Genomic DNA, 57,671 nt, shown 5'->3' on the forward strand with positions numbered 1-57,671 from the left:
ATTTTGTTTTCCACCCGCATAGCAGGTGGGTTTTTGTTTCGCACGTTTCACGTGCTCAACTGGGTCTAAAGACATACTAAACCCTGTAAATAGCTTTGACCCACAAAGTATTTGGCGTAGGCATCGTTCTTGGGACCCATTTCAAAGATGCCGTGTTGAACTTGTTCATTTTTAGTCATATTTAAACAGCCTCCTTAGGCTTGACGAGTTGGGTAAATGGTAAATTCATTGACGTTCACATCCGCTGGTTGATCGATGGCGAAGTTCACGACCCGCGCAATCGCATCCGGTGTAATGCCAACGGCATCGTAAAGCTGGTTCATGCCGGCCAAGGCGTCTTGATCCGTAATGGTACTCAACAATTCCGTGTTGATAGCCGCTGGGTACAACGTTGCGGTTCGAATGTTGGTGCCTTCCTGCGCACTTTCGGTCCGAATGACTTCCATTAAGTTGCGAACCGCAAACTTGGTTGCGCCGTAAACACCAGCCCCCGGGAAGCTCTTGATCCCCGCAACGGATGAGGTCGTGATGATTTGACCGGATTTTTGACTGGTGAAATCTGGCATTACCGCTGCAACGCCGTTTAACACACCCTTCAAGTTAATATCGATCATGGCGTCCCATTCATCCGTGTGTAACGCGCTGATTGGTGAGGTTGGCATGATGCCAGCGTTGTTGAAAATCACATCGATACCACCGAAAGTCGCCTTCGCTTTAGCAACCAACGCCTGGACATCGGCCATCTTTGTCACATCAGTTACTTGGTAGGTCGCCTCGCCACCAGCAGCCTGAATGGCGGCCACAATGGCCTGTAACTTGGCTTCACGCCGCGCACCCAACACAACTTTGGCGCCATTAGCGGCCAACAATTTGGCGCTCGTTTCGCCGATTCCTGAAGAGGCGCCGGTAATTACAACTACTTTATTTTGAACTGTCATTTAGTTAATCTCCTTTTTATTTCACACTTATTTCAATCTGCCTTAACCAGTAGGTCACCGCGCGCTCCGACCGCGTCACCCGAGAACCCCGAATAGGTAAACCGGTTCGGATCTTAGCACCCGGACAACATTGCTGAATCAACGCAACGCTATTCCCCAAGCCGCCACCTTCATGGGTACAAAACGGTAAAATCTCACACCCCGCAAACGACCATTGTTTTAAAAATGCCGTCACAACCGGTGGCAACGTGCCGTTCCAGTTGGGATACCCCAGAAAAATTCGGGTTGGCGTCTCAAACTCGGCCGGTGAAGTTGACAGCTGAAACGCCGGCAACTGATTTCGTTGCTGTTCAGCTTTAACTTGCGCCACCGTTGCCGCGTAATTGGCCGAATACGGTACCCGCGGCACCAGCCGAACTACCGGACAGGCTAAGCGCTCCGCTAACGTCCGCGCTACCCATTCGGTATTGCCGACCGCCAACGACTGAAGTTGCCCATTAACAAGATTTTCACCCCGATGTGAAAAGTAAACCACGACCGCCACGCGATCACCTCCGTTCTGGTTAAGTTAACAAGGTTCAGTTTACGGCCGGCACTAACATTCGTCTAATACCTAAAAAAACGGGATTCATGCCTATAGAGCATGAATCCCGTTTCGTTCAACTTTTAGTTAAGCGAAGGCCTCTCGGAAGTATCGAATAAACTCCCCCACCACCGGCGTCAGCATCCGTTCCCGTCGCCAGACTAGCACACAGTTAGTTTGCATCGCTGGCTTCAACGGCACAAACGTCACATCGCTAGGTTGACGGTCACTCACTGCCCCTTCAATACTAACGGCAGCGCCAACTTGATGTTCCACCAGTGGAATGACGTTAAAACTCAGATTAAAGTTACCGATCACGTTTAACTGATCCAGTGTTACACCAGCCCAATCAGCTAAGAGCTGTTGCACTTCAGGCCGCCCCGAGATCATCAAGGGCATGCCGGGCAAGTCAGCGGGTTCAATGTCGGCCTTCCGGGCAGCAAAGCTTTCGTTGCTAACCAGCAAGCCCCAGCGTTCCGTTCTAGGCAACGTTAACGTATGGTATTTTTCCGTGTTGACCGGCTCCAATAAAATGGCGACGTCCAGCAGTCCCTTCTCCAGTCGTTCCTTAATAATGTCGCTGGTGCCACTAAAAATCTCAAAGGTCACCTGCGGATAGTCGCTCACAAAATCCTCCAGCATCATCGCCAACGTGTCAGAGTTATCAGCCTCTACACAGCCAATCGCGATGTGGCCACTGAAAAGCTGCTGCCGGCGGTCGTTAAATTCCTGAGTGGTTTGCTGCGTCAGCGACAAAATTTCAGCCGCCCGACTCTTTAAAAACAGCCCTGCTTCCGTCAACGCTAATTGGTTATGGTCACGGGTAAATAACGTCGTGCCAAGCTCACGTTCCAGTGACTTTAACTGGCGACTGAGCGTTGGCTGGGTAATGTGTAATTGGGCCGCAGCCTGGGTAATATTTTCCGTTTCCGCAATCGTATAAAAGTAGTGTAATAACCGAAGTTCCATCGTTGCGCCCCTTTCTAAAACTCGTTGAAGTGTCTTTACTGGTATTTTAACGTCGAAGCCCTTAAACTTGGAAAACAGACTCCAAAATAAAGGATCGTGATCTACAATGGTCATGCGTGACCTCAATATGGGGACTAAGGCCGGTCTCGCCGTTATCTCAGACAAATGGTCTGCCCTCATTTTACTCAATCTAACCGGCGACTATCAAGGGTTTATGACCCTGCGTGAAAGTGTGCGCGGCATCGGCACCTTTAAGCTGCTGATCAAACTCGCCACCTTAACGCGTCTCGGACTGGTCGCTGATACCAGCGATTACCAGTACAAACTCACGTTGGATGGGCAGTACTTTCAACAAGTACTCTTAAATCTGGATGGCTGGGGCGACCGCCAGCTCCGGCAAACAACTCGGTTATCACTCACCAACCACTAAAACGACTTCCTGGCATCCTGCTGAGAAGCCGTTTTTAGTCTCGTTTTAGCCAATCGTTAACGTTGCGTTAACCGGCCTGAACCGGTGCCATTTCGGTAACAGCCACTGAACCGCTAACGCAATAAGTAACGGCCCGCCAACCGCGATAATCAACCGGAGAACTGGATGATTGACGATGCCAACCAGCAAACAGACGTCTAAGAACAACTTATGCCCATACATAATCGCTAGCGTGTGGCGGCCGATAACGGTCAACCAACCATGTAACGGCATCAACGATGTGAGGTAGGCAAGCACCATCACCGCCAATGTCAGCAATACCGGTATCACCGCTAAAGTCAATGCCGCGGGTAACGAGCTTTGAATCAAGTGGGATTTTAACGAAAAGTGGAACGTAAAGCCACCCATAAAGAACCACCAGATCAACATCGCCGAACTGGTTAAAATGCCAATAATGGCTACCGGATGCGTGATCCAGTTGAGATGCGCATGAAACAGCAGGTAGCCAACCATCGTGTAAAATGCCGTGATCAGCACCGTATCCAGACTCCAAGGCATCATCGCAAACCCGTTAATGTGCATCTAGGTCACCTGCTGATAGCTCGTGCCCAGCAGTAAGCCGGCTAACGCAATCGTAAACTGCAGTAGTGGTTGGCGAACAACCGTGATCACCGCCGTCACCACAACGATCGTAATCAGGTAAGCGTTAATGAACCAAAAAGTACTGGTGTAAAAGTTCAGCGTGCGGCCACCATAAATTAGGTCCATCAAGTGTTGCGTCCAAAACAGGACCGTTTGATGGTGGAGCACCACGTAGGCACTGATCAGTAAGAATCCCATCACCACGTACAGCAATAACTCGCCCTGCAGTCGCCGGTGCCAGAATCGACGCCAGTCCACTAAATGGGGTAGTGGCTTTAAAAAAATTCCGCCGATAATGAAGAACAGCGGCATGTGCCACCAGTAGACGAAGTGCGCCGTTAAACTGCCACTCAGTAGATGCCCCAGCACCACTGCGATGATACCGTAAGCTTTCGCAATGTCTAGCCAATCGATTCGTTGTGAACGGCGGCGTTGATGCACCGCTACTCGAGTCTCCGCGTCGGTCATTTTTTCAGCCGTCATTTAAGCCACCTCATCCGTTCGCTGTTGCCGACGACGTCGAAGCCAGTCGTAACCGCCAAAACTCAGCAATCCAATAACTGACAGTCCTGCGCCCAACGCTAATCCCGGAACGTGGTACTGCAACGTCACGTGATTCGTCTTCTGGGTCAATGGCACCGCCGTAAAGTTGCCCAGTACCTGACGCGTCTGAACCGCTTTGCCGTTAACCGTTGCCGACCAACCTTTATCGTACGGAATCGCCGTGTACAGCCAGTGGTTCGTCGCTGATGTTTTGGTGACGGTGCCGCTGACCCGGTTCCCGCTGATTGTTGGCTTGAAGGCTTGTTGTTGCCGAGTTTGAGTAAGCGCCTGAAGCTTGGCCGCATCTAAGCTCAACAGATGAATTTTATGCGTTGAAGCCTGAGTTGGCGCAGAGATCCCAATCACCACGTGCGCGCCCTTGGCGTAGTCGCCCAAGCGGATCAGATCATGGTTATTTTTCGTGACCATACTCTTAATAGCGTGACCATTAACAGTAATGGTTGCGGTCGAAATTCGTTTATCAGCCGCTTCCAAATACAACGGTCCACTCGTCTGCGTCGTCACCTGTAACTGGTACCGATGACGGCCAGAAGCAGTCAAGGCTGCCGCCTGATGAGTCGCCGTTACCGTAGCGGGTTGTAAATACCGGCCACTGGTTGGCTGAATGCGCTGCAAAATCGTCTCTAAGTTCGTGAAAATCGCAAACCGTTGTGGCTTGAATTGAACAAATTGACTGTTGACCGGGAAGCCCATACCGAGGTAGTACGGATTTGACTTCACGCCCGTTTGTGAATTAACGGACGTCTTAACACCCAGCAGCAGTTCCGAAATCGCCGTCACGCCTTGGTTACTGATCCGACGAGCATTCTTGCTGTATAGGCCCAGTGCCATCAGGGCTTCCCGGGTTTGTTCGTTCATGGTTGAATCGTACTGTTTGATGCCGTTGAAATTGTAGATTTGCGCATCGTTATAGCCAACGTAGCTTGACTTAGGGTACGTTCGACCTAACGATGGCCCCGCATAGTTCACGCGGTACAGTTGCCGTTGCGATGTTTGTGGCGTAATCAACTTCGCTTGTTGCGCCACATCCGTCTGATACCCACGCTGACTCGCCAGCGGTGCTGACCGGAGGGTGTCGGCAAAGTTAAGCGACACTTCACCCATCACGGCAGCCGTTAACGCTAACGTCATGATTTGGTGGCGCCGGAACGTGGTGAAGATAATCGCGGCGTCCACCCCAATCACCAGCAGGTTTAAGAGTAAGAGCTTCGCTGAATTGGGTTGTAGTTGATAGTATGAGTGGGTCAAGACCGCCAGCGCCGGACTGTGCTTCGCAAGCCGCAAATAACCAAACCCAGCAACCAGCAACCCCATCAAACTCGCTGGAATAGCTAATTTTTGCCACCGCTTTAACTGCTGTGGTTGCGCTAGCCAGGCTTCATAGGCAATCATTACTGCCATAAAGCTGACCAAAAAGGCGTAGCGGAACGGTGAGCCGGCAGGTTGGTGGAACATGTGCCAAGCCGTATTTAGTGGTTGGACAAACATGCTGATGAGTAAAATACCGAAAACTGCCGTTGCGCCTAACTTCTGGCGCCGGGTAATCTTTGCATTAACGAAGTAACTCATGACTAACAAGGCCACAACCAACGTTGCGTAAAGCGCTGGTGCGTGAATCAGTCGGTTCGTGTAGTTCTCACCACCGATGCCGAGTTGGGACAAAATTTCTGGTCCATACATCGGTTGGATCGCAAACTCGTTGGTGTTGGTTGATAGCTTCGACGTCAGCAACATCCCCAGCCCCGTTGGAATGAGGACGATCATGCTGGTTAAAACACTGCAGGCTTCCGTCACTAAGAACGTCAGCAACATTCTGCCAGTTGCCACGGTTGGATTGGGACGCGTCAAAAAGACGTAACCGAAGTAGATGACCGTAAAGAGCCCCGTCATGTAACCGACATAGTAGTTCGAGAGAATCGTTAACGTTAGCCAAACAAACAGACCAAGCGACCGCTGACCATCGCGAACCCGATCAATACTGGCCGCAATCAATGGGAGATAGATCAAACCGTCAAGCCACATGATGTTCACAAAATCGGCGGTAACGAACCCGCACAGCGCGTAAGCGACCGCAAAGGCCACGATACCCCACCGCATCTGGTGCGTGTGTCGCGCTAAATAGTAGCTCATGGCCGCCGCACTGGCGCTGATTTTAAGCATCAGGATCAGGGTGATTGCCATTGGTAACTGCCCAACTGAAAATAACCCGACTAACAGGTTAAACGGACTCAGCAGGTAGTACGCCACCATCGGGACAAGGTTTTCCCCAACCCCAAATGAAAAACTATACGTTGCGAACTGACCCGTTGTAATCACATGCCGAAAGTAGGTTAAAAATTGGAGATACTGCGCTGACATATCGCCGATCAATAAGTTGCGTGAACCAAATGGCGTCACGTGATAGTAGCTAAAGACTAGTCCCAGCACAGCCAACGTGAGGATGCTAGCAACCCCCATTTTGACGCCGATCCGACTGAAGCTTAGTGCCGGGGCAAGGTCCCCTACCCTTGATTTAAAGCGGGTGCGCCGAAGCGTTGCCTCGTTCACCTCTGGTTTTAAAACACGCATAATGGTTCCCTTCTTCGTTGTTTTGATGGGCCTATCATAGCGCGTGATTTTCTGAGAAACTACTTGCTAAAAAGGTGAACTCCCTGAGAATTTATCAGAATCATAACTTGGTTGTCGTTGCCGATACAGGTATGATAAGGGTATTAACTACCGTTTAAACTTGGAGGAACCCATATGATTTTGCAACGCGATAACATTCCCAATCTAGACCAAATTTCCAGTCAGATGGGCGAACTGGTTGGTGCCGAAACCACCGAAGAATTTCGCAAATTCATCGCCTACTACCAACAGTGTCAGGCTGGTGCCAACGAAATCGGCACCAAGTTAGATAACCTCGATTCTGAATACCAGATGCGTGATAACCACAACCCGATCCACCATATGGAAACGCGGATGAAGACACCTGCTAGTTTATTTAAAAAGCTGGACAAAAAACAACTTCCCAAAACGTTCGATTCGATCCACAATCACATTCTCGACGTTGCTGGCATCCGGGTGATCACCAACTACCTTTCGGATATCGATACCGTGGCGGATGCGCTCACGAGTCAAAGTGACATTACCGTTCTGAAGCGCAAAGACTACATTAATCACCCCAAACCAAGCGGCTACCGGAGTTTACACCTCGTCGTTTCCGTACCAGTCTTTCGGACGGACGGTCCCGTTGACACCCCGGTAGAGATTCAATTGCGAACTGTGGGCATGGATATGTGGGCCAGTTTGGAACACAAGTTACGCTACAAAACCGACGTTGATCCTGATAAAGTCGTTCAATATGGCGATCAGTTGCGGAGCTATGCGAAGGAATTGAATGGTATCGAAACGAATTTACAGTCGATTTTTGAACAGTTACAGGACTAAAAAACGGTTGGGCTAGCGCCCAACCGTTTTTTACTACTGATTTACGTGATAGATTGCTGCCAATGGGCCTTGATAGTTACTTTGCCATGGTTTTGGTTGGCGTTGATAATGCAGCACCTTAGTATGCGTTTTGACCCAATCTTCCGTAACACCGGCCGCTTCATACTGCGCAAAATTTGGCACATCCAAATTCCACAACCGGTCGTCAACCTCAACAACTTGGTCGCCATACAACCCGTTTAGCACGTCTTGATCAACTAATGGTAACGCGTCATGCGCGGCCACAAACCGGTTGATAGCCTGAACGTCTACTAACTGCCGCAAACGATCCAAATCAATTAGTAGGACCCCGGTGTTGAAATACGGTTGCGCTAACCCTAACCGTTCCCGGCTATCCTGGTCGCCTTGGTGCGCCACGGCTGCGAAAGTTTTGCCGGCTAGTGGTAATCGCCAGAGGTCAGCCACTGCATTTAAAATCAGCGTATCGGGGTCGAGGTAGAGCACGCGATGGACTGATCTGGGTAAAATTTCACCACACAATAAGCGGTAATAGGTTTCGACTGGATACTGGTCGGTTACGGGTACGTCGCCCAAACTGGCCGCATCCGCTTGAATCGCTTGGAACTCGAAACCAAGTTGGGTGGTGATAAAACTTGTTAAAGTCGCTAAAACATCAGCGGAGAGTTGGCGATGGATCAACCAAACCTTAACCGGAGTGGTTTCGTGCCGTTTCAGTGATGTCAGCATCGTTTTTAATGGTGGAATGTATCGCTCGTCAACGGTGACGAGGAGGTTGATGGGAAGCATGTGGTCACGTCCTTTTTCAATTAACTTTATTATTTTTGTAACTTAAGAGACAGTTCTCCCAATGAGTGTCTCTTAAGACACAGCCTGTTTCAAATTGCTTCTAGGCCAACGCTCACAAACCCATTATGATTGGAACCATCAATTACAAAGAAGGTTTCCAAAATGACAGCTAAAATTACAATTCACGTCATGCATACTGGTCTCGTCAAAGTCGACCGGGCACTTCCTTTTCACGGCCTCTACCGTAACCCGCTTGCTTTTACTGGCCTTTTCAGAAGCGATAAAAACCAAGTCACCCTGCCCGTTTCTAGTTACCTCATCGAACATCCCAAGGGACTAATCCTCGTCGATACCGGTTGGCATAAACAGGTTCGTCAAAGTAACTGGGCGGAACTGGGCCCCCAAGTCCAAATCAATACGGGTTACTTACCAACTGGTTGGGCCGTTGACGAACGACTCGCCGCACTCGGCTACAAACCAGAAGATCTCGACTTAGTCTTACTAAGTCACCTTCACTGCGATCACGTGAGTGGCCTCAAGCACGTTGCCCAAGCCAAAAGAATCCTAGTTTCACAACCGGAATGGCAGACCGCTAACCGGCTCCCACTAGTCTACCTGCCACATGAATGGCGGGGCGTTAACGTTGACACTTATCAGTACGAGAATTCCGGTATCGGACCCGTTGGTGAAAGTTATGACGTCTTCGGTGACGGCAGTGTCTTGCAAGTTCACACACCGGGGCACGCCACTGGCATGTCGGCGACTCTGATTCAAAATGACGCTGGCCACTACGTTCTCTTGGCCGCTGACGTTGGTTACGCTAATCGCTCTTGGGAAGAGATGCTCACACCGGGGATTTGTACGAGTCGAAAAGCCGCCATCACTAGCCTAGGTTGGGTGCGTGAACAAGCTCACGACCCTAACTGCATCGAAGCACTGGCTAATCACGATACAACAACGGATCCTCACATCATTACCCTATGATTGACCAGTTAATACTGATTTCACCAACCCATTCATGAAGGTTGAGATTTGATCCGCGCTTCCTCGCCGGAGTGCCCAAGTGATTGCCGTATAAGCGGTAGAGGCGTAAATTTCTAATAGAAAATCCTGCGGTACGGATTGCGATACTTCAGGTAATAATTGCGCTGCATGTCGCCGTAAACTAGCTAAATATCGCGCACTTAAATCGCCTTCCGGTTCATGGACTTTCAACAACGGCAAAATCATAAAAACGTCTTCCGATAACGCCGTATAGAGTGCTAGTAATCCACTATCAGCTAACGGATCCACCAATCGCGCATCCAGTAGTTCGTCAAAACGGGCTGCTTGCTGCTCAACTAATTCACTAAGAACCGCGTATTTATCTGGATAATGGTGATAAAACGTACTTCGCCCGACTAATCCTTCCTGGCAAATATCATTGACCGTGATCTGATTAAACGATTGTCGATTCAAGCAGGTTATCAGGGCTGCCTGAATATCACGTTGACTCTTGTATTTACGCATATCAGCCATGTCGATCACTCCCATTCTTTCCCATAAGTCTAACCCAAAAACGACCCTCCGTCAGCGTAAAATTGCCAACGAAGAGCCGTTTTAATGATTCCCTTTGTTATTCTGTTTCTTGAGTCTGTCTCTGCGTGTCCATTTCCCACTTCGCCCGCCGTACTCGTAAATCGTCAACCAGTTGTGCCAGCGTAATTTTGGCCATACTGCGTTCCGCATCCGCCTGAACCTTGGCGTAAGCCTCTTCTAACGTTCCTTGAATGTTTGCACCAACTGGACAATCCAAATTAGTTTTATCATCAATGTGCAACAGGTTGTGATCTTCATCGATTGCATAGTAGACGTCTAACAGCGTGATGTCGGCTGGCGACTTGGCCAAACTTGGTTTAACCACCCCAGGCCGACTCGTTAACAACCCCGCCTTTACCAACGACGACATGAGCCGGCGCACCAGACTCGGATTCGAGTTGATACTGAGCGCAATCGCGTTGCTGGAAAGGTCGAACTTGCCCTGACAAATTTCAATGTAGGCTAAGACGTGCACGGCATCGCTTAATTTATGGGAGTATTTCATATCAATTTACCTCACTTAATCGTGCTTCCAGTTTAACGCATTGCGCTTGGTTTGTGGACACTAGTTTGCCTTTAACGCTTTAAGTGCAGTTTGAATCGGTGTTACTGGACGACCTAAAACAGTGGCTAACGTGTCATCTGATTGGGCCAAATCGCCGTTGTGAATCAGCGTTTGCATGCTGGTAATAATGGCAGCAGTTGTCGCGTCCAACCCAGCGGTTTCTAATCCTTTTTGATAATCAGCTTCACTGACCGATGCAACGTCAAATGATTGATCAGAAACGGCTTTTACTTGTTCAGCTAATTGCGCGTAGGTGATAGCCGGGCCACCAAACTCATAGATGGCTTTAGGATCAGCCGTTGCCAAGACCCGAGCGGCCGCTTCAGCGTAGGCCGCTTCTGGTGCCCAACCAACTTTACCTTCGCCAGCTGCGTAAGTGAATGGCTGACCCTTAAAGGCTCCCTGAATCACACCGGCATCGTTTTCCAAATACCAGTTGTTGCGTAAGAAGCTGTAGGCTAAGCCACTCTCTTTAAGCGCCTTTTCGGTGTACTTATGATCTTCTGATAGTGGTGACTTAGCCGTATCAGCATGAGAATAGCTCGTGTAGGCAATGTAGCTGACACCGGCTGCGTTTGCGGCATCAATTACGTTTTGGTGTTGCGTTTGACGAGAAACTTCACCGCCCGGAACTGATGAAATGAACAAGAGTTTATCGACACCAGTTAAAGCTTGTTTAAGGCCTTCAACATCAGTGTAATCACCTTGTCGAACCGTCACGCCAGCTGGTACGCTCGCTTGCGCCTTTTCAACGTTTCGCGCTAATGCGATGATGTTACTTGCTGGTACTAACCCTGCTAAAACCTTGACTGCTACTGAACCAAATTTTCCGGTAACCCCGGTTACTGCGTATGTTGTCATATTTAAAGACCATCCTTGTTGTTATTTTTAAAGTAACTTGTATTTTATAAAGTAACACCATTTTATTTGATTGTCAAATATATTTACGCTTGTGTGCGGAGCGAGACGGGTTGAGAGCAGTGTGCAAGGCGAGTCCGGTGAAGGCGCCCGGGCCTGGCGGGTTTACCGATGTCGCCTTGCATGCAGCTCTCAGTCTCGCGCAGCACCATTCGGCGTGGTGGCCAGAAAGCGCGTGGTTGACAAGTTTCAGCAACTTCAAGAACCCTGGAAATAACAGTTTAAGTGGTGCCGAATCTCGTAGCCTGAGAGCACCGTTTTTCAATGCGGCTTTGGCGAGCGAAGCGACGACAAACAGCCTACACCCAAATCGCACCCAACACTTACGCTAAACACAAACGTAAACAAAAAACGAGTACGATTTATCATAACCGCACTCGCTCAAAACGCTATTTATCTCAATTTCCGTTCCAAATTAATCATCTCAACCACGCCATCCGCGCAATCGGCACCTTTGTTACCACCCTTACCACCAGCGCGGTTAATCGCTTGATCCAAGTTATCAGTCGTTAACACGCCAAACATCACGGGTACTGGCCCATTCAGTGAAACGTCTGCTAGCCCACTCGCCGTTTCAGAACAGACGTAATCGTAGTGAGAGGTTTCACCACGAACGACTGCGCCTAACGCGATGATCCCGTCAACGTTGCCTTTACTTGCTAACAATTTCGTAATCCGTGGCAATTCCATGGCGCCAGGCACCGTCATCACAGTGATGTCGTCTTCTGCAATCCCGTATTTTTTCAACTGATCGATTGCCCCCGCTTGCAGCTTTTCAGTGACCAAGGCGTTGAACTGCGCCGTGACGATGCCAATTTTAAGTCCCTTGCCGTCGCGTGTTCCGTTAATTACTGTCATCTCTAAATGACCTCCTTTAGCATGTGGTGAAATTTTTGCTTTTTCGTTTTTAAGTACGCTTCGTTTTCCGTGGTCACGCCGACTTCCAGTGATTGGCGTGCGTGAACGTGGATGCCTTGCGCTTCTAATTGTTCAATTTTATCCGGGTTATTAGTCATCAAATCAACGTTGGTGACCCCTTTTTGTCGGAGAATGGCGGCAGCTAACCCGTAGTTCCGGTCATCCGCTGGCAAGCCCAACTTTAAGTTAGCTTCTACCGTGTCAAAACCTTGCTCCTGCAATTTGTAAGCTTTGAGCTTGTTGGCCAACCCGATGCCACGACCTTCTTGACGTAAATACAGCACAGCACCACGGCCCGCCGCTTCAATCCGACGTAACGCTTCATGCAATTGCGCACCGCAATCACAGCGCTTAGACCCAAACACATCGCCGGTCAAGCATTCCGAGTGCAACCGCAGTAACACCGGTGCATCCCCACTCAAATCACCTTTCGAAATCAGCAATGTGGGTTCACCCTCATCGCTGGTCTTGAAAGCCTCCATCTTAAAGTGACCGTAGTCAGTTGGTAAATCAACCGTTGTGATCGCATCGATCGTCTTTAATTGACGGTACCGGATCAAGTCTGCAATCGTAATCATCCGGGTCTGAGTCCCTTCCGCAAAGGCTTTGAGATCCTTCCGACGGGCCATCGTACCGTCTTTTTTTAACACTTCACAGATGTAGGCCACCGGATTACCACCGGCTAACCGGGCCAGATCAACAGCGGCTTCGGTATGCCCATCCCGTTCCAGCACCCCATTCTCCCGGGCAATCAGTGGGAAAATATGTCCCGGGTGATAGAAGTCATCGAAGGTGCTCTCGCTATTAGCCAACGCCGCAATCGTATCCGACCGGTCATAGGCGGAAATCCCGGTACTGGTGGTTCGGGCATCAACACTAACGGTAAACGCCGTCCCGAACGCATCGGTTGCATCAGCCACCATCGGCTTCAATCCTAGTCGGTCGGCAACGCCAGTACTCATTGGGACACATAATAACCCGCGAGCCTTAGTCACCATCCGGTTCACGTTCTCCGGCGTGACGTAATCAGCCAATCCCAACAGGTCACCCTCAGCTTCTCGATCCAGTGAATCCGCAACAATAATTAACTTACCCTGCTTTAACTCATCAACAGCTGCTTCAATGGTGGAAATAACGTCTTGATCGGTCATGCGCGTGTCCCTCCTGGTTGGTTTGCCACAATGTATTTGCCCAAAATATCCGTTTCAATGTTCACTCGGTCGCCGAGTTCTCGATCGCCCAGCACTGTTTCGGCTAAGGTGAACGGAATTAAACTGACTGAAAAATGCGTCTGGTCGGTCGCCGTAATCGTCAGGCTCACGCCATCGATTGCGATCGAGTCCTTTTCAACGATGTAGGGTGCATACTCAGCAGCCAATTCAAACGTCAGTACGATGGCGTTTTGATCGACCTTTTTCTCAGTTAGGACTGCGGTGGTATCCACATGTCCCAACACAAAATGGCCGTCTAACCGAGCTGTCGCTTGTAACGCCGGTTCTAAGTTGACCCGACTGCCAATCGTCAACGCACCAAGGTTGGTGCGGCGACTGGTTTCCGGCATCACTTCAACCGTGACTTGGTCGGCCGCAACTGCTGTAGCCGTCAAACAAGTCCCGTTGATCGCGATACTATCGCCAAGTTGCGGTTGAATCTGACGAAATAAATCTGCTTGCAACGTCAAGGTTGCCGTTTCATCTTGCTGGTCGAGCTGCACGACCCGGCCAACGCCTTTAATAATTCCTGTAAACATCGCTACACCCTCCTTGCACGCACGCGAACGTCGTGGCCGAACTGGGTAATCGTTGGCGTACCGAGGTTAAATGCCGCTGTCAGGGGTTCACCCACTGCAGCGGGTAACCCAGCACCACCCAATACTTTCGGTGCCACGTAAACCACCAATTCGTTCACCAAGTCAGCCGCTAAAAACGCCGCCTGAACCTGACTACCGCCTTCGACTAACACGGCTTGAAGCCCTTGTTCAGCCAGATATTGACTGATTACCGCTGGCGTCCATTCTGGTCGAACAACGACCTTCACGTTCTCTGGCACCGGCGTTGTTACTTCGGTTTCACTCAAGAACCAGGTTGGCGCCGCGTTGTTAAAGAGCCTTAGTCGACGATCCAACCGATTCACATCCCGGACTAACGCGATTCGAATCGGCGGAAAGGCCTGTTGGCGTGTCCGCACCGTCAATTGAGGGTCGTCATTTAGTAGCGTATGCTCGCCAATCAAAATGGCGTGTTGGCGACTTCGCAACTGCTGCACGTCCTGTTGCGCTGGTTCAGACGTCAGCTGCGTTCTGGTAGTCCCAGCACCGTTGATCTTGCCGTCCAATGACATGGCATATTTGAGGGTAAAATACGGCTGGTGATGCTGATAAAAGTAGGTGTATGCCTCGTTGAGGTCGGCGGTCTGATTCAGCACCGTCACCGCAACGCCGTGGTCTTCAAGCAATTGGATGCCTTTACCACTCACCAGTGGATTCGGATCCTGCTGGCCAATCACGACCCGTGCAACGCCAACTTCCGCTAATCGCTTGGCACAGGGTGGCGTCTTGCCGTAGTGACTGCAGGGTTCCAGCGTCACGTAAACGGTAGAACCCTTTGCGTCAGCCACGTCATCCAGTTGACTCAACGCATCCACTTCGGCATGCGCTTGGCCAAACTGATGGTGATAGCCGGTTGCAATCACTTGGCCATCCTTGACGATCACCGCACCAACTTGCGGATTGGTCCAGGTGTCCAGCCCTTGATGCGCCGCTGCCACCGCTAACTTGAAATAGTCTTGATCTGTCAAATCTCATTCACCTCACGAAAAAAGCCCCGACCGCCAACTGCTTGGCGAACGGGGCTTATTAATTGATAAGCTAAACAAGATTTCAAACGAGTCACGGTACAGCAAAGAGACTGCACCCATGGTTTGAAAAAGTTGCGTTTTTTCTTCTCCCATCCAGACTTTAACTGTCGGTCCCAGACTCGCACTGGGTCAACCACGGAAAACCGTGGGTCACGGACTTCAGTCAACCGTACCCGTAAGTACGGCGACTGTCACCATCGGTCGGGAATTACACCCTGCCCCGAAGAAATCTATTCAGTTATTGGCATCATCGTACTATGAAACCGGTTGTAATGCAAGCAAGTGTCGAAAGTTCGGCACAAACTTCTGGAATGTTACATTAACTGTTTCGCTAAAAATATTTCCCGGGTAATCGACTCAACATTCTGAATTTTTCCCTTGCCCGAGGCCCTTGCTTGTCCGATACTGCAATGCTTGGTACACTTGCTAGGAAAAGTAGCGCTCGTATCTCACTATGGTTATTGAAAGGAGCACGTCATGTTAGGGACCACGCTAAAACAACGTCGGGAGGACCTGAGTCTCACTCAGCAACAAGTCGCGGAACAACTCCACGTTGCGCGCCAAACCGTCTCAAACTGGGAGACCGGCAAAAACTACCCTGACATCCCCACTCTAATCAAAATCAGCGACCTGTACGACCTGTCGCTGGACATCATGCTCAAGGGAGATGCAAGCTATATGACCCAACTTCAAAAGGATGCCCGCCAACTGAAAACCCTTAAAAAAATGCGGTTTCGGTTTGGCCCGATTGGAACACTGCTTTATAAGCACTACCACAATGATCCACGCTGGGGAAAGAAAAACTTTATTTTTTGGCTGTTTGGCGGTACATTTTTTAGTTACTCATTTGTCGTCATGATTGTCATTTACGTTATCGAACAGCTCGCCTGGCACGAACCCATCTTTACGGATCCGCTCACGATGCTGATCGAACTAGGGATATTTTTATTGATCTTAATTCCAGGCAGTATGGTTTATGGTCTTTGGGCAACGGATTATTTTCGCAAATAACGCGCCTCCTCAGTTCCATTGAATCAACAATGAGCCATTTTTGTCATCAAAATTCAATTGTCCACAAGCTAATCAATACCCTTTCGCGTTAAATTTAGGTACACTAAACCTAACTTACACGAAATCGAGGTCTTCATCATGGCAACCACTTCCGATAACGCCGCTTGTGCTTGGCAACCCAAGCAGCCTGCTAATCCAACGTTTGATTTAAAATTTTCAACCGGCGAGCTTCCCGTTGAACCCAACCGTTACAGCTTAGTTTGGGGCCGATTCTGTCCTTGGGCAACGCCCGTCGCAATGTTGATCGATATTCTCGGCTTAGACCACGTCATCGCAAAAAGTCCGGTCTACGCTCTTCGCCACGATGGCATCAACGACGACTGGTTTTACGGGCCTCACGCGGGTGACACCGATCCAGTTTTACACACAACCAGTCTCGGTGAGAGTTACCGCAAAGCCGATCCAACCTTTAGTGCCCGGGCTTCAGTCCCGGCTTTAGTTGACCGTCAAACCGGTAAAATCGTTAACGGCGAATCGGGTACGCTGTTACCCGAACTCGCAACCGAATGGCACGACTACGTTGCCGCTGATGCGCCAGATGTTCTACCTACAGCCCAACGTGATGAGATTCTCGCCATGAACCAGCAGATTATTGATAACCTATCAAAACCGGTTAACGAAATCAACGACGTGACCACACAAGCCGACTATGAACGGTTATCCAACCAGTTCTTTGATCAACTGGCTGAATTTGACGAACGACTCGCTAACCACCCCTTCTTGTTTGGTGACCACGTCACGCTATCAGACCTACTCTTGTTCGTTCGGTTAGTTCGGTTTGATCTCGTTTATTACTTCCAAAACAAACTTAATCAAAAGCGGCTCGAGGACTTCCCCAACCTCTGGCGGTACGCAAAAGCTTGCTACCAGATTCCGGCATTTAAACAAAATACCGACTTTCTGGCGATCAAGCAACACTTCTTCCAAGTGAGCGAAACGGTGACCGATTTCGACCACGTTTTGCCACTGGGGCCAGATATGAGTAAGTGGGAAAATTAAGGGTAACTCAAAAAGCAACCGATGGTCGGTGAAATCAACCATCAGTTGCTTTTTAGTTTGTAGCTTGGGCAGTACGATTAACGTATCAGCCATCTATAGGAGGTCACTTCATGTTCAAATTTGAGTTTCACCAACAAAACCAATTTATTAAACCACCCTATAACCGCTGGGAACATGCGTTAAACGTTTTTGATATCATTATCCTGCTCATTACCCTACCGCTATTTGTTATTAGCCTATTCAATCATAATCTGCTATTTTCTGTAGTCTTAGGTTTACTTGCCCTCATCAGTAATCTCATCTTCGTTTTGTCACTTATTCTGGAACACCGTGCCAAACGCCGCCGAGCTCGCTCACGCTCTAGCCGTCCGCGCCCGCAAGGCCCACAGAATCGTCACGGTGTCGACAACTTCTTGGAACAGCGCCCCAATGATCGTCGGGATCACGCCAAAACTGGCGATCAACATCAGGATCGTACAAATTAGAATCCCAATCAACACTGACTGCCGGGCAACCGACATCGTTTCCCGGGAAATAACGACCGCGGTCGCCACCCGTTGTAAGTCATCCTTCAAAATGACAGCATCCGCCGATTCACTGGCCGCAGTGGCACCGTGAGCGCCCATTGCCAGCCCGACATCCGCGGTGACCAGGGATGGCGCATCGTTAACGCCGTCCCCCACCATGGCGACTGGCCGGCGATCTTCGGCAACTTCTTTCAACACTTCAATTTTGTCGTTTGGTAAACAGTCCGCGTGAATTTCATCAATCCCAACCGCACCCGCAATCTTTTCAGCAATTGGTTTGCGGTCACCCGAAATCATCATCAGGTGGTGAATCCCCATTTGATGCAATTTCGTCATCGTTGCTGGCGCCTCTGGTCGAAGTTCGTCCTCAAAGATAACGCAGCCGATATACCGATCAGCCACCGCCACGTAAACTGCCGTTTCATCAACTCGTTGAATCGCACCGGCTGGTAGCACGAAATCAGCTTTACCAGCTCTGACAATCTGCCCATCAATAGTAGCTTGAACGCCACCACCAGTGGTTTCAACGACAGCGGTTGCCGCTGGTAATTGCGCCGGCGCAGCTTGAACCAGTGACCGAGCCAAAATGTGGTTAGACTGCTGTTCAGCAGCCGCCGCAAGGGTCAACACCTGCTCTGCTGTCCAGCCCGTTTCTGGCCGTGTCTCCGTCACTTTTAGGTTACCTTGGGTAATTGTCCCAGTTTTATCAAATGCGACCGTCTGGACCTTCGCCAGCTTCTCTAACGTGGTCCCAGTCTTCACGATAATCCCACTTTGGCTGGCTCGACTCATTCCAGCAACCAAGGCTACCGGTGCTGCTAAAATCAACGGACAAGGTGACGCCACCACTAACACTTGTGCAAAACGGGTCGGATCCTTTGAAACTGCCCACGCCGTTCCAGCGATAATGTACGCCAAAATCGTAAACGGCACCGCATACCGGTCCGCCATCCGAACAAAGTGCGCCGGCTGTTCTTCCGCCTGCTTCACTAATCGAATGATGTTTTGGTACTGACTGTCTTCAGCCCGCTGATCAGCCACCATTTCAAGCGACCCATCACCGTTGACTGATCCAGACATCAACGTATCACCAACCACTTTATCGACGGGCCGGGATTCACCAGTCAGCGAGGCCTCATCCAGTGATGATTGCCCACTTAAAATCGTGCCATCAACCGGCACAACATCGCCAGGCTTCACCAATAAATGATCGCCAACCTGAACCTTTTCAACCGGAATCGCCGTCACGGTATCCCCGTTAATCAAATGCGCCTGTTGAGGCGATTTCTCCAACAGCGCCTGCAAATCCGAGTTGGCCTTGTGCGCCGCATAGTCTTCCAGCGCATCCCCACCGGTCAACATCAATAAGACGATCAAGGCCGCCCAGTATTCACCAATTGCCAACGTTGCAACTACCGCAGTGATTGCCAGTAAATCAACCCCAAATTTACCGGACCGAAGCGTTTTAACCATATCGACCAACATCAATAGCGCAATCAGTGAGCCCAAGATGGTCACGACGATTTGTGCCCAAAGCGCCTGTTGAAGACCGAAGTTGAGGATCAAGGCAATCACCCCAACAATCAAAACTGCCCAGAGCCGTTTGTAATTCGAAAGCTTTAACATTGTCGCCACCTCCTATATGTGTATCGTTGAACTATTTCTTATCTCAATTGTACACTAGGATATTCCGAGTTTCCTAACAGTTAGCTTATAATAATTATTGTTTATGATTTTGGAATATTAGAGCGTGAGGAGAAGCGGTTAAAGAGCGGCGTGTAATGCCTCAAAGGTAAAAGCCCCGGGCCTGGGCTTTTACCTTTGAGGCATTACACATAGCTCTTTGCTTCTCCGAACGCGTTTCGGCGTGGTGAAGGCAGGCGACATAGTAAGCCCTAATTCATTGTTACTAAATACCGGAAAGGCACCCCAAAATAACGCCGAAACAAACGTTGCCGGAATGCGCGTCGCCAGTATCACTCTGTTATGGTCAACCGCAACACCCTCCTATATATAAACCACTTCGCATCATTAGCCTACTTTTCAGAAAATCCTTACTACTACATTGTGGTCATAAAGATTTGCTGGGTAAGTATCGAACGTGATTTCTTAACTGATACGTCACCAAACCGATTTCAATTACCCCACAACTGTTATCTAGCCGAAACGAGTGAAAAGGCGCAGGGCCCGGCCATATAAGACAAATAACGTGTAGCACCCAAACCCAGGTGCTACACGTTATTTGTCTTATATTCTGGGCCCTAACCGCGCCTTTTCACTCTCTATCTAATCACCATCACCGACACCGGCGCATACTTTGCCATGTAAGCCGCTTGGCTCCCAAAGCGACGCTGAACGCCCTTTTTAGCAATGGAACCAATCACTAACAAGTCCGGTTTGACGTGTGGGATCACATCATTCACAATCGTTTCCCCTGGATTACCTTCCGACACGATAGCGTTGACGCTTTCGATGCCTGCCGCTTGTGCTTGCTGGAGGTATTTTGGGATATGGGCTTCCAATTCTCGGCGTTCACCGTGAATGTAGTCCTTATCCATTACTTGATAGACACTCATTTCGTGACTCTCTAGCACGGAAACGATTGTTAAGCGCGCACCTAATTGCTGGGCCGTATGAATCGCGTAATCAAACGCTAACAGCGCATCCGCCGAATCATCGACCCCGACTAAAATGTGCTTAAAATCAGTTTTTGTCATCTTCGATTTACGCCTCCGTAGCGGCTTCATCCGTGCCGTTCAACTTGGCTGCTAACCGTTTGTTACCGCGGTGCAAATCGTAGATGGTCCAAACTAACAATGCCAATACGGCCGCAATCAAGACGTAGGCAATAACATCAGCTTGCATCAATTGTGCCTTGGTGGCGTTGTCGCCGTAGAACCCTTCAACAGAACCTGGTAGGCCCTTCATGTTCAGGAACGTTAACGCAATAACGGAGATCCAGCCAAATAATTTCACCAAGAAGTTATTCTTGAATCGCTTGCCCATTTCCAACTCACTGTTAGTCATCATCAACAGTGGCAACATTGAGAATGGTAAAGCAAACGCCAAGAAGACTTGCGAATTGTTCATTAAATTATTCAGCGCTTCGTGTTGCTTGATAGCGGATTGACCACCCGTTAACCCAACACAGATCAACACTGGCACCACGGAAATCAACCGGGTAACCAAACGACGGAGCCAAAGTGGCATCCGCATGTGGACAAACCCTTCCATAATCACTTGACCGGTTAACGTCCCGGTGATCGTGGAGTTTTGACCAGAGGCTAACAACGCCACCGCAAACAGGATGGACAAAATGCCGGATTTAGCAACCCCAATCAACACACCGTTACTTAACATTGATGTATCTGATAGTGCTTGGAACAAGCCGAAGAACGATGGGTCCTTAACGGCGCCGCTCTTGAAGACCGCAACCCCCATGATCAGCAGCAATGAGTTGACCACGAATGCGAATGACAATTGGATGTTGGAATCCCAAGTTGAGAACCGAACCGTCCGAGCCACATCTTCTTCATCGGTATGGTCAATTTTTCGTGATTGAGAAACCGCTGAATGCAAGTAGAGGTTATGTGGCATCACCGTTGCCCCAATAATCCCTAATGACCCTGAAATTGGGGTCATGCCCGCAACGTGTTCTGAACCGGAGAACGTCCGGGTCGTTGGCATCAAGCCGGCAAAAACACCGCCCCAATCAGGCCGTGACAGAATCACTTGGTACAAGAACACAAACAAGATGACCAAAATCAAACAAACCACGATGGCTTCAATCTTCCGGAATCCAATTTTGGTTAATAATAGCAGTAATAAAACGTCAAATACGGTAATGAACACCGCAATTACCAATGGAATGTGGAATAACAAGTACAGCGCAATCGCTGCCCCAATAACTTCGGCGATATCCGTCGCCATAATCGCTAACTCGGTCAATAACCATAACACAATACCTAATGATTTACTGGTTCGTGCTCGAATCGCTTGCGCGAGATCCATCTGGCTCACGATGCCAAGTTTAGCCGCCATGTATTGTAGTAACATCGCGATCAAACTTGACATTAAGATAACAGACATCAGTAAGTACTGGAAATTTTGGCCCCCGGTGATTGACGTTGACCAGTTACCAGGATCCATGTAACCCACCGCAACTAACGCGCCAGGCCCTGAGTACATAAACAGCGTTTTCCAGAACCCCTTACCTTTTGGTACTTCGACCGTACCGTTGATCTCTTCTAGTGATTTCCCGTTCGCATACTCGATCAACCGGTGTTTGCGAGGGACGTTTTCATTCTCCAATTGAATGACCACCCTTCATGAATTTTTAAATCACAGTCATTGTACAATAGTTTATTTAATTTTTAAAATACTTTTTAGGGTAACCTTAAACCAAAGATGGTATAACTTGGTTTTAGAAAAGCGCTTTCTTAGTTACAACCACGGTCTTAATGTGATTTAATAGAATTAGATAAAAAAGTTTGGCTAACCAAAATAAAGTAAACGTCTCATTTTCGAGAGAATTAGCTTGCCTTTATGCGATAGCTTAGATAATCTATTAATTAACACTACTGAAAGAAGGGATTAACTTGGAAGATCGTTACAATTTGGTAATTCCAGATCGCTAATCACTTGCACACACGAAAGGATGATTTTTTAACATGGCATTAGATGACAATCAATTAACAACTCCGACTGAAGACAGCGCTGACGCTGGACCCAGTCAGCAACAAGTCTGGCAACAAAGTACTTCTGGTTTGGAACAGCAGTGGCAAACGGACGGTCAAGCAGGCCTCAGCACTGATGAGGCAACAAAACGACTGAACCAACAAGGCCCGAACGAACTTGAAGCTAAAAAAGTGTCTAACTTGTTGCGGTTTTTGAAGCAATTCAATAACAGTATCATTTACATCTTGGCGGCAGCCGCAATTTTGACCTTCTTCTTGCACCACTACTCCGATTCAATCGTTATCGGACTGGTGATTATTGCGAACGCCTTTATCGGGTATTTCCAAGAAGTTTCTGCGGATAACGCCCTTTCCAAGATCAAGGAACTCTTAGTTTCGGAAAGCTTCGTGATCCGGGATGGTCAATTAACCACGTTACCGTCTCGTGAATTAGTTACGGGTGACTTGGTTCGACTAGAGGCTGGGGATTCAGTGCCAGCCGACCTTCGTTTGATCGACGCAGATAACTTGAAGATTCAAGAATCCGTGTTGACGGGTGAAACCGACTCCCAAGAAAAGATCGAAGACGCCATTGATGACGCAAACCTCCCACTAGCTGAACGCCGTAACCAGGCATTTGCCTCGACGGCCGTTACTAGCGGTTCTGGGTTAGGAATCGTGATTGCAACTGGTGTGCACACCGAAATCGGGAAGATCCAACAAGATGTTGCTGAAGTCAAGGAAAAGCCAACGCCGTTAATGCAAAACCTGAATCGGTTAGGGTTTGGCTTATCCTTAGCGATTGTGATTGCTGCCGTGTTACTGTTCATCCTGGGTGCGATCATCCAAGTTTACAGTTTACCAACCCTGTTAATCGCCGTCGTGACAATGGTCGTTGGGTCAATGCCTGAAGGGCTGCCCGCTAGTACCTCAGTGGTGCTGGCCATGGGAACCCGTCAACTGACCAAGCAACACGCGATCGTTAAAACGTTACCCGCCGTTGAAACACTGGGGGCCGTGGACATCATTAACACCGATAAAACCGGGACCTTAACCAAGAACGAAATGACGGTCACCGATATTCTGACCGCCGATAATCAATATACCGTTTCTGGTGTTGGCTACGATGATGCTGGTCAAGTTCTGACAACTGATGGTCAAGAAGTCGATTGGCGTCATAACGACAACTTAAACTGGTTAGTTGAAATTGCTGGTCAGACTTCTGACGCCGTCTTCAACTTTGAAAACGATCAGTGGCAACTGACCGGTGAACCAACCGATGGGGCGTTGACCGCCCTCTTCCATAAGTTAACTGGTGAGACCCCGGAAGCGGCTGAGATCGATTCGTTACCGTTCGACTCTGCTTTCCGTTATTCCGCTCGATTAGTTGATTTTAACGACCAACGCGTCCTCCTTGTGAAGGGTGCACCCCAAACCTTGGCCAAACTGGTTCAAGACCACGGTGGCCAAGTTGAAGCTGGTAGCATGGCTGATCAAATGAGCCAACTGACTCGCCAAGGTAAGCGAGTGGTTGCGATGGGTTACCAGATCATGTCCCGGGAAATTACCGAGATCGATGCCAGCCAAATCGGTGACGGTTTAAAACTGGTCGGGTTAGTCGGCATCATCGACCCACCTCGTCCTGAAGTTGCGGACGCCGTGAAGCAGTTACGCTTCGCTGGAATCCAAGTTAAGATGATTACTGGTGACGACCCTGAAACGGCCGCGGCTATCGCTAAACAACTGAATTTAGCCGATAATCCTAAGGCGATTACCGGCCCTGAATTAAACGAACTGTCTGATGAACAGCTTCAAAACGTCATCGATAGTTACACCGTCTTCGCCCGAACCACCCCTGCCGACAAACTGCGGATCGTGCGCGCCCAACAGGCCAACGGTCACGTTGTTTCGATGACGGGTGACGGGGTCAACGACGCTCCCGCCCTTAAGCAAGCCGATATTGGGGTTGCCATGGGGATCAAGGGAACCGACGTGGCCAAGGGTGCCGCCGATATGGTTCTGGCTAACGACGACTTCACCACCATCCTCGCCGCCGTTAAGGAAGGCCGTCACGTCTTCGATAACATTCGTAAGACGATTCGCTTCCTGTTACCAACCAGTTTCGCGGAAGGTCTGATCGTGGTCCTCAGTATCGTGATGGACCAATCGTTGCCACTCTACCCAACCCAACTGTTGTGGATCAACATGGTGTCAGCGTTGACGATTCAATTCGCCTTCATCTTCGAACCGGTCGAAAGTGGCATCATGGTTCGTGGTCCGCGAGACGTTAAGGCTGGGATTCTTTCCAAGATGGACGTGTTCGAAGTGGTTTACGTCTCGTTACTGATTGCCGGGTTAGGGATGTTCGCCTACGACGCCTTAGTTGGCCACGGTATCAGTGCCTTAGTCGGCAGTACCATGACGTTAAACGTGGTGATCTTCGGTAAGATCTTCTACCTGTTCAACTTGCGGAATAACCACCCCGTTATTTCAAAATACTTCTTCCAAAACAAGATGGCCTTCTACATCATCGCCGCTTTGATCGTCCTGCAGATGGGTATTATCTACCTACCATTCATGCAAGACATCTTCCACACCACCAGTGCGAACTTCACGTACGGTTGGTTGGTACCAATCATCGCCGGGATCGTGGTCCTGATTGTGACGGAAATCGTCAAGCTTGGCCGGTTGCAGTGGGATAAGATGCACCGGGATAAGATTGCTTAATTAACAATTAAACGCGAAAAGACCGATTCTCAAAAATTGAGAGTCGGTCTTTTTCGATTTTCTGTCTCCTGAACATTACATTAGTCGTATACTAAACTTAATTTAGAAAATTGGTTGAGGTGGTTTCGATGGTTGCAACGGAGGATAACGGGTACGTTTACGCGCTCGAAAATAAAGCATTTCCCGGCTATATCAAAGTCGGTCAGACTAAGAATCTTAGTCGTCGTTTGGCACAGTTTAACGACACTGGCATTCCAGACGGTAAACCAACGTTACTTCTATTTGCCGTTAAACTAAACGGTTATAAAAAGGCTGAACGCTTACTTCACAGTGCACTTTCAGAAAAACGGGAAAGCAGTTCTAAGGAGTTCTTCAAAGCCACGTTCAACCAAGTGAAAACCGCGTTTAAACTGCTTGCTTTTAATGACCCAGAGACCGAATGGATTCGTCCGGAAACTTATAACTCGGCAATCACAGGCAAGACCTATACAGCGGTTAAACGCAAAGTTGGCTCCCGTCCCAACCGAACGTTCAAATACCTCAGTATTCCCATCGGTGCGACTCTCACCTTTAAGGAGAGTCCTAAAATTCAAGTTACTGTCATCGATGCTAAAAACCACGTTCTCTGTCGTTGCGGACAAAAACACTCCCTTTCACGCGCAGCAATCTGCTGTTACGACTACTACCACGAATTACCAGAAGATCAATGCGGTCATGATCGAAACGGATTTGATTGGTTTAAGTTTAACGATATCTTGGTGTCTAAAATCAAGCCGATGGTCAACGAAGAACAGGATTAAGCTAATTTAAATAAAGGACTGAAATCACATGACGCAATATCACACACTAACCATTGATGGGCTTGATATTTTCTATCGTGAAGCTGGTGATCAGAAGCTACCAACCATGGTCTTACTTCACGGATTCCCTTCGGCCAGCCACATGTTTCGAGACCTAATGCCTCAGTTGTCATCTCACTTTCACCTGATTGCGCTTGATTTTCCGGGTTTCGGTCAATCTAGTGCACCAGATCATACTCAATTTGCGTATACTTTTGACCACCTTGCAACCATTACAGAACACTTTTTGGCAGCGCTCAACGTCGCACCATTCTACATGTACGTTTTCGATTACGGTGCGCCAATCGGGTTTGACATCGCTTGCCGACACCCGAATTGGATTCAGGGAATCATTAGCCAAAATGGTAACGTCTATACCGAAGGATTGGGTGCTAAGTGGGCAACCCGGCAAGACTTTTGGCAACACCCTACACCCGCAAAACGTGAGCAATACCGATCCGCTTTTGCGCCTGACACCATCATTGGCCAATACACTTTCGGCACTCAGCCCAACACAGTCTCGCCGGATGGTTATACTCTGGATATTGCCTATACGCATTCAACAGGTTACGCCGAACGTCAACTAGATTTAATTTTCGATTACCAAAATAACATCAAGCGCTATCCGCAATTCCAGGCCTATCTACGGCGTTATCAACCGCGATTACTAGCCGTTTGGGGCAAAAACGATCCCTCGTTTATCGCTCCTGGAGCGCTCGCCTTTCAACATGACGATGCCAACACTCGCGTTGAACTAGTCAATAGTGGCCACTTTGCGCTTGAAACTCATGCAACTCAAATTGCAGCGTTAATTATTGATACTTTTACCACAAACTAAAAAATAGCCTCAAGATTACGTACACATATTAATGCGCGCAACCTTAAGGCTATTTTATTTCCCAGGAAATTTCTATTGTCCCGTGAACCCAGCAATAAACCCCTGAATAAACGAATAAATAAACGGAATCAGATACAACGTGAACACCACGATGCCAAGCACAACCGATTTCCGTGAAAGCAACTGATTAACCGCCCGCCAGTTCAACGTAAACAACCAAACAATTAGTAAGACAAAGGCGCCCCAGTTAAACCATGTGTCCACAACGTTGAAATCAACCCGCATCGCCAACATCACGATCATGACGATGGCCGCTAACCCAATGCTACTCCACACAATCTTCTCAACGGGCGTTACCCTCTGCGCATCCTTTAATTCTCGCATCAATGCCTCATCCTTTCGAATCAATTCGTCTAACGACACCCCAAATAAATCACTCATCGCCACCACGTTGGCGAAGCTTGGCAACGCCGTCTCCTGTTCCCATTTTGAAATCGATTGGCGGGAAATATGGAGCTGATCCGCTAACTCTTGTTGTGACCAGCCCCGTTGTTGCCGCTGCTGTTTTAACCTGGCGCCGATGTGCATGTCTGACTCCTCCTCTTTTGTTAACATCCACAGCATATCATGATGGTGATCGACTTAGTCGCACCACTTGGTTGCAGGCAGTATTTGACCACAAATAAAAAGACGCTTCCAGCCGGAAACGCCCGTTATTACGGCTAAGATAAGCCCGTCCATACGTAATAAATTTGCCGTTGCGGCCCGACTGCGTAACTATCGTAAGTCCCGTTTGCAACCGCCCCGTTCGCCCGTAGTTTGAGTTGGTGGGTATGCGCAGTCGTTAGTTGCGCTAATGATGACTTCAACGTTAACACCGTGGTTTGGCCACTGCGCCACCTCTTGGTAACTTGCGCACTTGCGGCTGGTGCCTGATTATCGACGCTGCCATCTCGGTATACTTCCACCCGACCGTCCGTGGTCACGTTGATGACCGGCTGCGTTGTATCATAGTTGACTCGCCGTTGCTTAAGCTGACTAAACTGATCGGTTGCAACCCGCCGAGTCGCTTTTAAGTCCTGCATCGGCACCGTTAAATACCGTCGGCTTGTCTGATGCCGTAGCTGATACCGTAACCGTTGCATCTCCACTCGCGCGTAACGTTGCCCGTGGTGGGTCACCTGACTTGCGACTGACACCCGCGTATTCTTCGGCACCGTAATCTGTCCTACCCGCACCGTTTTCGTGGTCACGGCGTACTCAGCTTCAGCTTGCGCCGTTGTATGAATGATTTGAATGGCACCCAGGCCAATGATGCCTGCGATGATTCCGACTACCCATTTTGCGTTCATTTTTAAATCCCCCTTGGTTCGAAATTAACATAGCGTCTATTGTATCATGTTGGCTTGGTGATTGGGTTGGTTTGGGGAATTTCCTGGGAAATATTCTTTGGGGCGAGGTTGGAGAAATCGTTTTGGTTGATTGAAATTGCACAGATTGGTAGCCACGCATCGGCTGATAATCGATAGCTGTGTTACGCATCAACAGCTTAACGGCAACGCTCATTCCGATTACCTTATTTTCGGCGCCACTTGAACTTTGTCGTTCCGCTTACTTGATTTATCGTGAAGCTTGTCAGCGATATTGTATTTAGGACACCGCGCCGAAATCATGCGCGAAGTAAGGCAGAGAACTGCACATAAGCCCCTTCTGCCACAAGTCCCCAAAACCGGGACTTATGGCAGAAGGGGCTTATGCTCCGTTCTCTAAACGCCTTACTTCGCGCTTTACATACTTCCAATCAACGTCATCACAAACCAACCTGCCACGGCAACATAAATCAACGTTGCCAACAATCCCAACCGAAACGGCCAGGTCCAGTGACGGTAATAGCTAATGCTGGTCACCAGCAATAGCGCAATAAAGATCAGTAATAACCAACTCATCAGGCCCATTCCTCCGCTTACACCTCTTCGTTCGTTTCAGATTCGACTACCGGTTGAACATGTTGACCAGCGTTCGGCCGCCGGCGTTTGATCAAGCTACGCCACAATGTCCAACCCGCTGCTAAGCATAACACGAACCAGCCGAGAATCGACAACCATTTACCTGCCAGTAATCCCGGGGTCGTGTAGCTCAGTTTAATGCGGTGCTTGCCAGCTGGAATTTTGGCGCCGATAAAGCCAGTGTTCACCTTTTGAATCACTGTTGCTTGACCATCGACTGTTAATCGCCAGCCTTTAGAATAAGGAATTGAAGTGGTTAACACACTTGCTCGACTTCGGTTAGTTGTGCCGGTGACGTGATTGTTAGTGACAGTTAAGTGTTTTAACGCCTGTTTTTGTAGCTTCTGCGTCTTTGTTCGATAGGTAGCACCGAATGGGACCGCAATGACCTTAACGTGCTTAAACGTCAATTTATTGGCCTTGTAGAAGCTCAAATTAATCGTTTGACGCGCCTTCGTTGAATAGCCCAAGTTGATCAGTAAGTGGTGCTTCGGTTCGTAATCAGACATGTTGTTGATGCCCAACTGATCGATCGACGTTTTGTGCGTGCCGGACTGGACGTTCAGGAAATAGGAATCAAAGTACGGTGACGTGTTGATTTCCCGCAACGTATTCAGCTTGGTTTCGTGCGAGAATGGCACGTCCGCTAGCTTCGCGCGGGTGGCTGTATAACCCAACCGCTCACTTGTTGATGGAAACTGTGCTTTGATACCATCGATTTCCAAATACAGTTCGCAGTTCTTCAGCGATTGCGGCTTGTTAATCGTCAATTGATACCGCGCATTTTGACCAAGCAGGTCGCCAGTCATTTCCTTTAACCCGTTAGTGTTTTTCTGATTATTTTTTGCAATCACTGCCGCGTTTTGGGCCAACAGTTTAGTCACTGATAACGTTGGTTTTAATAGATTCGTCGTTGCGGCATACTTCTCGGCCTCAGCCGGTGTTTTATCACCAGTAATCCCATAAGACAGTGACCGATTGGTGTTGTGATGCAAGCGGTAGTTAATGGCTTGGGTGATCGTTGTGATTGGCTGGCTAGTCATCGAAACGGTATACGGTACCGTGCGACTCGCCCGCTTTGCCGTGACCGTCTTCACGCCACTGACCTTTTGACTCGTTTGAGCGCCACTTAACAGTGCTTGTTCCTTATCTACCGCACTTAAATTGCGATAAGCACTCGCATTTAATTGCGTCGTTTGGGTGTAAGCCAACGGTAACGCGTACTTGTTTTTCAGCAGTACTGTGCCCGTCCCGTTGCCTAAACTGTAAACGGGGCGGTCCCGAAAGACCGCTTTGCCATTTCGTCGTCGCACGACTTGATAGCCGTATGGGACGCGATTTTTATTGATTTCATCCTGACGCGCAAAGAGGTATTTGACCCCCAACAGCGACAACATAGTTGTGCGTTCATCAGCGTTTCTTGTCGGATTATTCATCGTGTTTTCACTGTTCCACAGTTGAGTATTAAAGCTGTTGACCGCCGCGTTTTGAACCGAGAAATACGAGCCGATTTGGTGCATCCCCAGTAGCATCGGCATGTTGTTGCCGGCACTGTGCAAGGTGTAGTAGTCCTTGGTCGTCGCGGTTCGATAAAAACTAGTATCGGTTTGTTTCAAATACTGGTCAGCCTTATCGAAAAACACCTTTGACCAGTGACGAGCGACGCCGCGACTCAATTCACTCCGAGATGCGTAAGCGTAGTTGGGGCTGTAGAATCCCAATCCAGTGCTGGCTGCGTTAAGGAGCACTAACCCCAACAACGCCCACTTCAAGCGCAAGCCCGTCGCACCGGTCATAATGGCGTACGCGAGCACGATCATAAAGCCTAGCAACAACCCATACGTCATCAGGTGGTGTTGCGGTAACTTAAAGATAAACCCGTTACCAACCCAAACCAGCGCCAACAAAATTGCCGTCGCTATCATAAACCACTTAAAATCCGCCGGTACCAACTCGTGCAAGTGGTCAATAAAGTGCCCCGCAGCTAAGCCAAATGCCAAATGGACCAACAACACCCACCGGTTAGACGGCGTACTCATCACGTTCATCACCGCCGCAACGGCCGGGAATAGCAACCCGACCGCCACAAGCAGCAACGTCACGTTTAACATGAGATACCGCCGGAAATGGCGCATGGTCCACACCATCGCGATAAACGTCAGGCCACTCGTCCCCATCACTAACCAGTAGTAGGTGGTCCCATTTGAATTTAAAATCGCGTTTGGCAAATGCGTGTAGTAAATTGACGGGTAAAATTTCAACCCGCTCGCAAAAATGGCACTTCCTGATCGAGACGAACTGAGCATCCCTAAGATGTTGGGTAACAGCACCACCGCCGCCATCAACGTTGACATCACGATGGTCAAGCCAAAATACAGCAACGACCAAGGTAGCGGTCGAACCAACTCACCCTTTAGTTTCAAATCAAGATAGCGCATGATCGCAAACACCAACGCGCCAATCGCCAATACGTAGGCGAAATAGACGTTGCTGATCAAAACGAGCGCCGTGATCACGACAAGCCACAGGAAGGATTTGCCCTGATAGATGCGATCAATTGCCAGACAAACCAGCGGGAAGAAAATCAACGGCAGCAAAAAGAACGGGTGGTGATAGGCTGAATAAAACGAATAGCTCCCGAAGGCGTACACCAACGTGCCAATCAGGGTCCCACCCCGTTTGAGTTTTAGTTGTTTGGCGAACGCGATAAAGGCCAAGCCCACGACGTATAGCCGAAGAATCGTCAGTAGTTGATACCCTAGTTCCAGTCGATCTGCAGGAAACAGCGCAATCAGGTAGCTAAACGGATCTCCCACCACGTAGTAGGCAAAGGTCGTCATCTGATCTGCCCCGAGGCCTAACGTCCAGGACCAACCGAACAGTGACTGGTGGGCGGTTCCCCTTAGAATGCGATAGAACTGCTCCAAAATCGGGTAATGTTGAGCAATCCCATCCACATTCCAAATCGTCGTCTGGCCTCCAAAGCGCAGAACGCCAAACGAACACACCACAACTAGCGCAAACGCCACGGTGTAGACGAGCCACACCGGAAATTTGTTATAGACTTTCCTTAACATGTCATCTCTCCCGTAACAAATCAGTCTCTTACTAACTCGATGGTAAGGTTTTTCAGACGCGATGAACAGGTGATGCGGGAAACCGTAACCAATCCTTTAATCATTATATCAAATATGATTCACGGCATAAACTATCATGAATTATGATTATCAACTATGTCAACTATAATCAATACGATTAGAAGTTTTCTGTGTCTATCGGTTTGGGTCATTTATCAAAAATGACAGCAAAAGAAAAAGGACTGCGGGCACAGTCCTTCATGTTTTTAATTCTATAGAAATACCATCGCAGTGCCGCCAAGTTATACTTACACGCTGTAAGCATTGCGCTTTTAGCGCTAAGTCCGTGATTCCCGTCACGGGCTTTTTGATTTCCGATGCAATTGTAGCATGTGGTTCTTCGAAATTAAAGTCATCCGCGTACTTTTAAAAAAGCTTGTCAAAAAGGTACTTTGTTTACCTGGACGAGCAATTGTCACTAGTTCATCCAGTGTCCACTCTCCTAAAAGAATGACGAATGGGTTATTAAATTTATGTTTTTCAAATTATATTCACGATGAAATTTTGATTCATAATTCGCTTTTTTAATTTAAAAAATCGCACCTAATTAATCATTATCGCACCGGTATTTATAAGTATTTCGAATAATAAAGTTTACAAATTTGTCGGTCGATTCTTTACAAAAATGTCGTTCCATTCTTTACATTTTTGTAGCTTCATTCTTTAAAATTTAAACAATAATCTCGATTAAAAGACACGGTGTTAACGACTATTGCACCTTAAACTTTAACTTTCACTCCCGTCAATCAGCGGTACCCACAGGCAGCTTATTCTTAGTTATCATCCGCTTCAACCATTGCCACCCAAAATGAATGCCAAAGGCTGATGCAAACGACAGACTCCAAGTAAGCACATAAGTGACCAGAATTCCCCAACCAACGTGTTTTTGCGTCAGCGACTTACCAAAACTCAACCAAACAAGTTGTTCCCAAAACACATTAGATAAGAAGGCCTTGTACGCAAAGCCTGCGAATTGGTGAACAAATCCAGTTACCCGACTTCGCCGTTGAATTTGGGTTACCGCCAACGCCGCGACTAACGAGATTGTAATCAAATCATAAATCACCATCGACGGCTTATAATACGGCGCGTTAGTCAGTTTCACCGGAAACGAAAACGCAAATAACTCCCGGTTGATCCAGTAAAAGCTGGCCAAGAAACCAGCAACTAACGCTAACCACCACTTCTGCAGCCAAGGGTTAACCACTTGCCGATACTGCCATGTCAATGTTCCAAAGACGCCGTAAATCAAAAAGCTAATGAACAGCCGGTCCAATAGGTACCAATCCCTCATGTGAGGACCGTGAAAGACCTGCGTATCGTACAGCACTAACCATAAACCGGTAATTAGCACCGTTACGCCGACTGCCAACCAGCCCCGTTTCGCATCCGTCCCACACCAACGACCAATTGCCCAAAACAGCGGCATTAAAAAGATAAACTGCAACATCATCGTGTTGTACCACAAATGCGGCGCTGCATTGCCGTTAATAAACTGCCAGAAAAAGCCCCCAACGCTATGGTAACGACTCACCTGTTGCACCCACGGCATGACCAGCAGATAAATACTCGTCCACCAAAGGGTTGGCACAAACAGCGCGTGCCACATTCGCTTTAAATAACCGCCATATGTAAGGTCCGTGTTGATCGTCGTTCGAATCGTTGAATACAGGATCCCGAAAATGAACGCCGGTGCCGTGAATTTAACTAAATTATACAAAAAGCCAATGCCCACTTGCGCCGGTGCGGACGGTTGGGTCGTCAGCGCAAGGCTAAAAATTGGTTGCAGCATCACCGAGGTACAGGCGACCAGTTTGAGATAGTCGCCAATATCAGCTTGAACTGCGGGTCGTTGAGTTGCCAAAAAATCACCATCACTTTCTTATTTGGTTTATTTTAATCGGAAAACTGCGAATTGTGAAGTTCGGGAACATCGATTGCGTTAATTAGCGCGACGATCACCGAACACTGGAACCGTTTTCCGTAGACCAGTTGTTAAGTTAAGCTTTCAAGTCACCTAAAAAACGCTTATATTGGAAAGAGCGCAACCTAGACCACGCGCAGAAAGGAAGATGTCCATGTCCACGCTGAAACGCCGGGGAACCTGGTTGCTGATTGTCATCATTCTGATTGGCTTCATCATGCGTTCCCCCATTACCACCCCACCACTCCTACTTAGTCAACTCGCCAACGCCTTACATACGCAACAAAGTCAGCTGGGGATCCTCACCACGCTGCCGCTAGTAATGTTTATGCTATTTTCAAATTTTGCTTCGAAGCCGATGTTACGGTTTGGCCTGAAAAAGGCCCTGCTCTTAGCCCTTGGCTGTATCGTCATTGGATCAGCGTTGCGACTAATCATCACGATGCCCACCATGATCCTCGGCACGATTCTAATCGGCATCGGTATCGCCCATATCAACGTGTTTATGCCCTCATTGGTCTCGGCGTATTTTCCAAATAAAATCGGGCTGTACACCACCCTTTATTCGTTCACGATGATTTTCGGGAACATGACGTTCAACTTAATCACCGCACCCCTCAGTAGTCGCTTTGGCTGGCAAATGATTCTGCTGCTGTTGCTGATTATTCCGGCTATTAGCTTTATGGCGTGGCTGATAGTTGGCCGCCTAGTCCCTGAAAAAGTGCACCCCCAACGGTCAAATACGGCAACAGCGACCACCCCACGACCAAAAATGCACCTCTGGACCAACCCCCACGCTTGGCCATTTCTCCTCACTTTCGGTGGCCAAGCCACGTTGAGCTACACGGTGACCGCCTGGATGCCCGCCCTGATGGAATACCACCACGTGAGCGCTGGCCACGCTGGCATCGTCATGGCGGTCTACGCGTTAATTGGCCTACCCGTTTCCGTTTTCCTACCTCAAATGCTGACGGTGCTTAGCAAACGAACGCTAACTCGGCTCACCGTTGTTGCGGGTGTTTTGGGGCTGATTGCAAGTTCAATGCTGTTTTGGCAGCATACTTCCTCGATGGTTTTCTGGTTACTGGAAGGCGCCTTAGTTGGCGTTGCGATTGGGTTCTTCTTTATGACCACTATGACCATGTTTGCTGTCAAAACTGACTCACCATACGAAACCGCTCAACTTTCTGGGATGGCACAAGCTGGCGGGTACTGTCTCTCCGCGTTTGGCCCGTCGTTGTACGGGATGGCGTTCGCTAGTAATCCTGCTGGGAACTTGCAGAACGTGGTTTACGTGGCGATTGTGGTGATGATGTTGGTGGCCTGTTTGCGGGTTGTTAATATTGATAAGATTGATCAGTGATGCGTTGTTACTGATGTTCAAATAGTCCTGGTTGAGTGCTTGGTCGGCGCTTAATCGGGGCTTTTTTGGATTCTGAATTTTGGAAACGTGTGGTACTGGCAACGCGCATTACTATTACTTATTTTCGGCGCCAATTAGGCTTTGGTTGGCAATCATCGGTGATATGGTGAAGTTTGTTCATGCAACAACTTTAATTAGCCTGCGCCGAAACGAGTTCCGAAGGGCAGAAGGCTGCATATAAGGGCGACCCAAGTAAAGCTACCAAAAAACTGGGGCAGCACATTAATTTGCTGAGTGGTGTTGGCGACGTGCATTGCTATTACTTATTTTCGGCGCCAGTTAGGCTTTGGTTAGCGATTATCGGTGAGATGGTGAAGTTTGTTAATGTAACTGGTTTGATTAGCCTGCGCCGAAATGAGTTCCACGAAGCAGAGACCTGCACATAAGCCCCTCTCACCACAAACCCCAAAAATCGGGGTTTATGGCGAGAGGGGCTTATGTGCAGGTCTCTAACCGCTTCGTTCCACTCTCTTTACTCTCTATAATTCTTCCAACTCCATCCCCCGAACACTCCGAATCCGATCCGTCACCACTAGTGCCTCTGGGTCGGTTTGCTTGATGATCGTCATCACTGCTGGCCACTCGCGCACCGTGCAGATGAAGTACAGGACGTCTTGGTTATGTTGCTTGTAGAAGCCGGTTGCCTTTAACAGCGTTACACCATGACCCAGCTTATCTGACAGCGCCGTGGCGATTTTTTGGTTTTGCGCTGAGATGACCAGTAGTGAGCGTTTGGCGCCGAACGTATCGAGGTATTTGTTCAACACCACTGCTGAAATGTAGAGTTCAGCAACCGTTAGCAGCATGTTTTCAAACCCGATGACGAGTCCCGATGGAATCGCCACGATTAAGTCGAAGAACAGCATTGCTGAGCCGTTTTGCACGCCAAAGTAGCGATTCACGATTTTGGCTAGGATGGTGCTCCCCGCAATCGTGCCACCTGCCCGAAAAATCAGGCCCATTGCGATGCCCATCAACACGCCACCGGTGATTGCCGCAATCAGCGTTTGGTGCGTCTGATACGGCCAAAAAACGGGCACTCGCAGGAAAATCGAGATCCACAACACCGCCCACAGTGAGTAAAACACCGTTTCGCGTTTTAAATACCGAAAGCCGATCGCAATCAAGATACCATTCAGCACTAAGTTGGTCAACGCGGGTGAGATGCGCAACGTATAGTACCCAATCGTTGTCAGGCCAGTGACGCCACCCTCACCAATTCGACTTGGAATCAAAAAGTAATTAATGGCGACTGCGTAAACCACCGCCCCCAATATAATTCGCAAGCCTCTTTGAACCACCGATTTAGTCATAATGTCCTCCGTCTATCCGTTATCTTCCTATAAGCGTAACGGGTTCGTAGCGGAACTGCAAGTTAAGCTGTGGGCAACTGAATTGATAACCTAAAAACGCCCTGAATTGCTAATTGTTCAGTAATTCAAGGCGTTTCACGTTTATTTTAAGAACCCATTAACTCGTAATCGTTTTTCTCCGGACCAGCCACTTCCGCGCTTCCTCAATCAGAAAAATCGGAATTGGAATGGCACACAGGAACAGCCAGTCATTTAACATCAACGGTGCAGTATTGAAAATCGGCTGTAACACCGGTACGTAGACCAGCACCGCCAGCAAAACAATTTCAAAACCAATCCCGGCCCAAACGCGTTTGTTGCTGAACAGGCCGAATTTAAACAGCGACGTCACCGTGGTTCGACAGTTGATGGCCGCGGCGATTTGACAAAAGACGATTGCCGCTAGCGTCATCGTGGTGGCTCGGGCGTAACCAATACCGCTTCCCGCAAGCGCTTGGCTCGGCCACCCTGCCTGCCAGTTCGTAAAGAAGTAGGCGCCGGTCGAGACTGCCGATGCCAGCAATCCGTACCAAGCAAAGGCCTTCCAAACCAAATGCTTATTCAACAAATGCGCCGTTTTCGCCCGCGGTGGCTGCTGCATGATCCCCGGTTCAGCGCGTTCGGCACCAAGTCCGAGTGCTGGCAACATGTCCGTGCCCAAATCAACGGTTAAAATCTGCATCACCGTTAACGGTAACGGCACAAGACCGCGACTAAACAGGAACAGGACCGATGGAATCGCTTCTGGGACGTTGGAGTTAAAGATGTACAGCAGGAACTTCTGCAGGTTGCTGTAGACCGTCCGCCCCTCTTCGATTGCGGCCACGATCGATGCGAAGTTATCATCGGTCAAAATCATATCGGCTGCATCCTTAGCAACGTCAGTCCCGGTGACCCCCATCGCAACACCAATATCGGCCTTCTTCAAAGCCGGCGCATCGTTCACACCATCACCAGTCGAAGCGACAATTTCGCCCAGCGACTGTAACGTGGAGACGATTCGGTACTTTTGTTCTGGTGCTACCCGTGCGAATAAAATTTCACCCTTAAGCGCCGTTTTCAACTCGTCATCCGGCATCGCGGCTAATTCAGTCCCGGTGACGACGCGAACTTTGTCCGTATTTAACCCGATTTTGACCGCGATTGATTTGGCCGTTAGGGAGCTATCGCCGGTCACCATGATGATCCGAATGCTGGCATCGTGGCATTTTTGCACCGCTTCGATCACTTCTGGACGTGGTGGATCAGCCATGACCGTCAGCCCCAAGAACGTCAGCTGCTGTTCGGCAGTTTCAATCGTGAGGCCGTCTAGCTGCGCCTGCTGATTGGCTTCGGCTGGTACTGCTCGATAGGCCACTGCCAGCGACCGCAATCCCTGTGCTGCATAGTGTTGGTTGGCATCGTTGATTGCTTGCCGGTCCTTATCCGTCATTGGCCGCGCCTGCCCCGCAATTTGAATCGTGGGACATAGTGGCAATAAATCACTTAGCGAGCCCTTCACGCAAATCGACAGCGTTTTTGCATCGTGCTGGTGGATCGTCGTCATCCGTTTTCGGTCCGAATCAAACGGCAACTCCTTTAACCGGGGCGTTTTAGCGGTTTCGGCATCAACGTCAAATCCCGCCTTTTCCGCCAAAATCATTAACGCGGCTTCGGTTGGCGTTCCCAGTAATTTGGGCTGCTGCGTTTTAGGGTCAAGCTGAACCCGCGTATCGTTATTTAACGTTGACACCCGCAATAATCGCGCCAAATCCGCATCGTCTTGATAGGCCACCGGTGCGCCGTTGAGCTGAATCTCACCATTATTGACGTAACCCTGTCCCGAAACGGTGTAGGTTTGGTGTGGTAGCCAGACGTGGTTGACCGTCATCTGATTTTGGGTCAACGTCCCGGTTTTATCTGAACAGATCACCGTGGTTTCGCCCAACGTTTCGACACTACTGAGTTCCTTGACTAACGCGTGACGCTTGGCCATCTGTTGCACCCCATGCGCTAATGACAGCGTCACCGTGGGTAATAACCCTTCCGGAATAAACGCCACGATCATCCCAAGCGCAAAAATAAAGGATTTCGCCACCGGATAATGCACGAACCAAATCGCCGCCACGAAAAAGGCTAGTCCGATGCCAATCGCAATCACCGAAATCTGCTTCGTCAGTCGATTCAATTCCAACTGTAACGGACTGTTTTGCTTACCCTGCTGTTGCGTCAACGCCGCAATTTGCCCAAATTCCGTGTGCATCCCAGTCGCAATCGCCACAGCGGTCCCGGTACCAGCCCCAACCGTTGTCCCGGCATAAATTAAATTCGATTCGGCAAATTCACCGTCGCCCGGACGGTAATCCGCCCGCTTTGATTCTGGCACTGGTTCGCCAGTTAATGCTGATTGATCGACCTGCATCGAGGTAGCGGTCATCAACCGCGCATCAACGGGAACCGCATCACCCGCCTGAAGCTGAAAGACGTCGCCAACGACGAGGTCTTTGGCATCCAGCTTCTGCACCTTACCATCCCGGTAAACCTGCGTGTAAGTCGGTAACATCGCCATCAACGAGTCCGTTGCCTTTTGGGCTTGATGCTGTTGCCAAAAACTAAAACACCCGTTGATCACGTTAACTAACCAAATGGCGATACCTAATTCCAACGTCCCAGACAGTATCGCAATCAGTCCACTCACCCACAGCAAAATCGCCATCAGGCTCACAAAATTCATCAAAAAAACTTTCAGTTGCGACTGGCCCTGCGCGCGATTAATCGTGTTGTCACCATCTCGTTGTAGCCGTTCCTCAGCCACTTTTTGCGTTAACCCCGTCGCCGAAGTTGCCAATTCCTGTTCAACTTCCGATAAGTCCGCTTCTGCGTACCACTGCCGCTTCTTTGTCGTTGCCATCACGAGTCACTTCCTTTGAGGTGGCCAGTTCACCACCGACCGTTTCAACCAGCAAAACCGCCACTTCTTCGCTCAAATCAGTTCTCTTTTTCACCTAAAGGATACTGCTTGTGACTAGTTTGTCAATGTTTTCACTTGGCTTATTGGACACACTTCCGTTAACTGTCTTTTTGAATATCTTATTGTCGATTGTGTCCAGCGTAAGTGTGCGGAGCGAGACGGGTTGAGAGCAGTGTGCAAGGCGACATCGGTGAAGGCGCCCGGGCCTGGCGGGTTTACCGATGTCGCCTTGCATGCAGCTCTCAGTCTCGCGCAGCACCATTCGGCGTGGTGGCCAGAAAGCGCGTGGTTAACAAGTTCTCGTAACTTCAGGCACCCTAGAAATGACAGTTTAAGTGGCGCCGAATTTTGTAGCCTGAGAGCGCCGGTTTTCATGCGGCTTTGGCGAGCGAAGCGACGTCAAACAGCCAACACCCAAATCGCACCCAACACTTACGCTGGACACAAACGACGGCAACAAAAAAAGCGCTCAACTCATCATAAGTTGAACGCTTCAATCATTTAATCATCAATAGTAAACCACAACCGGCTCCCCAGCATACGAAACCGAGTAAAGCTTGCCCATCTTCGAAGGTGGATTGTTGATACATCCGTGAGAATGGTAATCCGCTCGGTAACTCGTATTGCCGTAGACGTAGCTTGGTTGCCACGAGGAGTCATGGAGACCAACACCGGAGTTGGTGATTGGCATCCAGTATTTAACCTTAGAATTATAGGTTGAACCGTTATCGTTTTGGCCCGTCAGCGTGGTGTTACGTTGCTTGTACATGATGTAGTACAACCCCTGTGGCGTCTTGTTGCCACCGGTGATCGTCCCAGACATCACGGGCGTTGAGAAGACCAGTTTGCCGTTGACGTAAGCATACTCGTGCAACGTCTTCAAGTTAACTTCGATGTACGTGTCACCGACCGTGTTAGTCTTACCGTAACCCGTGCCAGTAACGAAATGCTTTAGGTTCAACGTCTGGCTGCTTGGGTGTTCGAAGCCATACAGAATGTATTTGACCAGCTTCGTTTGAGCAATCGACCAGCCCCAAGTACCACCAGCGGGGACTGTAATCGTGCTCCCGCTGTGGGTCTTGAACTTCGCCGACTTGCCTTTAGTATCGTACTTGGTTGCTAACGCCGCTACTTTTTGCTTCAGTAGCGTCGTGTCAAACTGGTACTTGCCATCCGCCGTTGCCGTCCCGTTTTTCAGATAATCACTGGCTTTAAACGTGATATTGGTGCCTGATACGTTCAGCGTCACCGTCTGGGTCAGCAACTTTTGCAGGTTGGCCTTCACTTGACTGATGGTCTTGCTGTCGGCCTTGACCGCCTGCTTGATAACCTTGTTGACGCTGATCACCGCTTCGGTCTTGGCTTGCTGCTTGAAGTCCGCCACCATCGTTGCCTTATCCAGCGCAGTCCCAGACTGGCCCTGAGTAACGCTTAGTTGGCCGTTCTTCAAAACCACTTTGGCGTCAATTGGCGTCTTGCGACTCGCGTTAATGGTGTCGATTTGCTTTTCAAATGCCGGCAACAGCGTTGTTAACCGGTACTGTTGCGCACTTGCCGATACTTGAGTTGTTAACTTCATCGAAACAGTATCCACCACATGACCGGTTTCGCCATTTCGTTTCGTCAGTAACTTGGCGACCGATGCCTGGCTAACTTTCACCCGGGATTTGGCCACCGTAATCGCTTTACTAGACTGACTCCCGGTACTTTGATTCAATTTCTTGGTTGCTTGTGCGACCGTTAGATTCGTCACCGTCACGCCGTTGATCTGCGTGGGCTTAAACCGCTGATGGTAGTAACTTGCGTAGCCTAAGCTGCCCACCCCAAGGGCGATGAGACAGGTCACCACCGCGATCAGCCAACGGTGTGAGCCACGGTGTTTACGTTGCTTCGCTTCTCGCGTCATTGTCGTCGCTCCTTTTTTCAATCATGCCTCGATTATGACGCATTAACCTTAACCATTCTATAAAATGACAAATCTTTATGGCATTTTAAGAATTTTGCATTTTTCCTTACACGCTTCTCATTTTAGAACTTATAATGGAAGAATCAACGTTTTTAACGTCCAAATAACTGAATAGGAAGTGACACGTTTCATGCAAGAGCTTTTTGAGAAAACGTCCATTCCCAAGGCCTTCTTCAAACTCGCATTCCCCATCGTGCTGGGAATGGTGTTTAGTATGGTCTATAACCTCGCGGACACCTTTTTTGTGTCGCAAACGCAAAATACCGCACTGGTTGCCGGCGTTTCGCTTTGCACGCCCTTATTTTCATTCTTAATTGCCATCGGTGATATCTTCGGCTTAGGTGGCAGCTCGTTTATTTCCCGGTTGATGGGTCAAAAGGCCTTCGACAACGCTGCTCGAATTAGCAGTTTCTGCTTCTATGCGGCCATCGCGTTCGGCCTCGTGATCACAGTGTTATTGCTGGTTTTCGAACGCCCAATTCTTTACATGTTCGGTGCCAACGCTGAAACCTACCAGTACGCCGCTGATTTCTACCGCATCATGTCAGCCGGGGCCGCACTGGTTATCGTTTCGCTGGTACCTAACAACATTATCCGAACTGAAGGCCTCGCCGTTCAATCCATGGTCGGTTCGGTCGTCGGGACCATCGTGACGATCATCTTAGACCCAATTTTCATCCTCGGCCTCAACATGGGCGCCGCCGGAGCTGCCCTAGCCACCATCATCGGCTACGGCTGCACAGACTTGGTCTTCATCTGGTTAACTGCCAAATACTGCAAGATCATCTCCCTCTCCTTCAGCAAGCGCCGCATTCCGTTCAGCTTCATTCGTCAGGTGTTACTGATTGGGATTCCGGCTGCCATTACAAACATTATGACCGCCTTTGGAACAATGGTTTTGAACCGGTATTTGGCAGAATACGGGGCAACCCAAGTGGCCGCGTTAGGCATCGTCATGAAAATCTACACCATCGTCACGTTGATCATGGTTGGCTTCGCCTTTGGTGCCCAACCGTTGATTGGCTACACGTACGGCGCTAAGGACATGAAGCGGTTCAAAGAAACGGTCCGCTTTGACCTGACCGTTAACGTTGGGTATTCGCTAGTGCTAGCGGCCATTTTGATGATTTTCGCACCGCAAATCGTGGCACTATTCTTGAACAAAGCGGCTGTCATTACCGCCGGCACGTACATGCTGCGGGCCTTCTTGATCACCACACCGTTCGTTGGTGGCGTGCTCGTCTTCACCACCATGTTTCAGTCGATTGGTAGTCCATTGGGTGCCTTCATCATGTCGATTTCACGGCAAGGGGTCGTCTTTTACATCGTGATTTTGATTGCGGCTCACGTCTTCGGTTACCACGGTGCGGTTTGGGCCCAACCCATCGCAGATGTCATTACCTGCATTATGGGGTTATGGTTGTACCGAACGTTGGCGGCACCGAAGAAGCAAAAACAGACAGAATAGATTAATTTAAAAGGTGACGTAACGGATGCTAATGACATCCGCTACGTCACCTTTTTTGTTTACGCTTGTGTCCAGCGTAAGCATGTTTAGTTTGTGAAATTCGGTAATTCTGGTTTTTTGTAGTGGGAGGATGCCGCGGGAGGCTCCGGCGCTATGCGAGGCTGGAACGCAGTGGCGGGCCTACGAGCTAGGAATGGGCAAAAAGCGCCCATGCCGGATCTCTCCGGACCCGCGTATGACTAAAGCACTCGCAGCCCGAACCCCACGGACTACGACTGCTTAAGTCATACCGACACTGCTGAGCCTCGCGCGCCTCCGCCTCCCGCTACATGGTGCGCTGTTGTCAACCAGAACCGCTGACTGTCACATATTGAAGTTGACTAAACTGTGTACCGGCAACGTTAGACGATAACTCGACAACTACAGAAACAATTGTGGTCAATGTTCAGTAACCGCAATGGACTAATGGTTGCGTGATGCCGAGCTTCATCAGTTGACCGTCACGTCTATATTGATTTGATAAGATGACGTTACCGTTCAACGCGTTTTGAGATGTTTTGCGATAGTGCCGAATTGTGCAATGTGAGATTCCGGTCAGCGACTAGGTGGAAGCTGTGTCGCGATAATTGGTGGTTGTTGACGAACTTCCGACAACTGCCAATTATCGGGGACAAATTGGAGACTCGCACGGTTTTTGGCGAGGCTTCAATTTGAGGACTGAGACCGCCCTTTGGCTCAGGCCGGCCCCACAGCTGGAACCTAGTCGCTGACCGGAATCGTCAGTTCACACAAATCACATTTCACAAACTCACATCAATGATGCTTACGCTGGACACAAACGACAGTAAAAAAGGTCACCGCAGATGCCAAAAATCGGCATTTTCGGTGACCTTTTTAAATTGTCGTATTATGAAAACTCACTAATCGCCGTTGCCAACTCACTCTTCGATGAATGTGAAGGCACCGTCAACACGGGCACGCTCACTAACCGTTCGATAACAGCCCGGTTCACGACCTGATCAAGTGGAAGTTCGCCAGGGCCATAGTTGGCCTGTAACCAGCTCACAAAGTCTTTAATAACCGGTAACGTTGAGCGGTCGAAAGCTTCACCTAACGCTAAGTCACCCGCGTTTTCAAAGTAGGTGTCAATATCGGCTTCAGCCACATCGCTGGCTTCAAAAGCTACCCGAATAGCTTGTTTGATCTGCTCTGACAACTGTGACTGATCAGCATCATCAACGCCAATCAGTAACGTCGCCGTCTTCGTTCGGTCATTTGCCAGTACCAACACGGTCTTGTGGTCGTGTACAAATGCGCTGGCGTGCCACGAGTAAAATGGTGCCTGCCGAGCGTTAATGATGGCCACTTCCGGCTCATCAGTCGCTGGAATCCCAGTGTAGTGCGGAACTGCTTGTTTCAGTGGATTAATAATCATGTGGAAGTCCTCTTTATCTAGTTAGATTGATACCTTCCATTATAACGTGAATTCGCTTACAAGCCCACCGAATTATCTTTCTCATGATATTCCGGTATACCCCCATGAGGTATACGACTATTTTTCGTAATCCTTTAATACCCGCTTGGCCGCCAACCAGTGCAACACGGCTTGAACGGCTTCATACTGCATCACGGTTGCCGGTGAAGCAGTCGTTAAATCAACACTGACTGGTTCCTGCGTGGCTAACTGGCCCTGTTGCGCCGCCTGCTCATTAAACAACTTCACGAAGTTATCGTAGGCCTCCTGTGCCGGCGCGTCTGCCAGTAACCAGCCCATCGCCTGCTTCAACTCGGTCAGCGCGAACACGTTTTTCAGTAACCCCACCACAATGGCACCAGCTAAGTGCCCTTGCGTGTAGCGTTTTTTCACCGGCGCCATAATGATCTCCGCCTTAAAGTAGTTGTGCATCATGGTCTTGGTCACTTGATCATCCGTAATCGGTGTCAGCACCATGTTGGTAATGTCTAATAATTGGTCCAAATGCAGACTAAATTGCGGTAATTCAGCCCACAGCGGTAATCTTAATTCAGTTGGGTCGGTCGTCTGCATCGTCATATTTGCCTCCAGTTATCGTTAAGGTTCCTGCTCAGATCAGTGCCGATTCAATCCGTTAGTGGGTCACGCCCACCTGTACCGCAACCCCCACCAAACCGGGACCCGTGTGCACGCCTAATGCGGGCGACACGTTACCGGTGTAGATCAACTGGTTCGGGAACCGGGCTTGCAGTTTCGCAACCACCTTCGCCAGCAGCGCCGGGTTAGCCCCTTGGGTTACCGCGATTCGGAAGTCGGGTTGCCCTTCAGCGGTAGCCACCGCTGCCGCAATTAGTTTGGAAACAGCTTTCGCTTCAGTACGCGCTTTGGTCATCGGATAGTAGATCCCATTCTCATCGCAGGAAATGACTGGCTTGATACTGAGCATCGTGCCCAGTAAACCAGCTACTCTTCCAATTCTACCACCCGCCCGCAGGTATTTTAACGTTGGAATGTAAAAATACACCTTACTGTCGGCCACCGCGTTTTGAAGCCGAGCCACGATGTCATGGTAGGCGAGGCCGTTATCGATCAGTTGCTCCGCGTAGACTGCGAATAGCCCGCTGCCGATACCGATGTTTTTAGTGTCCACCACCGTCATCTCGGTCTCAGCGTCGGCCGCGACCTGCTTGAATACCGAATAGCTCACTGATAACCCACTGGAAATCGTGATGCCAATAATCTGTGTAAACCCTTGTTCCTGCAGTCGCTCAACTTGAGCCTTCACACTCCCAACAGTGGGACTCGCTGTTTTGGGCAACGTATCGTTAGCCGCCAATTGTTGGTAAAACTCATCCGGTTGAATGGTTTCGCGGTCAAGATAGGTGTTCCCATCCGCCATTGTGACCAGCATCGGTGCGACTTCAATATTTTGGTACTGCGCCAGAATTTCTCCCGGTACGTCGGAAGCTGAATCCACGATCAACGCGATTTTTGTCTGCATCTCATGACCCTCATCTTTTTCGTAGTTTTAAATACTAGTTACGTAGTATTTTAAACTACAAGATAGGTTTGTCAATCAATTTTAAGTGAGACCGGTTTCATTACCGGTCTAGACGTTTTTTAACTATCGTTTAGTAGTCTTACTTATATTAGAATTTGTTAAATTTACCCTTGAACTTCATTAGTTAACCCCGTATACTGGAGGCAGTAAATCAGGAAGTTAAAAATTGAATGTAAAAAACGCTCAAGTGTTGGACTTAACCAACGCCACGACCCGCGCATGTGTTCTTATACGACATGCTCGGGTCGTTTTTAATTCACCTGATAAAATTGGAGGGATATCTATTGATGACGTTTTAAGGCCAACCCAAATTTGCAGCGCAACAGCCCACTGACGTGCCAGTCGGCTACGAGCTCTTTATTCGTGAATACCGCGGCAATCAATGGGTTTTGCCTACCAACTTCGGCGATATTTCGGCAGACGAAATCGAACGCCTATTAACCAAAGCACTACGTACCATGCCTGAATCGATCACCATTTTATCGTTTAACCTTGAACAGCTACAGTTCATTGATCCGGTGTACATCGACATGGTGGCTCGCGTTCAAGCGACAACCTCAATTCGGCTGTTCACTGAGCTAACCGAACGCACTGATCCACGGGTCACTGACTCGCAATTACTCGCAGCAGCCAAGCGGTTCCACGATTACGGGTTACTGGTTTGCATGGATGACGTTGGGACCGGCGATAACACGCCTAGTCTCGTGTTCAAACTCAACGACTACATCGATGAATACAAGTTTGCCTTCCAGAACTTCCGGCCATTTGCCCACATTAGCGATATCGCGCCAGAACTGAATTTTTGGTACGACCTCTCGCAAGAAAACGACAAAATGTTAGCAATCGAGGGGCTTGAAAGTGCCCACGACCTCGCCGTTGTGCAACACGATTACCCCTGTGATATCGTGCAAGGCTACTACACGGGCAAACCCGCCTTATTGCCAAATAACGCGGACGGTGCCATCTGCGAAAGTTAGTCACTTAAAGGTCAGCTATTTCTTAACTAACACTGGCGTCTCAAGGGTGCCGGTGTTTTTAGTTTGTCGTTAGCTTAATGCCGATAATCCCAATTAACAGTACGCCAACAAACACCCAAGTCAACGGATTCAAACGATCACCAAACACCATAACCCCAACGATTACCGTCCCAAGTGCCCCAATGCCGGTCCAAATCGGGTAAGCCAAACTCAACGGTAATTGATGCGTGGCCTTCGCTAAGAAGAGAAAGCTCAACACCATCCCGATAATCGTTGCAACCGACCAGCCTAAGTGCGAGAACCCCGCACTCAGCTTTAAAAAGCTCGCCCAAACCACTTCAAAAATTCCCGCAATCACTAAATAAATCCAAGCCATCATCTTATCCTCCTAAAAATTTGCCCCACTACCAACGCAAAAAAGCAGCCCGCTGCGGCATTCCTTCAACGACCTAACGGAATGCCACCTCGTGCTGCTTACCCGGTGGTAATGTGCTGTTTTGTTCCTTGTATCCTATCACATTGAAAAATTTGGGGCAACTTGTGGCAAACAATTAAATGTTTCACATGAAACATTCACCATTTTTTCAGCGAGCCAGAGCCTCGCTTTTTGCCGATAAATGCCCTACAATTAAACCGTAATTCTAATTGAGGAGATGCTCTATTTATGACTAAACGGATCAAGGGTTCTTGTACCACAGTATTAGTGGGAAAGAACGCCTCCATTGACGGCTCAACCATGATTGCTCGAAACGAAGACGGGGCTGCACCATTGAACCCTCAGAAGTTTGTGGTGGTTAAGCCTGAAGACCAACCACGCCACTACCAAGCGGTCCTCAGTAAGGTCGCCATTGACCTCCCTGACAACCCACTGGCTTACACCTCAACCCCAGAAGGCACTGACGGCCACGGACTCTGGGCCGCTGCCGGGATCAACAGTGATAACGTGGCCATGACCGCTACGGAAACCATCACCTCCAACTCCCGAATTTTAGGGGTCGATCCCTTGGTTGACGACGGGATTGGTGAAGAAGACATTACAACGATCACCCTACCTTACATCCACTCCGCTCGTGAAGGCGTTAAACGCTTAGGGGCCTTGTTGGAAAAATACGGGACTTACGAACTCAACGCCATGGCTTTCTCTGACAAGGATGAAGTTTGGTACTTTGAATCCATCGCCGGTCACCACTGGGCTGCCATCCGGATTCCAGACGATGCTTACGTCATCGCCCCTAACCGCATGAACATCGACCAATTCGACTTTGATTCAGACGACACGCTTTACGCCGCTGATCTCCCAGAATTGATTGAAACCTACCACTTGAACCCCGACCGTGACCAAGTGAACCTTCGCCACATCTTCGGGAGTGCCACGATCAAGGATACCCGTTACAACAACCCACGGGCTTGGTATGGTCAAAAGTATTTCAACCCTGAATTTGACACCACGCCAATCGATCAAGATCTGCCATTTATCTGCCGGACGCAAAAGAAGATCAGCGTGGAAGACGTTAAGTTCGTGTTGAGTTCTCACTACCAAAACACCCCTTACGATCCTTATGGTACCGGAACCGAAGCCGAGAAGAAGCAGTTCCGGCCAATCGGTATTAACCGGAATCAGGAATTGCACATCCTCCAGATTAGAAACGATGTTCCAGCTGAAATCGCTGGTATTCACTGGTTAGCATTTGGCCCTAACACCTTTAACGCTGTTGTGCCATTTTACGCTAACGTCAAAGATACGCCTCTGGCTTACAAGAGCACCACTGGTGAATGCGACCCAACCAACATGTACTGGTTGAGCAATATCATGGCCCTCATCGGCGACAGCAACTTCGGTTTGTACGAAGATCAGGAAAATCTGTTTGAAGAACACACCGTTGCCGCTTGCCGCAACCTTCAAATTCAAGCTGACAAGGCCGCTGCCGACCAAGCCGACCTGCCTGCTTACCTTGAAGACATCAACAACCAAATGGCCGACATCACCCGCAAGAACGCCAACAAGCTTCTCGGGCAAATGCTGGCACTGGGTGAACCACAGATGAAGTTGCAGTTTACTTTGAATGATTAAATTCGTTTTGCTGAACCGAGCACGCTTTTTGTGTTCGGTTTTTTTGTTGTTTGTGAAAAGCGCAAGTGTTAGGTTCGATTTTGGATGTATGCTGTTTGGCATCGCTTCGCTCGCCAAAGTCGCCGTGAAAGGCGCTCGTTCGGGCGACAAAATTCAGCGCCGCTTGGGCTGTTATTTCTAGGGTTCCTGACGTAGGAGGAGTTTGTCAACCACGTGCCTTCTGGCTACCACGCCGCCTTCTAACCGCCTCGCTCCGCACACTCTCATTAAATTCCCAATTCCACTTGCTATAATCAGTCGGAAAACTAACTGAAAGTAGGAACTATTGTGAACGCTAAGACACCGCAGGGTAACTTCGTTGGGTTGTTACCACTGCTCTTTTTTCTGATTTTATACATTAGCTCGGGCATTTTGACTGGAAGCTTTGATAATTTGCCATTATTGGTGGCCATGGTGATGGCAAGCGTCATGGCCTTTTGTTTGAAGGGTGATAACCGTGATGATAAATTCAATGACAAGTTGACCGTGTTCTTCAAGGGTGCCGGGCAGGACACTATGATGCTGATGATCGTAATCTTTATGTTGGCTGGCGCCTTTTACTACGTGACGAAAGCGATGCACGCGGTGGAGACGATCACCAACATTGGCCTGACGTACCTTCCCCATTCCTTCCTAGTACCAGGGGTCTTCATCCTTGGCTGTATCCTAAGTTTTGCGATGGGAACGTCCATGGGAACCGTTGCGGCGCTGATGCCAATTGCGGCTAGCATTGCCCAAATCGCCCATATCAACATGGCACTAATGGCCGGGGTAGTCGTGAGTGGCGCCATGTTTGGCGATGACCTCTCACTGATTTCGGGTTCCGCCATCGTTTCTGCTAAAACACAGGGCGTGACCATTTTCGCTAAATTCAAGACGAACCTGATCATGGTGATTCCAGCGGTAGCTATCACCATTGCGCTACTGATGATGGCGCCGGTTGGCCAAGCACATTTAGGTGACTTAGGTGCAATCCACTGGCTGAAAATTCTACCGTACCTAGTGGTGATTGGGCTGTCGTTTTTAAATTTAAACGTGCTATTAGTCCTATTACTGGGTATCGTATCAGCCGTGGTAATCGGCATGGGCTACGGTGAATTTGACTTCATCGGTGCAATGGATGCGGCCCACAAAGGAATGTTAGCGATGGCTGATATTTCGTTGATTTCCATCGTGGTTGGTGGCTTGGCAGCGCTGATGACCCACATGGGTGGCATTCAGTGGTTGCTGGATAAGATCAGGAAGCACGCGCGGGGGACTCGTGGTGGAAAGTTTGCGATTGCCTTTTTGATTCTGTTACTGGACGTGATCACGACGAATAACACCGTATCAATTATGATTGCGGGCCCAATCGCTAGAGATTTATCGGAAACCTATGGCATCTCTAGATCGTATACGGCCAGCATCCTCGACGTCTTTTCCTGCGTGGGACAGGGGCTAATTCCATATGGTGGCCAACTACTGATGGCTGGCGCAATCGCTCAGATTTCGGCCGCGGCAATCGTGCCATACAGTTGGTACTGCATCGTGTTAGGAATCGTTTCGGTAATCTTCCTATTGACCCGCTACTCACCCAAGCACGATCTTTTGGAACAGTTTTAGCAGTCAGTCAAAATGAAGTCACCGGTTACGACAAATCGCACTCGGTATGATACCTTCTAGGTGATGGGAGGGAATCGAGATGGTTGATTTAAAATACGGTGCGTATACGTTGATCAGTTGGTTGATTTTGATGGCAATGATGCTACCACTGCTTCGCTTGTCGTTCGGTCAAATCATCTTGTATGGTGCGTTGATTTTGGCCATCTACCTGCTGGTGATCACCTTAATTGAACGGCATTATCCAACGCTTAAGCAACGCAATCGGGTCAGTACCCTGCCTTGGTTGCGAGGCGGGTTGACGGTTGTTTGGCTAGTAGGCTATCTGGCAGTGATCATCGTAAATGACCGTTGGTTGAATTCACCCGTTTTGAACTTCGTGACGATTTACGGATCAATTATGGTAATCAACGTGATTGTGGCCTGCTTTACGAAGTTGAAACCTAATGATGAACATTAAAACCGACCACCTAAGTTAGCATGCGGCTGGCTTAGGTGGTCGGTTTTTACTGTCGATTGCTGAAACTTACACAGCATACAAAATGGTATCATAACTGATTTCCCGGCAATTGCCTCACCCCGAGAACTTATCATCCCTTCCATACTAAAAAAGTTCCGGCTACCAACCAGAACTTCCGCCTCACCGGCCAAACAACGCCAACGCAATAAAAAACAGCGGTGGCACCGCCAATGACGGCAGTAAATTCAACGTATGCACCTTCTTAATTTCGAGAATACTCAATCCCGAAGCCAGAATCAAAATGCCCCCAACGATTGAGATTTCATTCAATAAAGCATTACTAATGGCCGCATGCATCAGCGTTGCCAACAGGTAGATACTCCCCTGCCAAATAAACAGCACCGCCGCCGCAATCATGATGCCGATACCAAAGGACGCCGCCAGCACCATCGACGTAATCCCATCCAGCATCCCGTTAGTCATCAAGTAGGTATAATCGTGCTTCAACGCCGCTTCAATTGGCCCTACGATCGACAGAGTCCCGATACAAAACAGCAAAATCGCCGTCGACAGCCCTTCAGCAAGGTTACTCTTACCGGAAAACCGCGCCAATCCGCGATCAAAGCGGCCTTCTAGATCTAACCACTGCCCAATCAAACCACCCAACGCCAAACTGACGATGAACAGCACCGGATAGTGGCTATCAGGCATGTGCTGAATCGTGGCATTTAACCCCAACCCAACAACGGCTAGGCCCAACGCCTGCATCAAAATATCGTGATACTGGGGTTTTAGTCCCCGTTTAAAAATACTGCCCACCGTGCTCCCTACGATGATCATTATCGTGTTAAATATCGTCCCAATCATGTTAACGACTCCCTTAAGTTAATGCTTCTAGTTTAAACCCTCCCCTTACTGGAGAGTCAACGCTGAATTGGGAGTTGAATCGTAGTGAGATAATCTGCGGCATTTTTTGATACGTACTGGTCGATCACGGTGCGTTCCACCGCATCACCAGTGATTTGGTAGCCGGCCGTTTGAACGAAGGTTAGCAACGTTTCATACGCCGCACGTGATTGTTGATGATTACCATTATAGTAAATACAAGCGTAATCACCACCCGGTAACGTCCCCGCTAACGGGCCAGTCACCGGTTCCGGCACTAGAATGAAGACGCTTTGGTAACTATGAAAATGACGGGCAATAATGTTTTCCCGGGAAATGGTTAGGCCAACCCCGCCAATAAAAATGGCGGGTGCAAGGCCCGCTTCAGTCGCCAAGTGCCGAAGTGCCAGTTCTAAATCGGGTTCACTGCGAATCGGCTGCGTCAGCGTCACGATTTGACGGGCGGGTAACGTTTGAATGACTGGTGTTTCCAGTTGATCAACTCGTTGTGCCTCGTCAAGGTCTTGCAGGCGTGCGTGAAACCGGCGCTTCATGCGAATAAGTTCTTGAATGCGCTGATCTGCAAGGTGTTCCTGTTCTTGGAGTAACGTCCTAAACGTGCCTAAGTCCGGTTGCGCCAAGTGCGCTTGAATCTCTTTGAGCGATAACCCCAATGCTTGGAGGTACTGAATCGTATTTAACCGTTCAAACTGGGCCGTTGTGTAATACCGGTAGCCACTTTGCGGTGCGGTTTCGGCCGGCTTAAATAGGCCGATTTGGTCGTAATAGCGTAACGTCTTGACTGTCGTTTGGTGTAATTTGGCCATTTCACCGATTGAAAAACGATTCTGCATAGTGGCCACCTCCTTTTTAATTATCATACCATGAAAAAAAGTACCACGAACGCCCAAGGAGAGCCGTTCATGATACTTTTCTAATGCTTTAGGCAGGTTGGACCCGTGTTGAAATCTTCGCCTTATTCAACAATACCGAACTCGTCACAACGGATAGCGAACTAAACGCCATCGCTAACCCAGCGAGTTCCGGACTCAACGTAATGCCAATCGCGAAGAACACCCCAGCTGCCACTGGAATCCCAAGAACGTTGTAGATAAACGCCCAGAACAGGTTCAATTTGATTCGGTTGAAGGTCTTCTTACTCAAGGCTAACGCCCGATCAACGTCACGGAGATCGTTCTTCACCAACACGATACCACCAGATTCAATGGCGATATCGGTCCCAGAACCCATGGCGATCCCAACGTCAGCGGTCGTTAATGCCGGCGCATCGTTGATGCCGTCACCAACAAAGGCGACTTTACCGTCCTGCTGTAACGTCTTGATGTGGTCAGCCTTATCACCTGGCAAAACATCCGCAATCACGTCGTCAATACCAACTTGATCCGCAATCGCTCGCGCAACCCGTTGGTTATCACCAGTCAACATCACAGTCTTCAAACCCCGTGACTTCAACGCAGCAATGGCTTCTTTAGAAGTTGGCTTTGGGGCATCTTGAATCGCAATCAAACCAATCACTTGAGCGCCCAGCCCAACGTAAACCACCGTCTTGGCTTCATCTTGTAGTTGTTGCGCGCGTTGTTTCAAATCAGCACTAATTTGATAATCTGCCAGTAGTTTATCGTTCCTAACGAAGGCGGTCTGACCGTCAACGCTGGCTTCGACACCCTTACCTTCGATAGCTTTGAAATCGCTCGTTATTGGCACGGTAATGGCATCGGTCTTTGCCTTAGTCATAATCGCCGCAGCCAATGGGTGTTCCGAAGCTTCTTCCAGTCCTGCCGCAACGGTCAACACCTGCGTTGCATCCCCGATGACATCCGTCACAGCTGGTTGCCCAACCGTAATGGTCCCGGTTTTATCAAACACCACCGTTGTCACATCGTTCACGGCTTCAAGCACTTCGCCATTTTTGATCAAAATACCCATCTTGGCACTCCGACCCGTCCCGACCATTAAGGCCGTTGGGGTGGCTAGGCCAAGCGCACATGGGCAGGCAATCACGACAACTGACACCGCAAAAATCAAGGCGTTGGCAACGCTGGCACCAATGAACACGTACCAAATTAAGAAGGTTAAAATCGCCAACATCAACACGATTGGCACGAAGATGTCTGACACTTTATCCGTTAACTTTTGAATTGGCGCGTGGCTATTTTGAGCCTTCTTGACCAGTTCCACGATTTGGGCCAGCATGGTATCTTCGCCAACCTTTTCAGCTTGGAACTGGAAGCTCCCGTTACTGTTGATGGTTGAGCCGATCACGTGGTCACCGACACCCTTTTCCACCGGCATACTTTCGCCGGTGACCATCGATTCATCGATGGTTGAAGTGCCTTGTGTGATCACGCCGTCAACAGCGACCTTTTCGCCCGGTTTGACCCGGATGGTGTCACCAACCACAACCTCAGCCAGTGGTACTTTGACAAACTCACCGTCACGTAATACTTCAGCGGTTTTAGCTTGTAAATCGACCAACTTCTCTACGGCATTTGACGCATTGTTACGCATTCGTTCTTCAAACACCTGGCCAAGTAGCACGAAGGTCGTCACTACCGCAGCTGATTCAAAGAACACGGCTTGATGGGTGATCATCGCATAAATACTATACAGATAAGCCGTCGCCGTCCCAATCGCAACTAAGGTATCCATGTTAGAGTGGTGCTTTTGAAATGATGCCCAGGCACTTTGCATGAACGGACCCGCCGACACCGCCATTACGATGGTCGTCAATCCCAGCATTGTCCATTCGCCGCCAGGCAGCATCCACCCGGTCAACGGGTGAAGCACCATTTCGGCTACCATTGGCACTGACATCACCAATGACACCCAAAAGCGACTGTTAATACTCATTACTTGATCACCACTTTCCCGAAGAACATGTCCATCCCGCAACTGAAGTTAAATTCACCCGCCTGATCCGTGTTTACGGTGACGGTCTTGGCTTCGTTTAATGGCAGTTCGGTTTCGAAATCAAAATCCTTGGAGTGAACCACATCAAGACAACCTTGATCACTCGTCCGGGTAAAGGTAATGGTGGCAGGAACGCCCTGCTTTAATGTGACAACTTCTGGGTTGTAGCCCCCGGCAACTTCAACTTTAGCATTTTGTACGTTTTCACTCATGATCGTGTCCTCCTAGACTTTCGTTATTTAATAATCAACTTCCCGTGAAACATGTCCATCCCGCAAGCCCACTGGTATTCGCCGGCCTTGCTGGTATCGATTTTAATTGACTGTTCTTCACCCTTGGGTAATTCCCGGTTGATACCAAAATCCGGAAAGACGACCCGGTCCAAACAGCTCGATGGATCTTGCCGGGTAAAGTTCAGCACAGCGGGAACCCCCTGCTTGAGAACGACCGTTTCTGGGTCGTAGCCGCCTTTAACGTTCACGTCGATACTTTGAACATCATCCGTGACAGTGGCGGTTCCGGTTGCCACTTCGTGCTTACCGAAGAACCACCAAGCGATGAAGCCAATCAAGGCCAGTCCGACGATCAGGACAATCAGTTTAATCATGTTGCTCACGCTCCTTTTTGTTGGTTATGTATTTTGTGTTTACATTTGTAAACTTCGTAATTATCATAGCGCCGTTGTTTACAATTGTCAATATAAAACCCCAATCATTTTATATTTGATTGAAATTCAACTGTGAGGACCTTTCTCTTATTAGAAAAACCTGCCGTCACTACGCCTTTTGCCGGTATCCCGCCTTAAAATTGACTTGATTCACGATGACCTCTAAATAAAAAATGATTTTGACATCCCTTAGCACTCATGCTACATTTATCCCAACAGAATAATCGTGTTGATTATATCACCGGGTATAATCAACTTTAAGATGAATGGTATTCATTGTCTTACTCGTAGGTACGGCGCATTTGCGTTATAAGAGTAGGCCGATGGATACCATTTTTTGGTTATTCGCCAAAACTCAGGAGGTTGTTATCATGCGTATCTTAACTAGCAGTGACTTACAAACGTTACTTGATTTTCCGAGTGTGATTGATGCCGTTGAAACGGCTTATCAAGATAAAGGCACCGGTCAGGGCGTTATTTGGCCCATGATCTACCATGAATTTATTTCAGATCAAGCTGACATGGATATTCGGTCGGGTTATCTAAAATCTCAACATGCGTATGGGGTTAAATTATTATCCTGGTTCGCTGAAAACGAAGCAAAAGGGTTACCGGAACTGAACGGCACCGTTACCATTTACGATGATCAAACTGGGTTACCAAAGGGGGTTGTTAACGCAGCCGCTTTAACTGGTTATCGAACTGGGGCTGCCGGCGCGGTTGCAAGTCGCCTTTTGGCTAACCCCGATGCCACAAGCTTGCTGATTGTTGGTGCTGGTGCCCAAGCACTTTACCAGATCATGGCCCAATTGACCGTGTTACCTCACATTTCAACCGTCACCATTGTCGATTTAGTTGCGCCACAAAAAGCGACCCAACTAGCCGAAACGTTGACCCAACAACTGTCAGAACAATTTCTCCCAACGATCGATACTCACGCCGCCGTTTATGAACGACTAACAACCCAACTAGCTCATCTGACGGTAACCGCTAGTGATGACCTCGAAAACGCAACTAAAACCGCTCAAGTCATCGTCACTGCAACTCCTTCGACTCAGGCAATGATTCAATCAGACTGGGTTCAACCAGGCACTCACCTCAATACCATCGGCGCTGATATGGCCGGCAAGCAAGAAGTCGACGAAACCATCTTTAAAACTGCCAACAGTTACGTTGATGATCGGCAACAAGCTGCTCAAGTTGGCGAAACGCAAAATGCGATTCGCGCCAATATTTTGCAAGAAGATCAACTGACTGAAATTGGTGATCTACTGGCTAATTCAACTCAAAATCAATGGACGCCAAATCAAATTACTTTATTTGATAGTACCGGCATCGCATTACAGGATATCGCGGCCGCCAACTTAGCCCTTGAAAAGGCTGAAACATTAACGGCTGGTCACTCGATCGACCTTTAGGAGGAAAAGCAAATGAAACTAAAAACATTTGGCGTTGAACAATGGATGAATGATTACGAAACGACCGCAACGTATAACTTGGGTGAAACCTGTGTCTCGCCACTCTCATTACAAGATTTATTAGCGCTCACTCACACTGATGAAGCGGCATTTACCAACAAATTGTTAACGACTCGCTTAACGTACGGCGATATTGCCGGTGCGCCTGACCTGTTAGAAAACATCACGCACCTTTATCAACATTTGAGTCCTAACCAGGTCGTGACCACCCACGGTGCCATCGGGGCAAATAGTCTCGCGTTAACCACCCTCGTTGAGCCCGGTGATGAAGTCGTGGTCGTCACCCCAACCTATCAACAACTACAGTCCATTCCAGAATCAATCGGCGCCACCGTTAAGTTACTGGCCCTAACTCCTGAAAATGACTACTTACCCGATATTGATCAGTTAACATCACTCGTCAGTGATAAAACCAAACTGATCGTGTTA

Annotated in this window: 50 protein-coding genes, 1 pseudogene and 1 riboswitch (1 of these 52 running past the window's edge); of the genes and pseudogenes, 16 read left to right on the top strand and 35 right to left on the bottom strand. The window is 49.0% G+C overall.

The features are described from left to right. Window positions 1-74 precede the first annotated feature (74 nt). The 4 genes and pseudogenes from ACYVR3_RS01425 to ACYVR3_RS01440 form a co-directional block, all read right to left on the bottom strand. Window positions 75-179 (bottom strand): annotated as a pseudogene (locus tag ACYVR3_RS01425) (cupin domain-containing protein); the annotation flags it as partial. A gap of 15 nt (window positions 180-194) precedes the next feature. Further along, on the bottom strand, window positions 195-938 hold the full coding sequence (locus ACYVR3_RS01430; RefSeq protein WP_461242824.1) for an SDR family oxidoreductase: 744 nt from the start codon (window positions 936-938) through the stop codon (window positions 195-197). A 16-nt stretch (window positions 939-954) separates the two neighbouring features. Continuing rightward, window positions 955-1,482, bottom strand: coding sequence for a flavodoxin (locus ACYVR3_RS01435; RefSeq protein ID WP_461242825.1), 528 nt, complete (start codon window positions 1,480-1,482; stop codon window positions 955-957). A 126-nt stretch (window positions 1,483-1,608) separates the two neighbouring features. Then, entirely contained in the window at window positions 1,609-2,490 is an 882-nt protein-coding gene (locus ACYVR3_RS01440) for a LysR family transcriptional regulator (protein ID WP_461242826.1), read from the bottom strand. Between the two features lie 106 nt (window positions 2,491-2,596). Here ACYVR3_RS01440 and ACYVR3_RS01445 point away from each other — a divergent pair, with 106 nt between their 5' ends. After that, window positions 2,597-2,920 (top strand): winged helix-turn-helix transcriptional regulator, encoded by a 324-nt coding sequence (locus ACYVR3_RS01445; RefSeq protein WP_057151858.1) that lies wholly within the window; start codon window positions 2,597-2,599, stop codon window positions 2,918-2,920. Between the two features lie 45 nt (window positions 2,921-2,965). On the opposite strand, the gene ACYVR3_RS01450 is transcribed toward ACYVR3_RS01445, so the two are convergent. From ACYVR3_RS01450 to ACYVR3_RS01460, 3 genes are read right to left on the bottom strand one after another with little or no spacing between them, the layout of a single operon-like run. Beyond that, complete coding sequence (locus ACYVR3_RS01450; protein WP_461242827.1) at window positions 2,966-3,502, bottom strand: hypothetical protein; 537 nt, start codon at window positions 3,500-3,502, stop codon at window positions 2,966-2,968. Then, window positions 3,503-4,045 carry an acyltransferase family protein gene (locus tag ACYVR3_RS01455; RefSeq protein ID WP_461242828.1) on the bottom strand — a complete coding sequence of 181 codons (543 nt, stop codon included), beginning with the start codon at window positions 4,043-4,045 and terminating at the stop codon, window positions 3,503-3,505. After that, window positions 4,046-6,694, bottom strand: a complete 2,649-nt coding sequence (locus ACYVR3_RS01460) for a YfhO family protein (protein WP_461242829.1) — start codon at window positions 6,692-6,694, stop codon at window positions 4,046-4,048. It abuts the gene before it with no gap. 174 nt (window positions 6,695-6,868) lie between these two features. Between ACYVR3_RS01460 and ACYVR3_RS01465 the strand changes: the two genes are divergently transcribed. Beyond that, window positions 6,869-7,555: a GTP pyrophosphokinase gene (locus ACYVR3_RS01465; RefSeq protein WP_461242830.1), complete on the top strand. Its 687-nt coding sequence runs from the start codon at window positions 6,869-6,871 to the stop codon at window positions 7,553-7,555. A gap of 33 nt (window positions 7,556-7,588) precedes the next feature. Here ACYVR3_RS01465 and ACYVR3_RS01470 read toward each other — a convergent pair whose 3' ends face one another. Further along, complete coding sequence (locus tag ACYVR3_RS01470) at window positions 7,589-8,362, bottom strand: glycosyltransferase family 8 protein (protein WP_461242831.1); 774 nt, start codon at window positions 8,360-8,362, stop codon at window positions 7,589-7,591. Window positions 8,363-8,524: 162 nt separating this feature from the next. Between ACYVR3_RS01470 and ACYVR3_RS01475 the strand changes: the two genes are divergently transcribed. Continuing rightward, window positions 8,525-9,346, top strand: a complete 822-nt coding sequence (locus ACYVR3_RS01475; RefSeq protein WP_461242832.1) for an N-acyl homoserine lactonase family protein — start codon at window positions 8,525-8,527, stop codon at window positions 9,344-9,346. On the opposite strand, the gene ACYVR3_RS01480 is transcribed toward ACYVR3_RS01475, so the two are convergent. From ACYVR3_RS01480 to ribD, 7 genes are all read right to left on the bottom strand, one after another. Beyond that, on the bottom strand, window positions 9,341-9,880 hold the full coding sequence (locus tag ACYVR3_RS01480; protein WP_461242833.1) for a TetR/AcrR family transcriptional regulator: 540 nt from the start codon (window positions 9,878-9,880) through the stop codon (window positions 9,341-9,343). The two genes, ACYVR3_RS01475 and ACYVR3_RS01480, sit on opposite strands and share 6 nt — an antisense overlap. 97 nt (window positions 9,881-9,977) lie before the next feature. Then, window positions 9,978-10,445, bottom strand: a complete 468-nt coding sequence (locus ACYVR3_RS01485; RefSeq protein ID WP_461242834.1) for an Rrf2 family transcriptional regulator — start codon at window positions 10,443-10,445, stop codon at window positions 9,978-9,980. A 60-nt stretch (window positions 10,446-10,505) separates the two neighbouring features. Continuing rightward, the gene (locus tag ACYVR3_RS01490; RefSeq protein ID WP_461242835.1) at window positions 10,506-11,366 is read right to left on the bottom strand and encodes an NAD(P)H-binding protein; all 861 of its coding nucleotides are present in this window, start codon (window positions 11,364-11,366) and stop codon (window positions 10,506-10,508) included. Between the two features lie 450 nt (window positions 11,367-11,816). Then, window positions 11,817-12,281 carry a 6,7-dimethyl-8-ribityllumazine synthase gene (ribH, locus tag ACYVR3_RS01495; protein WP_461242836.1) on the bottom strand — a complete coding sequence of 155 codons (465 nt, stop codon included), beginning with the start codon at window positions 12,279-12,281 and terminating at the stop codon, window positions 11,817-11,819. Window positions 12,282-12,283: 2 nt separating this feature from the next. Then, window positions 12,284-13,492: a GTP cyclohydrolase II gene (gene ribA / locus ACYVR3_RS01500; RefSeq protein WP_461242837.1), complete on the bottom strand. Its 1,209-nt coding sequence runs from the start codon at window positions 13,490-13,492 to the stop codon at window positions 12,284-12,286. Then, the gene (locus ACYVR3_RS01505) at window positions 13,489-14,091 is read right to left on the bottom strand and encodes a riboflavin synthase (protein WP_461242838.1); all 603 of its coding nucleotides are present in this window, start codon (window positions 14,089-14,091) and stop codon (window positions 13,489-13,491) included. Before ACYVR3_RS01505 ends, ribA begins: the two co-directional genes overlap by 4 nt. A 2-nt stretch (window positions 14,092-14,093) precedes the next feature. Further along, entirely contained in the window at window positions 14,094-15,137 is a 1,044-nt protein-coding gene (gene ribD, locus ACYVR3_RS01510; RefSeq protein ID WP_461242839.1) for a bifunctional diaminohydroxyphosphoribosylaminopyrimidine deaminase/5-amino-6-(5-phosphoribosylamino)uracil reductase RibD, read from the bottom strand. Window positions 15,138-15,274: 137 nt separating this feature from the next. After that, a riboswitch (FMN riboswitch) is annotated at window positions 15,275-15,429 on the bottom strand. Between the two features lie 245 nt (window positions 15,430-15,674). On the opposite strand from ribD, the gene ACYVR3_RS01515 reads away from it, so the two are divergent. Both ACYVR3_RS01515 and ACYVR3_RS01520 read left to right on the top strand, forming a co-directional pair. Further along, entirely contained in the window at window positions 15,675-16,208 is a 534-nt protein-coding gene (locus ACYVR3_RS01515) for a helix-turn-helix transcriptional regulator (RefSeq protein ID WP_461242840.1), read from the top strand. Between the two features lie 138 nt (window positions 16,209-16,346). Next, window positions 16,347-17,267: a glutathione S-transferase C-terminal domain-containing protein gene (locus ACYVR3_RS01520; protein ID WP_461242841.1), complete on the top strand. Its 921-nt coding sequence runs from the start codon at window positions 16,347-16,349 to the stop codon at window positions 17,265-17,267. Window positions 17,268-17,620: 353 nt separating this feature from the next. On the opposite strand, the gene ACYVR3_RS01525 is transcribed toward ACYVR3_RS01520, so the two are convergent. The 3 genes from ACYVR3_RS01525 to ACYVR3_RS01535 form a co-directional block, all read right to left on the bottom strand. Further along, a complete protein-coding gene (locus tag ACYVR3_RS01525) occupies window positions 17,621-19,420 on the bottom strand; it encodes a heavy metal translocating P-type ATPase (RefSeq protein ID WP_461242842.1) in 1,800 nt (599 codons plus the stop codon). Between the two features lie 656 nt (window positions 19,421-20,076). After that, complete coding sequence (locus ACYVR3_RS01530; RefSeq protein ID WP_461242843.1) at window positions 20,077-20,511, bottom strand: universal stress protein; 435 nt, start codon at window positions 20,509-20,511, stop codon at window positions 20,077-20,079. 7 nt (window positions 20,512-20,518) lie between these two features. Then, the gene (locus tag ACYVR3_RS01535) at window positions 20,519-22,105 is read right to left on the bottom strand and encodes an Nramp family divalent metal transporter (protein ID WP_461242844.1); all 1,587 of its coding nucleotides are present in this window, start codon (window positions 22,103-22,105) and stop codon (window positions 20,519-20,521) included. A gap of 359 nt (window positions 22,106-22,464) precedes the next feature. Here ACYVR3_RS01535 and ACYVR3_RS01540 point away from each other — a divergent pair, with 359 nt between their 5' ends. The 3 genes from ACYVR3_RS01540 (at window position 22,465) to ACYVR3_RS01550 (ending at window position 26,874) form a co-directional block, all read left to right on the top strand. Continuing rightward, window positions 22,465-25,197: an HAD-IC family P-type ATPase gene (locus tag ACYVR3_RS01540; protein WP_461242845.1), complete on the top strand. Its 2,733-nt coding sequence runs from the start codon at window positions 22,465-22,467 to the stop codon at window positions 25,195-25,197. 128 nt (window positions 25,198-25,325) lie between these two features. Beyond that, window positions 25,326-25,997: a GIY-YIG nuclease family protein gene (locus tag ACYVR3_RS01545; RefSeq protein WP_461242846.1), complete on the top strand. Its 672-nt coding sequence runs from the start codon at window positions 25,326-25,328 to the stop codon at window positions 25,995-25,997. A gap of 28 nt (window positions 25,998-26,025) precedes the next feature. After that, window positions 26,026-26,874 (top strand): alpha/beta fold hydrolase, encoded by an 849-nt coding sequence (locus ACYVR3_RS01550; protein ID WP_461242847.1) that lies wholly within the window; start codon window positions 26,026-26,028, stop codon window positions 26,872-26,874. Between the two features lie 72 nt (window positions 26,875-26,946). On the opposite strand, the gene ACYVR3_RS01555 is transcribed toward ACYVR3_RS01550, so the two are convergent. From ACYVR3_RS01555 to ACYVR3_RS01575, 5 genes are all read right to left on the bottom strand, one after another. Continuing rightward, complete coding sequence (locus ACYVR3_RS01555; protein WP_461242848.1) at window positions 26,947-27,462, bottom strand: helix-turn-helix domain-containing protein; 516 nt, start codon at window positions 27,460-27,462, stop codon at window positions 26,947-26,949. A 134-nt stretch (window positions 27,463-27,596) separates the two neighbouring features. After that, complete coding sequence (locus ACYVR3_RS01560) at window positions 27,597-28,226, bottom strand: hypothetical protein (protein WP_461242849.1); 630 nt, start codon at window positions 28,224-28,226, stop codon at window positions 27,597-27,599. A 435-nt stretch (window positions 28,227-28,661) separates the two neighbouring features. Continuing rightward, window positions 28,662-28,820, bottom strand: a complete 159-nt coding sequence (locus ACYVR3_RS01565; RefSeq protein WP_156405718.1) for a hypothetical protein — start codon at window positions 28,818-28,820, stop codon at window positions 28,662-28,664. A gap of 17 nt (window positions 28,821-28,837) precedes the next feature. After that, a complete protein-coding gene (locus ACYVR3_RS01570) occupies window positions 28,838-31,957 on the bottom strand; it encodes a YfhO family protein (RefSeq protein ID WP_461242850.1) in 3,120 nt (1,039 codons plus the stop codon). A gap of 802 nt (window positions 31,958-32,759) precedes the next feature. Continuing rightward, window positions 32,760-33,881: an acyltransferase gene (locus ACYVR3_RS01575; RefSeq protein ID WP_461242851.1), complete on the bottom strand. Its 1,122-nt coding sequence runs from the start codon at window positions 33,879-33,881 to the stop codon at window positions 32,760-32,762. A 214-nt stretch (window positions 33,882-34,095) separates the two neighbouring features. Between ACYVR3_RS01575 and ACYVR3_RS01580 the strand changes: the two genes are divergently transcribed. After that, window positions 34,096-35,304 carry an MFS transporter gene (locus ACYVR3_RS01580; RefSeq protein ID WP_461242852.1) on the top strand — a complete coding sequence of 403 codons (1,209 nt, stop codon included), beginning with the start codon at window positions 34,096-34,098 and terminating at the stop codon, window positions 35,302-35,304. A gap of 539 nt (window positions 35,305-35,843) precedes the next feature. On the opposite strand, the gene ACYVR3_RS01585 is transcribed toward ACYVR3_RS01580, so the two are convergent. From ACYVR3_RS01585 to ACYVR3_RS01595, 3 genes are all read right to left on the bottom strand, one after another. Then, window positions 35,844-36,677, bottom strand: coding sequence for a YitT family protein (locus tag ACYVR3_RS01585; RefSeq protein WP_461242853.1), 834 nt, complete (start codon window positions 36,675-36,677; stop codon window positions 35,844-35,846). A gap of 157 nt (window positions 36,678-36,834) precedes the next feature. Then, the gene (locus ACYVR3_RS01590) at window positions 36,835-39,606 is read right to left on the bottom strand and encodes a cation-translocating P-type ATPase (protein WP_461242854.1); all 2,772 of its coding nucleotides are present in this window, start codon (window positions 39,604-39,606) and stop codon (window positions 36,835-36,837) included. A gap of 568 nt (window positions 39,607-40,174) precedes the next feature. Continuing rightward, a complete protein-coding gene (locus ACYVR3_RS01595) occupies window positions 40,175-41,572 on the bottom strand; it encodes a L,D-transpeptidase family protein (RefSeq protein ID WP_461242855.1) in 1,398 nt (465 codons plus the stop codon). Window positions 41,573-41,762: 190 nt separating this feature from the next. Between ACYVR3_RS01595 and ACYVR3_RS01600 the strand changes: the two genes are divergently transcribed. Beyond that, window positions 41,763-43,100, top strand: coding sequence for an MATE family efflux transporter (locus ACYVR3_RS01600; RefSeq protein WP_461242856.1), 1,338 nt, complete (start codon window positions 41,763-41,765; stop codon window positions 43,098-43,100). A 907-nt stretch (window positions 43,101-44,007) separates the two neighbouring features. Here the strand turns inward: ACYVR3_RS01600 and ACYVR3_RS01605 are convergent. The 3 genes from ACYVR3_RS01605 to ACYVR3_RS01615 form a co-directional block, all read right to left on the bottom strand. Then, complete coding sequence (locus ACYVR3_RS01605; RefSeq protein ID WP_461242857.1) at window positions 44,008-44,535, bottom strand: DUF6933 domain-containing protein; 528 nt, start codon at window positions 44,533-44,535, stop codon at window positions 44,008-44,010. A gap of 117 nt (window positions 44,536-44,652) precedes the next feature. Further along, window positions 44,653-45,153 (bottom strand): DUF1836 domain-containing protein, encoded by a 501-nt coding sequence (locus tag ACYVR3_RS01610; RefSeq protein WP_461242858.1) that lies wholly within the window; start codon window positions 45,151-45,153, stop codon window positions 44,653-44,655. Window positions 45,154-45,208: 55 nt separating this feature from the next. Beyond that, window positions 45,209-46,075 (bottom strand): DegV family protein, encoded by an 867-nt coding sequence (locus tag ACYVR3_RS01615; RefSeq protein ID WP_461242859.1) that lies wholly within the window; start codon window positions 46,073-46,075, stop codon window positions 45,209-45,211. 395 nt (window positions 46,076-46,470) lie between these two features. On the opposite strand from ACYVR3_RS01615, the gene ACYVR3_RS01620 reads away from it, so the two are divergent. Beyond that, window positions 46,471-47,112, top strand: a complete 642-nt coding sequence (locus ACYVR3_RS01620) for an EAL domain-containing protein (protein ID WP_461242860.1) — start codon at window positions 46,471-46,473, stop codon at window positions 47,110-47,112. A gap of 58 nt (window positions 47,113-47,170) precedes the next feature. On the opposite strand, the gene ACYVR3_RS01625 is transcribed toward ACYVR3_RS01620, so the two are convergent. Further along, window positions 47,171-47,488, bottom strand: coding sequence for a DMT family transporter (locus ACYVR3_RS01625; RefSeq protein WP_461242861.1), 318 nt, complete (start codon window positions 47,486-47,488; stop codon window positions 47,171-47,173). Between the two features lie 288 nt (window positions 47,489-47,776). Here ACYVR3_RS01625 and ACYVR3_RS01630 point away from each other — a divergent pair, with 288 nt between their 5' ends. The 3 genes from ACYVR3_RS01630 (at window position 47,777) to ACYVR3_RS01640 (ending at window position 51,281) form a co-directional block, all read left to right on the top strand. Then, on the top strand, window positions 47,777-49,183 hold the full coding sequence (locus ACYVR3_RS01630; protein ID WP_461242862.1) for a C69 family dipeptidase: 1,407 nt from the start codon (window positions 47,777-47,779) through the stop codon (window positions 49,181-49,183). Window positions 49,184-49,510: 327 nt separating this feature from the next. Beyond that, on the top strand, window positions 49,511-50,824 hold the full coding sequence (locus ACYVR3_RS01635; RefSeq protein WP_461242863.1) for a Na+/H+ antiporter NhaC family protein: 1,314 nt from the start codon (window positions 49,511-49,513) through the stop codon (window positions 50,822-50,824). A gap of 79 nt (window positions 50,825-50,903) precedes the next feature. Next, a complete protein-coding gene (locus ACYVR3_RS01640; RefSeq protein ID WP_461242864.1) occupies window positions 50,904-51,281 on the top strand; it encodes a hypothetical protein in 378 nt (125 codons plus the stop codon). A gap of 180 nt (window positions 51,282-51,461) precedes the next feature. Here the strand turns inward: ACYVR3_RS01640 and ACYVR3_RS01645 are convergent, their stop codons facing one another. The 5 genes from ACYVR3_RS01645 to ACYVR3_RS01665 all read right to left on the bottom strand — a co-directional run bounded on the left by ACYVR3_RS01645 (window position 51,462) and on the right by ACYVR3_RS01665 (window position 55,704). Beyond that, window positions 51,462-52,148, bottom strand: a complete 687-nt coding sequence (locus tag ACYVR3_RS01645; RefSeq protein WP_461242865.1) for a DUF554 domain-containing protein — start codon at window positions 52,146-52,148, stop codon at window positions 51,462-51,464. Window positions 52,149-52,204: 56 nt separating this feature from the next. Continuing rightward, window positions 52,205-53,020, bottom strand: coding sequence for a MerR family transcriptional regulator (locus ACYVR3_RS01650; protein ID WP_461242866.1), 816 nt, complete (start codon window positions 53,018-53,020; stop codon window positions 52,205-52,207). 88 nt (window positions 53,021-53,108) lie between these two features. Next, window positions 53,109-55,037, bottom strand: coding sequence for a copper-translocating P-type ATPase (locus ACYVR3_RS01655; protein ID WP_461242867.1), 1,929 nt, complete (start codon window positions 55,035-55,037; stop codon window positions 53,109-53,111). Beyond that, entirely contained in the window at window positions 55,037-55,309 is a 273-nt protein-coding gene (locus ACYVR3_RS01660) for a cupredoxin domain-containing protein (protein WP_054734832.1), read from the bottom strand. The genes ACYVR3_RS01655 and ACYVR3_RS01660 overlap by 1 nt, the downstream gene beginning before the upstream one ends. Before the next feature lie 23 nt (window positions 55,310-55,332). Further along, window positions 55,333-55,704 carry a cupredoxin domain-containing protein gene (locus tag ACYVR3_RS01665; protein ID WP_461242868.1) on the bottom strand — a complete coding sequence of 124 codons (372 nt, stop codon included), beginning with the start codon at window positions 55,702-55,704 and terminating at the stop codon, window positions 55,333-55,335. A 431-nt stretch (window positions 55,705-56,135) separates the two neighbouring features. Here ACYVR3_RS01665 and ACYVR3_RS01670 point away from each other — a divergent pair, with 431 nt between their 5' ends. Both ACYVR3_RS01670 and ACYVR3_RS01675 read left to right on the top strand, forming a co-directional pair. Further along, window positions 56,136-57,182, top strand: a complete 1,047-nt coding sequence (locus ACYVR3_RS01670; RefSeq protein ID WP_461242869.1) for an ornithine cyclodeaminase family protein — start codon at window positions 56,136-56,138, stop codon at window positions 57,180-57,182. Window positions 57,183-57,194: 12 nt separating this feature from the next. Next, window positions 57,195-57,671 carry the beginning of an aminotransferase gene (locus ACYVR3_RS01675; RefSeq protein ID WP_461242870.1) on the top strand. The gene runs 645 nt beyond the window's last position, so 477 of the gene's 1,122 nt are visible here — the first part of the coding sequence; the start codon lies at window positions 57,195-57,197; the stop codon falls past the right edge of the window.

Source organism: Secundilactobacillus muriivasis (assembly GCF_054785195.1).

Bases quoted from the DNA above. Each gene is read 5' to 3' on its own strand.
- ACYVR3_RS01430 (WP_461242824.1), bottom strand. From the start codon at position 938: ATGACAGTTCAAAATAAAGTAGTTGTAATTACCGGCGCCTCTTCAGGA.
- ACYVR3_RS01440 (WP_461242826.1), bottom strand. From the start codon at position 2,490: ATGGAACTTCGGTTATTACACTACTTTTATACGATTGCGGAAACGGAA.
- ACYVR3_RS01445 (WP_057151858.1), top strand. From the start codon at position 2,597: ATGGTCATGCGTGACCTCAATATGGGGACTAAGGCCGGTCTCGCCGTT.
- ACYVR3_RS01450 (WP_461242827.1), bottom strand. From the start codon at position 3,502: ATGCACATTAACGGGTTTGCGATGATGCCTTGGAGTCTGGATACGGTG.
- ACYVR3_RS01455 (WP_461242828.1), bottom strand. From the start codon at position 4,045: ATGACGGCTGAAAAAATGACCGACGCGGAGACTCGAGTAGCGGTGCAT.
- ACYVR3_RS01460 (WP_461242829.1), bottom strand. From the start codon at position 6,694: ATGCGTGTTTTAAAACCAGAGGTGAACGAGGCAACGCTTCGGCGCACC.
- ACYVR3_RS01465 (WP_461242830.1), top strand. From the start codon at position 6,869: ATGATTTTGCAACGCGATAACATTCCCAATCTAGACCAAATTTCCAGT.
- ACYVR3_RS01470 (WP_461242831.1), bottom strand. From the start codon at position 8,362: ATGCTTCCCATCAACCTCCTCGTCACCGTTGACGAGCGATACATTCCA.
- ACYVR3_RS01475 (WP_461242832.1), top strand. From the start codon at position 8,525: ATGACAGCTAAAATTACAATTCACGTCATGCATACTGGTCTCGTCAAA.
- ACYVR3_RS01480 (WP_461242833.1), bottom strand. From the start codon at position 9,880: ATGGCTGATATGCGTAAATACAAGAGTCAACGTGATATTCAGGCAGCC.
- ACYVR3_RS01485 (WP_461242834.1), bottom strand. From the start codon at position 10,445: ATGAAATACTCCCATAAATTAAGCGATGCCGTGCACGTCTTAGCCTAC.
- ACYVR3_RS01490 (WP_461242835.1), bottom strand. From the start codon at position 11,366: ATGACAACATACGCAGTAACCGGGGTTACCGGAAAATTTGGTTCAGTA.
- ribH (WP_461242836.1), bottom strand. From the start codon at position 12,281: ATGACAGTAATTAACGGAACACGCGACGGCAAGGGACTTAAAATTGGC.
- ribA (WP_461242837.1), bottom strand. From the start codon at position 13,492: ATGACCGATCAAGACGTTATTTCCACCATTGAAGCAGCTGTTGATGAG.
- ACYVR3_RS01505 (WP_461242838.1), bottom strand. From the start codon at position 14,091: ATGTTTACAGGAATTATTAAAGGCGTTGGCCGGGTCGTGCAGCTCGAC.
- ACYVR3_RS01515 (WP_461242840.1), top strand. From the start codon at position 15,675: ATGTTAGGGACCACGCTAAAACAACGTCGGGAGGACCTGAGTCTCACT.
- ACYVR3_RS01520 (WP_461242841.1), top strand. From the start codon at position 16,347: ATGGCAACCACTTCCGATAACGCCGCTTGTGCTTGGCAACCCAAGCAG.
- ACYVR3_RS01525 (WP_461242842.1), bottom strand. From the start codon at position 19,420: ATGTTAAAGCTTTCGAATTACAAACGGCTCTGGGCAGTTTTGATTGTT.
- ACYVR3_RS01530 (WP_461242843.1), bottom strand. From the start codon at position 20,511: ATGACAAAAACTGATTTTAAGCACATTTTAGTCGGGGTCGATGATTCG.
- ACYVR3_RS01540 (WP_461242845.1), top strand. From the start codon at position 22,465: ATGGCATTAGATGACAATCAATTAACAACTCCGACTGAAGACAGCGCT.
- ACYVR3_RS01545 (WP_461242846.1), top strand. From the start codon at position 25,326: ATGGTTGCAACGGAGGATAACGGGTACGTTTACGCGCTCGAAAATAAA.
- ACYVR3_RS01550 (WP_461242847.1), top strand. From the start codon at position 26,026: ATGACGCAATATCACACACTAACCATTGATGGGCTTGATATTTTCTAT.
- ACYVR3_RS01555 (WP_461242848.1), bottom strand. From the start codon at position 27,462: ATGCACATCGGCGCCAGGTTAAAACAGCAGCGGCAACAACGGGGCTGG.
- ACYVR3_RS01560 (WP_461242849.1), bottom strand. From the start codon at position 28,226: ATGAACGCAAAATGGGTAGTCGGAATCATCGCAGGCATCATTGGCCTG.
- ACYVR3_RS01565 (WP_156405718.1), bottom strand. From the start codon at position 28,820: ATGAGTTGGTTATTACTGATCTTTATTGCGCTATTGCTGGTGACCAGC.
- ACYVR3_RS01570 (WP_461242850.1), bottom strand. From the start codon at position 31,957: ATGTTAAGGAAAGTCTATAACAAATTTCCGGTGTGGCTCGTCTACACC.
- ACYVR3_RS01580 (WP_461242852.1), top strand. From the start codon at position 34,096: ATGTCCACGCTGAAACGCCGGGGAACCTGGTTGCTGATTGTCATCATT.
- ACYVR3_RS01585 (WP_461242853.1), bottom strand. From the start codon at position 36,677: ATGACTAAATCGGTGGTTCAAAGAGGCTTGCGAATTATATTGGGGGCG.
- ACYVR3_RS01590 (WP_461242854.1), bottom strand. From the start codon at position 39,606: ATGGCAACGACAAAGAAGCGGCAGTGGTACGCAGAAGCGGACTTATCG.
- ACYVR3_RS01595 (WP_461242855.1), bottom strand. From the start codon at position 41,572: ATGACGCGAGAAGCGAAGCAACGTAAACACCGTGGCTCACACCGTTGG.
- ACYVR3_RS01600 (WP_461242856.1), top strand. From the start codon at position 41,763: ATGCAAGAGCTTTTTGAGAAAACGTCCATTCCCAAGGCCTTCTTCAAA.
- ACYVR3_RS01605 (WP_461242857.1), bottom strand. From the start codon at position 44,535: ATGATTATTAATCCACTGAAACAAGCAGTTCCGCACTACACTGGGATT.
- ACYVR3_RS01610 (WP_461242858.1), bottom strand. From the start codon at position 45,153: ATGACGATGCAGACGACCGACCCAACTGAATTAAGATTACCGCTGTGG.
- ACYVR3_RS01615 (WP_461242859.1), bottom strand. From the start codon at position 46,075: ATGCAGACAAAAATCGCGTTGATCGTGGATTCAGCTTCCGACGTACCG.
- ACYVR3_RS01625 (WP_461242861.1), bottom strand. From the start codon at position 47,488: ATGGCTTGGATTTATTTAGTGATTGCGGGAATTTTTGAAGTGGTTTGG.
- ACYVR3_RS01630 (WP_461242862.1), top strand. From the start codon at position 47,777: ATGACTAAACGGATCAAGGGTTCTTGTACCACAGTATTAGTGGGAAAG.
- ACYVR3_RS01640 (WP_461242864.1), top strand. From the start codon at position 50,904: ATGGTTGATTTAAAATACGGTGCGTATACGTTGATCAGTTGGTTGATT.
- ACYVR3_RS01645 (WP_461242865.1), bottom strand. From the start codon at position 52,148: ATGATTGGGACGATATTTAACACGATAATGATCATCGTAGGGAGCACG.
- ACYVR3_RS01650 (WP_461242866.1), bottom strand. From the start codon at position 53,020: ATGCAGAATCGTTTTTCAATCGGTGAAATGGCCAAATTACACCAAACG.
- ACYVR3_RS01655 (WP_461242867.1), bottom strand. From the start codon at position 55,037: ATGAGTATTAACAGTCGCTTTTGGGTGTCATTGGTGATGTCAGTGCCA.
- ACYVR3_RS01660 (WP_054734832.1), bottom strand. From the start codon at position 55,309: ATGAGTGAAAACGTACAAAATGCTAAAGTTGAAGTTGCCGGGGGCTAC.
- ACYVR3_RS01665 (WP_461242868.1), bottom strand. From the start codon at position 55,704: ATGATTAAACTGATTGTCCTGATCGTCGGACTGGCCTTGATTGGCTTC.
- ACYVR3_RS01670 (WP_461242869.1), top strand. From the start codon at position 56,136: ATGCGTATCTTAACTAGCAGTGACTTACAAACGTTACTTGATTTTCCG.